34 protein-coding genes and 1 riboswitch (1 of these 35 only partly in view) are annotated in these 46,047 nt (G+C 72.4%); of the genes, 24 read left to right on the top strand and 10 right to left on the bottom strand.

Features of this window, described 5'->3' with window-relative positions; all coding sequences use genetic code 11:
• From rlmN to AB0F62_RS06745, 4 genes are all read left to right on the top strand, one after another.
• Positions 1-821, top strand: the 3' portion of a protein-coding gene (gene rlmN / locus AB0F62_RS06730; protein WP_361792893.1) for a 23S rRNA (adenine(2503)-C(2))-methyltransferase RlmN. It extends 286 nt beyond the left edge of the window; the window shows 821 of its 1,107 coding nt (coding positions 287-1,107); its start codon lies beyond the left edge, outside the window; its stop codon occupies positions 819-821.
• 58 nt (positions 822-879) lie between these two features.
• Positions 880-984, top strand: a riboswitch (TPP riboswitch).
• Positions 975-2,060: a thiamine ABC transporter substrate-binding protein gene (locus AB0F62_RS06735; protein ID WP_361792895.1), complete on the top strand. Its 1,086-nt coding sequence runs from the start codon at positions 975-977 to the stop codon at positions 2,058-2,060. It overlaps the preceding riboswitch by 10 nt.
• A 68-nt stretch (positions 2,061-2,128) precedes the next feature.
• Positions 2,129-3,742, top strand: a complete 1,614-nt coding sequence (locus tag AB0F62_RS06740) for an iron ABC transporter permease (protein WP_361792972.1) — start codon at positions 2,129-2,131, stop codon at positions 3,740-3,742.
• Positions 3,742-4,767, top strand: coding sequence for an ABC transporter ATP-binding protein (locus tag AB0F62_RS06745; RefSeq protein ID WP_361792897.1), 1,026 nt, complete (start codon positions 3,742-3,744; stop codon positions 4,765-4,767). Before AB0F62_RS06740 ends, AB0F62_RS06745 begins: the two co-directional genes overlap by 1 nt.
• A 709-nt stretch (positions 4,768-5,476) precedes the next feature.
• On the opposite strand, the gene AB0F62_RS06750 is transcribed toward AB0F62_RS06745, so the two are convergent.
• From AB0F62_RS06750 to AB0F62_RS06770, 5 genes are all read right to left on the bottom strand, one after another.
• Positions 5,477-6,586 (bottom strand): Rossmann fold nucleotide-binding protein, encoded by a 1,110-nt coding sequence (locus AB0F62_RS06750; protein WP_361792899.1) that lies wholly within the window; start codon positions 6,584-6,586, stop codon positions 5,477-5,479.
• 45 nt (positions 6,587-6,631) lie between these two features.
• Positions 6,632-7,786, bottom strand: coding sequence for a hypothetical protein (locus AB0F62_RS06755; RefSeq protein ID WP_361792901.1), 1,155 nt, complete (start codon positions 7,784-7,786; stop codon positions 6,632-6,634).
• Positions 7,768-8,493, bottom strand: coding sequence for an ATP-binding cassette domain-containing protein (locus tag AB0F62_RS06760; protein WP_361792903.1), 726 nt, complete (start codon positions 8,491-8,493; stop codon positions 7,768-7,770). Before AB0F62_RS06760 ends, AB0F62_RS06755 begins: the two co-directional genes overlap by 19 nt.
• Positions 8,494-8,842: 349 nt before the next feature.
• Positions 8,843-10,204 (bottom strand): aspartate aminotransferase family protein, encoded by a 1,362-nt coding sequence (locus AB0F62_RS06765; protein ID WP_361792905.1) that lies wholly within the window; start codon positions 10,202-10,204, stop codon positions 8,843-8,845.
• A 2-nt stretch (positions 10,205-10,206) separates the two neighbouring features.
• On the bottom strand, positions 10,207-10,695 hold the full coding sequence (locus AB0F62_RS06770; protein ID WP_361792907.1) for an Lrp/AsnC family transcriptional regulator: 489 nt from the start codon (positions 10,693-10,695) through the stop codon (positions 10,207-10,209).
• Positions 10,696-10,875: 180 nt separating this feature from the next.
• On the opposite strand from AB0F62_RS06770, the gene AB0F62_RS06775 reads away from it, so the two are divergent.
• Entirely contained in the window at positions 10,876-12,312 is a 1,437-nt protein-coding gene (locus AB0F62_RS06775) for a gamma-aminobutyraldehyde dehydrogenase (RefSeq protein WP_361792909.1), read from the top strand.
• 80 nt (positions 12,313-12,392) lie between these two features.
• Entirely contained in the window at positions 12,393-12,893 is a 501-nt protein-coding gene (locus AB0F62_RS06780) for a hypothetical protein (RefSeq protein ID WP_361792911.1), read from the top strand.
• Positions 12,894-12,955: 62 nt separating this feature from the next.
• Here the strand turns inward: AB0F62_RS06780 and AB0F62_RS06785 are convergent, their stop codons facing one another.
• Both AB0F62_RS06785 and AB0F62_RS06790 read right to left on the bottom strand, forming a co-directional pair.
• Positions 12,956-13,618, bottom strand: coding sequence for a glycerophosphodiester phosphodiesterase (locus AB0F62_RS06785; RefSeq protein WP_361792913.1), 663 nt, complete (start codon positions 13,616-13,618; stop codon positions 12,956-12,958).
• A complete protein-coding gene (locus tag AB0F62_RS06790; RefSeq protein ID WP_361792915.1) occupies positions 13,606-14,640 on the bottom strand; it encodes an adenosine deaminase in 1,035 nt (344 codons plus the stop codon). The genes AB0F62_RS06785 and AB0F62_RS06790 overlap by 13 nt, the downstream gene beginning before the upstream one ends.
• A gap of 114 nt (positions 14,641-14,754) precedes the next feature.
• On the opposite strand from AB0F62_RS06790, the gene AB0F62_RS06795 reads away from it, so the two are divergent.
• Positions 14,755-16,674 carry a DUF4190 domain-containing protein gene (locus tag AB0F62_RS06795; RefSeq protein ID WP_361792917.1) on the top strand — a complete coding sequence of 640 codons (1,920 nt, stop codon included), beginning with the start codon at positions 14,755-14,757 and terminating at the stop codon, positions 16,672-16,674.
• 30 nt (positions 16,675-16,704) lie between these two features.
• On the opposite strand, the gene AB0F62_RS06800 is transcribed toward AB0F62_RS06795, so the two are convergent.
• Positions 16,705-18,402 carry a PucR family transcriptional regulator ligand-binding domain-containing protein gene (locus AB0F62_RS06800; RefSeq protein WP_361792919.1) on the bottom strand — a complete coding sequence of 566 codons (1,698 nt, stop codon included), beginning with the start codon at positions 18,400-18,402 and terminating at the stop codon, positions 16,705-16,707.
• Between the two features lie 281 nt (positions 18,403-18,683).
• On the opposite strand from AB0F62_RS06800, the gene AB0F62_RS06805 reads away from it, so the two are divergent.
• The 9 genes from AB0F62_RS06805 to AB0F62_RS06845 all read left to right on the top strand — a co-directional run bounded on the left by AB0F62_RS06805 (position 18,684) and on the right by AB0F62_RS06845 (position 28,956).
• Positions 18,684-20,201 carry a gamma-aminobutyraldehyde dehydrogenase gene (locus AB0F62_RS06805; protein WP_361792920.1) on the top strand — a complete coding sequence of 506 codons (1,518 nt, stop codon included), beginning with the start codon at positions 18,684-18,686 and terminating at the stop codon, positions 20,199-20,201.
• An 88-nt stretch (positions 20,202-20,289) separates the two neighbouring features.
• Positions 20,290-21,522 carry a spermidine/putrescine ABC transporter substrate-binding protein gene (locus tag AB0F62_RS06810; RefSeq protein ID WP_361792922.1) on the top strand — a complete coding sequence of 411 codons (1,233 nt, stop codon included), beginning with the start codon at positions 20,290-20,292 and terminating at the stop codon, positions 21,520-21,522.
• A gap of 29 nt (positions 21,523-21,551) precedes the next feature.
• Positions 21,552-22,736, top strand: coding sequence for an ABC transporter ATP-binding protein (locus AB0F62_RS06815; protein ID WP_361792924.1), 1,185 nt, complete (start codon positions 21,552-21,554; stop codon positions 22,734-22,736).
• The gene (locus AB0F62_RS06820; protein ID WP_361792926.1) at positions 22,736-23,671 is read left to right on the top strand and encodes an ABC transporter permease; all 936 of its coding nucleotides are present in this window, start codon (positions 22,736-22,738) and stop codon (positions 23,669-23,671) included. The genes AB0F62_RS06815 and AB0F62_RS06820 overlap by 1 nt, the downstream gene beginning before the upstream one ends.
• Positions 23,671-24,471 (top strand): ABC transporter permease, encoded by an 801-nt coding sequence (locus tag AB0F62_RS06825; RefSeq protein WP_361792928.1) that lies wholly within the window; start codon positions 23,671-23,673, stop codon positions 24,469-24,471. The genes AB0F62_RS06820 and AB0F62_RS06825 overlap by 1 nt, the downstream gene beginning before the upstream one ends.
• 35 nt (positions 24,472-24,506) lie before the next feature.
• Positions 24,507-25,901 carry an FAD-dependent oxidoreductase gene (locus AB0F62_RS06830; RefSeq protein ID WP_361792930.1) on the top strand — a complete coding sequence of 465 codons (1,395 nt, stop codon included), beginning with the start codon at positions 24,507-24,509 and terminating at the stop codon, positions 25,899-25,901.
• Positions 25,902-26,043: 142 nt separating this feature from the next.
• Positions 26,044-26,514, top strand: coding sequence for a hypothetical protein (locus AB0F62_RS06835; protein ID WP_361792932.1), 471 nt, complete (start codon positions 26,044-26,046; stop codon positions 26,512-26,514).
• 153 nt (positions 26,515-26,667) lie between these two features.
• On the top strand, positions 26,668-27,360 hold the full coding sequence (locus AB0F62_RS06840; RefSeq protein ID WP_361792934.1) for a nucleotidyl transferase AbiEii/AbiGii toxin family protein: 693 nt from the start codon (positions 26,668-26,670) through the stop codon (positions 27,358-27,360).
• Positions 27,361-27,450: 90 nt separating this feature from the next.
• Complete coding sequence (locus tag AB0F62_RS06845) at positions 27,451-28,956, top strand: CoA-acylating methylmalonate-semialdehyde dehydrogenase (RefSeq protein ID WP_361792936.1); 1,506 nt, start codon at positions 27,451-27,453, stop codon at positions 28,954-28,956.
• Here the strand turns inward: AB0F62_RS06845 and AB0F62_RS06850 are convergent.
• Both AB0F62_RS06850 and gabT read right to left on the bottom strand, forming a co-directional pair.
• Positions 28,928-29,557, bottom strand: a complete 630-nt coding sequence (locus AB0F62_RS06850; RefSeq protein ID WP_361792938.1) for a phosphatase PAP2 family protein — start codon at positions 29,555-29,557, stop codon at positions 28,928-28,930. The two genes, AB0F62_RS06845 and AB0F62_RS06850, sit on opposite strands and share 29 nt — an antisense overlap.
• A gap of 346 nt (positions 29,558-29,903) precedes the next feature.
• A complete protein-coding gene (gene gabT, locus AB0F62_RS06855) occupies positions 29,904-31,235 on the bottom strand; it encodes a 4-aminobutyrate--2-oxoglutarate transaminase (RefSeq protein ID WP_361792940.1) in 1,332 nt (443 codons plus the stop codon).
• A 287-nt stretch (positions 31,236-31,522) separates the two neighbouring features.
• Here gabT and AB0F62_RS06860 point away from each other — a divergent pair, with 287 nt between their 5' ends.
• From AB0F62_RS06860 to ispG, 8 genes are all read left to right on the top strand, one after another.
• Positions 31,523-33,775 (top strand): ATP-binding protein, encoded by a 2,253-nt coding sequence (locus tag AB0F62_RS06860; RefSeq protein WP_361792942.1) that lies wholly within the window; start codon positions 31,523-31,525, stop codon positions 33,773-33,775.
• A gap of 1,200 nt (positions 33,776-34,975) precedes the next feature.
• Positions 34,976-36,511 carry a PucR family transcriptional regulator gene (locus AB0F62_RS06865; RefSeq protein WP_361792944.1) on the top strand — a complete coding sequence of 512 codons (1,536 nt, stop codon included), beginning with the start codon at positions 34,976-34,978 and terminating at the stop codon, positions 36,509-36,511.
• Positions 36,512-36,602: 91 nt separating this feature from the next.
• Positions 36,603-38,048 carry an aldehyde dehydrogenase family protein gene (locus AB0F62_RS06870; protein WP_361792946.1) on the top strand — a complete coding sequence of 482 codons (1,446 nt, stop codon included), beginning with the start codon at positions 36,603-36,605 and terminating at the stop codon, positions 38,046-38,048.
• Positions 38,049-38,194: 146 nt separating this feature from the next.
• Positions 38,195-40,387, top strand: coding sequence for a M48 family metalloprotease (locus AB0F62_RS06875; protein ID WP_361792948.1), 2,193 nt, complete (start codon positions 38,195-38,197; stop codon positions 40,385-40,387).
• Positions 40,388-40,509: 122 nt separating this feature from the next.
• Positions 40,510-42,447 carry an acyl-CoA dehydrogenase family protein gene (locus AB0F62_RS06880; protein ID WP_361792950.1) on the top strand — a complete coding sequence of 646 codons (1,938 nt, stop codon included), beginning with the start codon at positions 40,510-40,512 and terminating at the stop codon, positions 42,445-42,447.
• 89 nt (positions 42,448-42,536) lie between these two features.
• Positions 42,537-43,805 carry a 1-deoxy-D-xylulose-5-phosphate reductoisomerase gene (dxr, locus tag AB0F62_RS06885; RefSeq protein WP_361792952.1) on the top strand — a complete coding sequence of 423 codons (1,269 nt, stop codon included), beginning with the start codon at positions 42,537-42,539 and terminating at the stop codon, positions 43,803-43,805.
• Positions 43,802-45,127 (top strand): site-2 protease family protein, encoded by a 1,326-nt coding sequence (locus AB0F62_RS06890; RefSeq protein WP_361792954.1) that lies wholly within the window; start codon positions 43,802-43,804, stop codon positions 45,125-45,127. The genes dxr and AB0F62_RS06890 overlap by 4 nt, the downstream gene beginning before the upstream one ends.
• Positions 45,128-45,229: 102 nt before the next feature.
• Positions 45,230-46,047: flavodoxin-dependent (E)-4-hydroxy-3-methylbut-2-enyl-diphosphate synthase (ispG, locus tag AB0F62_RS06895; RefSeq protein ID WP_361792956.1), on the top strand; the 818-nt coding region annotated here is incomplete at its 3' end.

Genomic DNA, 46,047 nt, shown 5'->3' on the forward strand with positions numbered 1-46,047 from the left:
GCAAGACGCTGTGGCGGCTGTTCGACGGGACTCTGGTCGAGTCGGTGCTGATGCGCTACCCGGACCGGGTGACGATGTGCATCAGCTCGCAGGCGGGCTGCGGCATGAACTGCCCGTTCTGCGCCACCGGCCAGGCCGGCCTGGACCGGAACCTGTCGACCGGGGAGATCGTGCACCAGATCGTGGCGGGCATGCGCTCGCTGCGGGACGGCGAGATCCCGGGCGGGCCCGCGCGGCTGTCCAACATCGTGTTCATGGGCATGGGCGAGCCGCTGGCCAACTACAAGCGGGTCGTCGGCGCCATCCGCCGGCTGACCGACCCGGAGCCCGACGGCCTGGGGCTGTCTCAGCGGGGCATCACGGTGTCGACGGTGGGCCTGGTCCCGGCGATGCTGCGCTTCGCGGACGAGGGCTTCAAGTGCCGGCTCGCGGTGTCGCTGCACGCGCCCGACGACGAGCTGCGCGACACTCTGGTGCCGGTGAACACCCGCTGGAAGGTGCGCGAGGTGCTGGACGCCGCGTGGCACTACGCGGACGTGTCCGGCCGCCGGGTCTCGATCGAGTACGCGCTGATCCGGGACATCAACGACCAGGCGTGGCGGGCCGACCTGCTGGGCCGGCTGCTCAAGGGGCGCCGCGTCCACGTCAACCTGATCCCGCTCAACCCGACCCCCGGCTCGAAGTGGACGGCCTCGCGGCCCGAGGACGAGCGGGCGTTCGTGGCGGCGCTGGAAGCGCACGGCGTGCCCGTGACCGTCCGGGACACCCGCGGTCAGGAGATCGACGGCGCCTGCGGTCAGCTGGCGGCTTCCGAGCGCTGATCCGCGCTTGCTATCGTGACGGTCGTTTGCGGCCGTTTGCCGTGACATCACACAAAAGAACATCCGACAGGGGAGCGCAGACAGCGCTGAGAGTGCGGCAGAGCCGCAGACCCTCGGACCTGATCCGGGTCATACCGGCGTAGGGAGTCACACATGAGCACCACCCGTCGGCGTGCGGCCGGCACCGTCCTCGTCGTCGCGCTCGGCGCGACCGCGCTCGCCGCCTGCGGCAGCGACGGCGGCGACACCGCCGAGGGCGGCAGCACCTCCAAGACCGTGACGCTGGTCAGCCACGACTCCTTCGCCGCGTCGAAGGGCGTGCTGAAGGAGTTCACGAAGCAGACCGGCTACACCGTCAAGGTGCTGCGCGGCGGCGACGCCGGCGCCGCGGTCAACCAGGCCGTGCTGTCCAAGGGCAACCCGCAGGGCGACGTCTTCTTCGGCGTCGACAACACGCTGCTGTCCCGCGCCCTCGACAACGACCTCTTCGAGCCGTACGAGGCCAAGGGCCTCGACAAGGTGCCCGCGGGGCTACAGCTCGACGCCGCGAAGCACCGCGTCACGCCCATCGACTTCGGCGACGTCTGCGTCAACTACGACCGGAAGTACTTCGCCGAGCACAAGCTCGCCGTGCCGGAGAGCTTCGACGACCTCGTCAAGCCCGAGTACAAGGACCTCCTGGTCACGGAGAACGCCGCCACCTCCTCCCCGGGCCTCGCCTTCCTCCTCGCCACCACAGCGAAGTACGGCGACGAGGGCTGGCAGGACTACTGGAAGAAGCTCAAGGCCAACGGCGTCCAGGTCGTCGACGGCTGGGAGCAGGCGTACTACGACACCTTCTCCGGCGCCGGGGGCGGCAAGGGCGACAAGCCGCTCGTCGTGTCCTACGCCTCCAGCCCGCCCGCCGAGGTGCTCGGCCTGAAGACGCAGCCCGCGCAGGGGCCGACGGGCGTCGCGACCGGCACCTGCTTCCGGCAGATCGAGTTCGCGGGCCTGCTCAAGGGCGCGAAGAACACCGAGGGCGGCAAGGCGCTGGTCGACTTCCTGCTGGGCCGCGCCTTCCAGGAGGACATGCCGCTGAACATGTTCGTCAACCCGGTCCGCGACGACGCGGAGCTGCCCGAGGTCTTCACCAAGTACGCGCCCGCCATCAGCGATCCGGCCACCGTCGCGCCGGAGAAGATCGCCGAGAACCGGGAGCAGTGGGTCAAGTCGTGGTCCTCGCTCGTGCTGAAGTAACGAAGACCGCCGGGGGGACGCGCGCGAAGGCGGCGGCCGTCCGGCCGCCGGCGGTGCGGCTGGGCCTGATGGCCGTGCCGGTCGCCTTCTTCGCGCTGTTCTTCGGCTATCCGGTCGCCGCCATCGTCACCCGCGGGCTCCGCGAGGGCGGACGGTGGCGGTTCGGCCGGTTCGCCGACGTCCTGGGCGAGCCCGACATCCTGCACGTGCTGTGGTTCACCTGCTGGCAGGCGGCCGCGTCCACCGCGCTCACCCTGGCGATCGCGCTGCCCGGCGCCTATGTCTTCGCCCGCTTCGACTTCCCCGGCAAGCAGGTGCTGCGCGCGGTGGTGACCGTGCCCTTCGTGCTGCCGACCGTCGTCGTCGGTTCGGCCTTCCTCGCGCTGCTCGGGCGCGGCGGGCTGCTGGACGAACTGTGGGGCGTGCGCCTGGACACCACGGTGTGGGCGATCCTCCTCGCCCACGTCTTCTTCAACTACGCCGTGGTCGTACGGACCGTGGGCGGGCTGTGGGCACAGCTCGACCCCCGGCAGGAGGAGGCCGCGCGGGTCCTCGGCGCGGGGCGGCTCGCGGCCTGGCGGAAGGTGACGCTGCCCGCCCTCGCCCCCGCGGTCGCCGCGGCCGCGCTGATGGTCTTCCTGTTCACCTTCACCTCCTTCGGCGTCGTCCAGATCCTCGGCGGGCCCACCTTCTCCACCCTGGAGGTGGAGATCTACCGCGAGACCGCCCAGTTGCTGGACCTGCCGACGGCGGCCGTGCTCACGATCGTGCAGTTCGCCGCCGTCGCGGCGATCCTCGCCGTGCACGCCGGGACCGTACGGCGCAGGGAGAGCGCGCTGCGGCTGGTCGACCCGGCCCGCACCGCGCGGCGGCCACGCGGCGCCGGCGAGTGGGGGCTGCTCGCGGGGGCGCTCGGCGTGGCGGCGCTGCTGATCCTGCTGCCGCTCGGCGTGCTGGTCGAGCGCTCCCTGCACGGCCCCGACGGCTACGGCCTCGACTACTACCGGGCGCTGAACTCCGCGGCCGACAGCGGCGGGACCTTCCTTGTGGCGCCGGTCGCCGCGGTGTGGAACTCCCTCCAGTACGCGGCCGCCGCCACCGCGATCGCCCTGGTCGTCGGCGGGCTGGCCGCGGCCGCCCTCACCCGGAGGGCCGGGCGTCTCGTCCGCGGCTTCGACGCCCTGCTGATGCTGCCGCTGGGCACCTCGGCGGTGACCATCGGCTTCGGCTTCCTCATCACCCTCGACGAGCCGCCGCTGGACCTGCGCTCCTCGTGGATCCTCGTGCCACTGGCCCAGGCGCTGGTCGGCGTGCCCTTCGTGGTGCGCACCATGCTGCCCGTGCTGCGCGCGGTCGACGAGCGGCAGCGCGAGGCGGCGGCGGTGCTCGGCGCCTCCCCGCTGCGGGTGTGGCGGGAGGTCGACCTGCCGCTGGTACGGCGGGCGCTGCTGGTGGCGGCGGGCTTCGCGTTCGCCGTGTCGCTCGGCGAGTTCGGTGCCACCGTCTTCATCGCCCGCCCCGACAACCCCACCCTCCCGGTGGCGGTCGCCCGCTTCCTCGGGCGGGCCGGTGAGCTCAACTACGGCCAGGCGATGGCGCTCAGCACCGTGCTCATGCTGGTGTGCGCGGGCGCGCTGCTGGCCCTGGAACGCATCCGCATCGACAGGTCGGGGGAGTTCTGATGTCCCTGTTGCGACTGGACGGCGCCACGGTGCGCTTCGGCGGGCGCGCCGCCCTGGACGCCGTCGGGCTGGACGTCGCCGAGCACGAGACGGTCTGCGTGCTCGGGCCGAGCGGCAGCGGCAAGTCCACCCTGCTGCGGGTCGTGGCCGGGCTGCAGCCGCTCGACGCCGGGCGTGTGCTGCTCTCCGGCCGCGACCAGGCGGGCGTGCCCGTGCACCGGCGCGGCGTCGGGCTGATGTTCCAGGACCACCAGCTCTTCCCGCAGCGCGACGTCGCCGGAAACGTCGATTTCGGCCTGCGCATGCGCGGCGCCGGTCGCGCCGAACGGGAGCGCGCGGTCGCCGAGTTGCTGGATCTCGTCGGCCTCCCCGGCGCCCAGCGGCGGGCGGTCGGTTCGCTCTCCGGCGGCGAGCAGCAGCGTGTCGCCCTGGCTCGGGCGCTGGCGCCCGATCCGCGGCTGCTCATGCTCGACGAACCGCTCGGCCAGCTCGACCGCGGACTGCGCGAGCGCCTGGTGGTCGAGTTGCGCGGGCTCTTCCGCAGGCTCGGCACCACGGTGCTCGCCGTCACCCACGACCAGAGCGAGGCCTTCGCCCTCGCCGACCGTGTCGTCGTCATGCGCGACGGCCGCGTCGAGCAGGCCGGCACGCCGCTGGAGGTGTGGCAGCGGCCCGCCTCGGAGTTCGTCGCCCGCTTCCTCGGCTTCGACAACGTGGTGGCCGCCACCGTCACCGGCGATGCCGCCGACACCGCCTGGGGGAAGATCCCCGTCCCGCCGGGCTCGCCCCAGGGGCCGGCCCGGCTCCTCGTGCGACCGGCCGGCGTACGGCTCGTCCCGGCTGCGGACGGGCTGCGCTGCGAGGTGCTCGCGCGCACCTTCCGCGGCGACCAGGTCACCCTCCGCCTGCGCCCGGAGGACGGTCCCGGGCTGGAGGCCACCTGCGCCCTGCGCGACGCCCCCGCCGAGGGCGACACGGTGGGCGTTGCCTTCTCGGCGGACGAGGTCGTGGTGCTCGACGCGTAGACCCTCTGTCCCGTCAGCCGCCGCGTGGGCCTGCTCGGTGTGCGGGTGGATGGTGGCGGTGCTGCCGGTTTTCGGCTGTCCCACCGTCTCGCTCCCTTCGGTCGCAGGGCGGCGGGCTGCGGATGGGGAGGGTGGCGGTTCGGGGCTTCGTTGCGGTGTGCGGGCCGGTGCGTGGCGGGTGTTCAGGCGCCGGAGCGGGGTGCGTCTCCGGTGGCTTGGGTCTCGTTGCCGTCCGCGGGTATAGATGGCCGCTTCCACGCCTACTCCCGGTGGTGGGCGCGCCTGCCGTGACCTGCGTCTGCGGCTGATTCGGGGTGCTGGTGGGGGGTGGGCGGGACATCGGGCCCGCTTTCACCGACTATGTCGGCGAAACAGAGCCCGATCTCGGAAACCGACCTGCCGAACCCATGTCCTGTCGGGGAATCAGCCGCAGTCGCCGGTTACGGCGGGCGCGCCATCCACGGAGGGTGGGCGTGGTCACCGGCCATCTCTACGCGCGGACGGCGACGAGACCGGCACCCTATGAACAACAGGCCCCGCTCCGGCGCTTGGACCCCGGCCACCCACCCAGCCGCACACCGCCGACCCGCCCCAGGCCCCACCCTCCCCTCCGCAGCCAGCCGCTGTGCGACCGAAGGGAGCGAGACGAACCCGCACCCGACCACCGTGCGTGCCGGCGCTACCCCGCCGTGCGGGCCCTGAATCCGGGCTAACCCCGCGTCAGGCGCATCAGCGCCTGCGGGGCGTCCTCGACGGAGTCGACCAATGCGATGCGCGGCTCCATGGAGCGGCCGTCGGCGAGCGCCTGGAGCAGGGGCCACGCCGGCAGGCGACGGGTCCAGTGGTCGCGGTCGACCAGGACCATGGGGCGCGGGGCGCCGTTGGACTCGTAGTAGTTGGGCGTGGTGTTGTCGAAGATCTCCTGCACGGTGCCCGCGGCCCCCGGCAGGAAGACGACGCCTGCGTTGCAGCGGGCCAGCAGGCCGTCCTCGCGGGTGGCGTTGGCGAAGTACTTGGCGATGTGCTCGGCGAAGGCGTTCGGCGGCTCGTGGCCGTAGAACCAGGTCGGTACGCCGATGGAGGCCCCGCCGCCGGGCCGGCGGTCGCGGATCTCGAAGGCCACGCCCGCCCAGTCGCCGATGGACGGATGGAAGGACGGCACCTTGGCCAGGGACTCCAAGGCGTCGGCGAGCATCGCGTCCTCGAAGGGCGCGGCATACGCGCCGAGATTGGCGGCCTCCATGGCCCCGGGACCACCACCGGTGGCCACGGTCAGGCCCTCGCGGGCGAGTGCCCTGCCGAGGCGGGCGGCGCCGTCGTAGGCCTCGGTGCCGCGCTCCATGGCGTGGCCGCCCATGACCCCGACGACGCGGGCGCCGGAGACGAGTTCGTCGAAGGCGTCGGAGACGGCGTCGTCGTGGATGCTGCGGAGCATCGACGCATATATGTCGCCGCGTCCCCGGGTGCGCAGGAACCACTCGTACGCGCGGGCGTCCGGCGTCGCCGCGTAGCCGTCGGCGAGCCCCTCGTAGAGGGCGTCCGGGCTGTAGAGCGCACCCCGGTACGGGTCGAACGGCAGATCCGGCACCGGGGGGAAGACCATGGCGCCGCGGGCGCGGACGTGTGCGGCCGCCTCGGGCTCCATCGGGCAGCCCAGGAACACGGCCTCGGCGGTGTCGGCGGAGAGCAGGACGGGGGTACGGGTCGTCAGATCGACCGACTGGACGCGGTGTCCGCACAGCGATCCGGACGCGGCGATCCGGTCGAATTCCTCGAGGGACTCGATTTCGTGATCGTTCGGCGTCAGCACGCCCGCCACCCTAGCGCCCGCGGCGGAGGCCCCCGCCGCGGGGCTCCCGCGGCGCTACCGCAGCGGCAGCGTGCCCAGGTGGGCGATGAGCAAGGTCAGCGGGAGGGCGGCACCGAGGACGGCGAGGGCGCGTACGGCGGCGGCGTTGCGCAGCAGCGCGGCGGGCGCGCCGAGGCGGGCGAGGGCCGCGGTGGCCGGACGGCGGGCGCGCTTGGCGTCCACGGTCGCGGTGAGGACGGTCGCGAGGGCCGACACGGTGACGAGGCAGGCCCCGAGCACGGTGAGCGGGCCGACGGGATGCACACCGGCACCGAGCCGGTCGCCGCCGACGAGCGCGGTGGCGGCCACGGCGCACAGGGCGCCCAGCGGCCGGCCGACGAGCGAGGCCTCCTCCTGGAGCGCGCGGCCCGCGAGCAGCCGCAGGGCACTCGGGTGGCAGGCCGCCAGCAGCCGCCCGCACAGATGGACGAGCCCCGGCATGGCCAGCACCATGCCCGCGGCGGTCAGCAGCCAGCCGCCGACGACGGCCGGAGCGGCATGGCCCAGGCCACCGGGCAGCGGCAGCATGCCGCCGGAGACGGGGGTACGGCCGTCGCGGGCGGAGGTGATGCCGAGGGCCAGGCCGATCGCGACGAGGGCGGCGCCCCACGGCAGGCCGGACGGTGCGCTCTCGCGGGTGGCGGGCGCGTCCTCACGGGTCCGCCGGGGCCGCAGTGCGACCGCCGCCGCGACCGCCGCGGCCAGCGGCAGCGTGGCGAGCAGGGTCAGCGCGCCCACGAACGGCAGCCGCCGGTCCGCGCCGAGCAGTTCGGCGGCGCCGCCGACCGGCCCGGGGCCGGGCAGGTCACCGCGCAGGTAGAGGAAGCCCAGGAGGGCCGCCAGGACGCCCAGCCCGCAGTTGAGCGCGGAACTCGCCGCGGCCAGCAGGGGCAGCCCGTGCCGGCCGAGCCCGGCCGCGGCCAGGCCCGCGTGCAGCCGTCCGCTCGGTTCCGTACGGGCCACGAGCACCGACAGATGGACGGTGGCGGCGAAGGGCACCGCGCACCAGAGCAGCCGGACGGTGCTGTCCGGGGCGTCCTCGGGATGCGCGAGGGCGTGGCCGAGCACGGCGAGCAGCAGGAAACCCGTGCCCGCGGCCGCGGCGGCGACCAGCAGCCGGCGCAGCAGCACCTCGGGCCGGGAGCCGAGGGCTACACGGAGGCTGAGCACGAGTCGGCGCCCTCCCGTTCCTGGTACGGCATGCCCGCGACGAAGCGCCCGTCGACCAGGGTGACCACCCGGTCCGCGAGGGCGACGACCTCGGGTTCGTTGGAGGCGAGCACCACGGTGATGCCGTGCGAGCGGGCGGCGCTGGTCAGCATGCGCAGCACCTGGGCGCGGTCCGCGCGGTGCAGCGGGGCGGTCGGCTCGTCCGCGAAGACCACGGAGGGCCGGTTGACCAGGGCGCGGGCGATCGCCACCCGTTGCCGCTCCGCCTGCAGCAGCCGGCCGGGACGCTTGCGGGCGGCCCCGCCGATGTCCATCCGGTCCAGCCACTCCTGCGCGGCGGCGCGGGCCGTGCGGTACGGGACGCCGCAGAGCAGGAGCGGCAGCGCGGCGTTCTCCCGGACGGTCAGCTCGGGCAGCAGTTGCGGGCTGCTGTCGATCCAGCCGAAGCGCTCGCGCCGCAGGCGTTCGCGGGCGGACACTCCCAGGGTGTGCACGGGGGAGCTGTTGAACCACACCTCGCCCTGTTCGGGCAGCAGTTCGCCGGACAGGCAGCGCAGCAAGGTGGTCTTCCCGGCGCCGTGCGGGCCGAGGACGCCGAGGATCTCGCCTTCCCGTACGCCGAGGGACACGCCGAGCAGAGCGGGTGAGCGGTCGTGCGTGTGGCGCAGGCCGCGGGCCCACAGCACGTCGTTGTCGGGTGGGTTCACGTTGGCCTCTAACGAACGCGGGGAGTCCGGGTCACTGCGGCACCGTACGCGGCCCGTGGCACCCGGCCCCGGTTACGGACGGGCTTTCCCGGGCGCGGCCACCCGTGCGGACTAGCGCGGTTTCCGCCGTGGACGCCTACGGGCCGGGGCACGCGGCGTGCGTGCCCCGGCCCGTGGATGCTTCGGCGAGTGAGCCGAAGGGGCGCGGCCGGTGTCGAAGGGGAGAACGCGCGGAGGTCCCGAGGAACGAGGGACCGAGCACGATCGACCTCCCCCGGCCTGGCGGCCGGGGGCGCCCCCAACACCGGCCGGAGCGCCCCGGAGGCGAACCGAGCCTCGAAAAGGCCGATCAGAGCTTGGTCCAGGCCTCCGTGAGGACGGTGCGCAGGACGCCCTCGATCTCGTCGAACGTCGACTGGTCGGCGATCAGCGGCGGCGCGAGCTGGACGACCGGGTCGCCGCGGTCGTCGGCGCGGCAGTAGAGGCCGTTCTCGAAGAGCGCCTTGCTGAGGAACCCGTACAGGACGCGCTCGGTCTCCTCGTCGGTGAAGGTCTCCTTGGTGGCCTTGTCCTTCACCAGTTCGATGCCGTAGAAGAAGCCGTTCCCGCGGACGTCACCGACGATCGGCAGGTCGTGGAGCTTCTCCAGGGTGGCGCGGAAGGCGCCCTCGTTGTCGAGCACGTGCTGGTTGAGCTGCTCGCGCTCGAAGATGTCGAGGTTGGCGAGGGCGACCGCCGACGACACCGGGTGGCCGCCGAAGGTGTAGCCGTGCAGGAAGGTGTTGTCGCCCTTGTAGAAGGGCTCGGCGACGCGGTCGGAGATGATGCACGCGCCGATGGGCGAGTAGCCGGAGGTCATGCCCTTGGCGCAGGTGATCATGTCCGGGACGTAGCCGAACTTGTCGCAGCCGAACATGGTGCCCAGCCGGCCGAAGGCGCAGATGACCTCGTCGGAGACGAGCAGCACGTCGTACTGGTCGCAGATCTCGCGGACCCGCTGGAAGTACCCGGGCGGGGGCGGGAAGCAGCCGCCCGCGTTCTGCACCGGCTCCAGGAAGACGGCCGCGACGGTGTCGGGGCCCTCGAAGAGGATCTGCTGCTCGATCTGGTCGGCGGCCCATCGGCCGAACGCCTCGGGGTCGTCGCCGAAGAGCGGGGCGCGGTAGATGTTGGTGTTGGGCACCTTGTGCGCGCCGGGGACCAGCGGCTCGAACGGGGCCTTGAGGCCGGGCAGGCCCGTGATGGACAGGGCGCCCTGCGGGGTGCCGTGGTAGGCGACGGCCCGCGAGATGACCTTGTACTTGGTCGGCTTGCCCGTGAGCTTGAAGTACTGCTTGGCGAGCTTCCAGGCGGTCTCGACCGCCTCGCCGCCGCCGGTGGTGAAGAAGACCTTGTTCAGGTCGCCGGGGGCGTGGCCCGCGAGGCGCTCGGCCAGCTCGACGGCCTTGGGGTGGGCGTAGCTCCACACCGGGAAGAAGGCGAGCTCCTGGGCCTGCTTGTAGGCGGTCTCGGCGAGCTCCACGCGGCCGTGGCCGGCGTTGACCACGAAGAGCCCCGCCAGGCCGTCGATGTACCGCTTGCCCTTGTCGTCGTAGATGTACGTGCCCTCGCCGCGCACGATGGTCGGCACAGGGGCGTTCTCGTACGACGACATGCGGGTGAAGTGCATCCACAGGTGGTCGTACGCGGTCTTGGACAGGTCCGCGCTCATGGCTATCTGGTTCCCCAGGTGTAGGTCTGCTTCCGGAGCTTGAGGTAGACGAAGCTCTCGGTGGACCGCACGCCGGGCAGCGTGCGGATCCGCTTGTTGATCGTCTCCAGGAGATGGTCGTCGTCCTCGCAGACGATCTCGATCAGCAGATCGAAGGAGCCCGCGGTGACGACGACGTACTCGACCTCCGTCATCTCCGCGAGCGCGTCGGCGACGTGTTCGATGTCGCCTTCGACGTTGATGCCGACCATCGCCTGCCGCCGGAATCCCACGGTGAGCGGGTCGGTGACGGCGACGATCTGCATGACGCCCTGGTCGAGCAGCTTCTGGACGCGCTGGCGCACGGCCGCCTCGGACAGGCCCACGGCCTTGCCGATGGCGGCGTACGGGCGCCTGCCGTCCTCTTGAAGCTGTTCGATGATCGCCTTGGAGACGGAGTCGATCACAAAGGCGCCGTTGGAGCCCCTGGGATCCGGAGTACGAGTGGCCACGCACCCCACTCTGCACGAGAGGTCAGCCGTCACGCAAGCCCTGATCGATGAAATCCGTGGTTTGGGGACCTCAAACTCACGGAATCCATTGTTTCGGAGTTTCGGCTATGTCGAATACGGCAGTCCTGCAGGTAGGCTGGTGCCCGTCTCACACATCGGACAGGAACAGGGAGAGGTGCAGTGAGCGAGCTCCGTATCTTGCGCAACCACATCAACGGAGAATTCCGCGACGCCGCCGACGGGCGCACCACCGATGTGGTGAACCCCGCCACCGGTGAGGTCTACGCGACCGCCCCGCTCTCCGCCGCCGCCGATGTCGACGCGGCGATGGCCGCCGCCGCGGCCGCCTTCCCGGCCTGGCGCGACACGACGCCGTCCGAGCGTCAGAAGGCGCTGCTGAAGATCGCCGACGCCTTCGAGGCGCGCGCGGACGAGCTGGTGGCCGTCGAGAGCGAGAACACCGGCAAGCCGATCGGGCTGACCGCCAGCGAGGAGATCCCTCCGATGGTCGACCAGATCCGCTTCTTCGCGGGCGCCGCCCGGCTCCTCGAGGGCCGCTCTGCCGGCGAGTACATGGAGGGCATGACCTCGATCGTCCGCCGTGAGCCGGTGGGCGTCTGCGCGCAGGTGGCCCCGTGGAACTACCCGATGATGATGGCCGTCTGGAAGTTCGCCCCGGCGATCGCCGCGGGCAACACGGTCGTCCTGAAGCCCTCGGACACCACCCCCGCCTCCACCGTGCTGATCGCCGAGATCATCGGCGAGATCCTGCCCAAGGGCGTCTTCAACGTCGTCTGCGGCGACCGGGAGACCGGCCGGCTGATGGTCGAGCACCCGACCCCCGCGATGGCCTCCATCACCGGCTCCGTACGCGCCGGCATCCAGGTGGCCGGCAGCGCCGCCAAGGACGTCAAGCGGGTCCACCTCGAGCTCGGCGGCAAGGCCCCGGTCGTCGTCTTCCAGGACACCGACATCGCCAAGGCCGTCGAGGACATCGCCGTCGCCGGTTACTTCAACGCCGGCCAGGACTGCACCGCCGCCACCCGCGTCCTGGTGCACGAGTCCATCCACGACGAGTTCGTCTCCCAGCTCGCCAAGGCCGCCGCCGACACCAAGACCGGCGCCGCGGACGACGAGGACGTGCTCTACGGCCCGCTCAACAACGCCAACCAGCTCGCCCAGGTGACCGGCTTCATCGAGCGCCTCCCGGCGCACGCCAAGGTCGAGGCCGGCGGCCACCGCGTCGGGGACAAGGGCTACTTCTACGCCCCGACCGTCGTCTCCGGCCTCAAGCAGGACGACGAGATCATCCAGAACGAGGTCTTCGGCCCCGTCATCACCGTGCAGTCCTTCACCGACGAGGACCAGGCCGTGGAGTGGGCGAACGGCGTCGAGTACGCCCTGGCCTCCTCGGTGTGGACCAAGGACCACGCGCGCGCGATGCGCATGTCCAAGCGCCTCGACTTCGGCTGCGTGTGGATCAACACCCACATCCCGCTGGTCGCCGAGATGCCGCACGGCGGCTTCAAGAAGTCCGGCTACGGCAAGGACCTCTCCGCCTACGGCTTCGAGGACTACACCCGCATCAAGCACGTCATGACGTCCCTGGACGGCTGACACCCGCCGCGCACACCCGCCACGGCCCCGGACACACCCCCGTGTCCGGGGCCGTGGCACGCGCGCGTACGCTCCGCGGCATGGAGGATCGAAGAACCCTCGAACAGCGCATACGCGCATGGCTTGTCGTCTTCGTCGTGTGCCTGGTGCTGAGCGGCGTCACCGCGTTCCCGCTCGTGCACGAGGTCCGGTGGCTGGACGGCTGGGGCCTGCCCGGAGCCGTCGGCGACTGGATCTCCCGCGTGCGGGAGGGACTTGACGCCACCGACGCGAAGTACCCGTTCATGATGTACGGCACGGACTGGCTCGCCTTCGCGCATCTGGTGATCTCCGTCGCCTTCTACGGGGTCTGGCGCGACCCGGTGCGCAACATCTGGATCGTGGAGTGGGCCATGATCGCGTGCGTCGGGATCATCCCGCTCGCGGCGATCTGCATCCCGCTCCGCGACCTGCCGCTGTGGTGGATGCCCGTCGACATGGCGTTCGGCGTCGTCGGCATCGTCCCGCTGCTGATCCTGCGGCGGATGATCAAGCGGCTGGAGCGCTTGGGCACGGAGTCGCCCGTACCCGCAGGGGTCTGACGGACCGGGGCCGCCTGGTGTCCGACGGGCCGTCTCCGCGGGGCGGCGGGCCGTCGCCGCCCTCACCGGCCGCCGAGCACCTCGCGCAGCACGGCGATGCGGTTGCTCGTGACGGCGTCCGCACCGAGCCGTTCCAGCCGGCGCATCGTGCGCCGCAGGTCCACCGTCCAGGCGCCGACCAGCAGGCCCTCGCCGCGCGCCCACTCCACCAGGGGCGGGCGCACCAGCCCGAAGCGCAGATTGATCCAGCGCGGCCGCAGCTCCGACAGCAGAAGCGGCGGTACAGGCGCGGAGGTCTTCCAGGTCAGCGCGATCTCCGCGGCCGGGTCCCGGTCCCGGACCGCCAGCATGGCGAACGCCTCGCCGCAGTAGTACGTACGGTCCCCGGCGCCCGCGTCGCGGACCGCGGCCAGCACCGGTGCCGCGGACCGCGGCAGGGTGAGGTCGACCAGGGCCCGGCAGCCGTCGACGGCGGCGAGCGCCTCGTAGAGGGTGGGGACGCCGTGCGGCAGCCGGTCCGAGGGTGTGTCGGCGACGGCGGACCCCACGCCCCACAGCCGCTCCAGCGTGGGGTCGTGGAGCAGTACCGGCACGCCGTCGCGGGTCAGCCGCACGTCCATCTCCACCGCGTCCGCCCCCGCGCGCAGCGCGCTGCGCAGCGAGGGCAGGGTGTTCTCGCGGTGGTGGTACGGGTCGCCGCGATGGGCGATCGCTAGCGCTGCCATCCGGCCAGGTAGGCGTCGATCTCGGCGGTGAGCCGCGCCTTGCCGGGGGTGTCCAGGAAGGAGGCCTCGACGGCGTTCCTGGCGAGCTGGGCCAGACCGCCCTCGTCGAGCTGGAGCAGCCGCGCGGCCACCGCGTACTCGGTGTTGAGGTCGGTGCCGAACATCGGCGGGTCGTCGCTGTTGACGGTGACGAGCAGGCCGGCCGCCACCATCTCCTTGATGGGGTGCTCGTCGAGCGTGGCGACCGCCCGGGTCGCGATGTTCGACGTCGGGCAGACCTCCAACGGGATGCGGTGCTCGGCCAGATGGTCCAGCAGGCGCGGGTCCCGGGTGGCGCTGGTGCCGTGGCCGATGCGCTCGGCGCCCAGTTCGGTGAGGGCGTCCCAGATCGTCTCCGGGCCGGTGGTCTCGCCCGCGTGCGGCACGCTGTGCAGGCCGGCGGCGCGGGCGCGCTCGAAGTACGGCTTGAACTGCGGGCGCGGCACCCCGATCTCGGGCCCGCCCAGGCCGAAGCTGACCAGTCCGTCAGGCTGCAGTTGGGTGGCGATGCGCGCGGTCTCCTCGGCGGAGGCCAGTCCGGCCTCGCCCGGGATGTCGAAGCACCAGCGCAGCACGATGCCGAACTCCGCCTCGGCCGCCTTGCGGGCGTCCTCGATCGCCTCGACGAACGCCTTGTCCGGGATGCCGCGGCGGACCGAGCTGTAGGGGGTGACGGTCAACTCGGCGTAGCGGATGTTCTGCCGCACCATGTCCCGGGCGACCTCGTAGGTCAGCAGGCGCACGTCCTCCGCGTCGCGGATCAGGTCGACGACGGAGAGGTAGACCTCGATGAAGTGCGCGAAGTCCCGGAAGCTGAAGTACTCGGCGAGGGCGGCGGGGTCGGTGGGCACCTTGGAATCCGGGTGCCGCGCGGCCAGCTCCGCCACGATGCGGGGCGAGGCCGAGCCGACGTGGTGTACGTGGAGCTCGGCCTTCGGGAGCCCCGCGATGAAGGCGTCGAGGGCTGACGCGGTGTCGGACATGTCGTGATCCTCCTGCGGGGTCGGCGGCGACCGCCATCGTAAACGCGAAATTGCCTCCGTCCGGCGTCTTCGCAGGCCATAGCATTGCCCGACGTAGCCACCAGGAAGGCAGCGATGTCCCACGACCCCGAGAACCCGACGCCGCGCGACGCCGCGAGCGACATCCCCGCGGCGGTACCGGCCGCCCAGGCGGAACCGGCGGCTGCTGCGGAACCGGCGGACATACGGCCCGCCGAGGACGACGGGGCCCGGGACGAGACGGCCGACTTCGAGCTGCCCGCGCCTTCCGCGCCTTCCGCGCCGGTGGCCGGGGAGACCTCGGCGGTGCCGGACGCGCCCGTGACGTCCGGGACGGTCGGGGATGCGGCGGTTGGGGGTGCCGCGCCTGCCGGGGTTCCGGTGGCCGATGCCGTACCCGTCGACGCCGTGCCTGTCGATGTTCCGGTCGCGGACGCCGCGCCGTCCGTGCCGGTGGCGCCCGCGCTTTCCGTGCCGGAGGCGGGGGAGACCTCGGCGCTGCCGGGCCCGCGCGTGACGTCCGGGACGGCCGGGGATGCCGCGCCTGTCGACGTTCCGGTGGTCGATGCCGTACCGGTCGACGCCGTGCCTGTCGATGTTTCGGTCGCGGACGCCGCGCCCTCCGTGCCGGTGGCGCCCGCGCTTTCCGTGCCGGAGGCGGGGGAGACCTCGGCGCTGCCGGGCCCGCCCGTGACGTCCGGGACGGCCGGGGATGCGGCGGTTGGGGGTGCCGCGCCTGTCGGGGTTCCGGTGGCCGATGCCGTACCGGCCGACGCCGCGCCGTCCGTGCCGGTGGCGCCCGCGGGGCCCTCCGCGCCGGAGCCGGTTCGGCCGGTGGACGTCACCGCCACGGTGGACGGGCCCCAGGACGTCGCGCCGCAGCCCGCGCCGCCCGCCGAGGTGCCCGCACCGCGTGCCCCCTGGGCGCCGCCGGTGCCGCCCGCTCCCGGATACGGCCACCCCGCCGTGCCGGCCGGGTACAACCCCTGGGCGCCGCCCCCGGCCCCGCCCCCGCCGGTGCCGCCGCAGGAGCCCGTGGCGTTCACCAAGAGTCCGGTGCCGGAGGACGCACCGGCGCCCGTGCCGCCGCAGCAGCCCCACGATCCCTGGGCCCCGCCGTCTCCGGACACGACGGCGGCCATGCCCCCGCAACCGCCCCACGCCACCTTCCCCGGCCATCCCGGCGCCCCCGCGTATCCGGGTTACCCCGGCTACCCGGGCCAGGCCGGCTATCCCGGATACCCCGGTTATCCCGGATACCCCGGCTACCCGTCGTACGGGATGGGCCCGTACGGCGGATGGGCACCGCCCGCCCCACGCAACGGCGTCGGCCTGACGGCGATGATCCTCGGCATCGTGGGGGTCGTCCTGGGCATCGCGTGCTTCGGGGCGTTCCTCGGCCTCCCGCTCGGCATCGCCGCCGTCATCTGCGGCATCATCGGCCTGCGGATCGCCAGGCGCGGCCAGGCGACGAACCGGTCGCAGGCGATGACCGGTCTCATCCTCGGGATCGTGTCCGTGGCCCTGGCCGGCGTGATGATCGTGGTGCTGGTCGGCGGGATCCAGGGCGGCTGGTTCGACGGGATGGACGACGAATTCGTCGCCTCGCAGAACGCGGAGTGGGACGACCCGCTGGAAGCCGACGGCACGGCCATCTACGACAACGGGGTCCATGTCACGGTCTCGGATCCGCGGCGGACCGGGGACGTTTCCAAGAGCCTGCTCGGGAAGGGCACCGCGGTCACTTTCAGCGTCGAGGTGGTCAACACCGGCGAGGACCTCGCCGACCTGCACGACGGCGAGATCTCGGTCTACAGCGACGACACCGATGATGAGAGCCTGCTGGACCTGTCCTCCGGGAGGGGTCTGCCCGACGAACTCGAGGCGGGGGAGCGCACGACCACGGAGGTCATCGTGGTCGTCCCGGAGGAGGAAGAGGACGGCAGCATCGAGGTCGAGGTCGCACCCGGCTACGTCTACGACTACACCTACTGGCACTTGGACGTCCTGCCGTAACGGGCGCCGCGCCCGGCGGCGCCGCGCGGCTCAGCGCCGGACCGCCTCCAGCGCGAGCAGCGCGACGTGCAGCGACAGGCAGGACTCCACCTGGTCGAGGTCGATGCCGAGGATGCGTTCCACCCGGTGCAGCCGGTCGTAGAAGGACGGCCGCGACAGGTGCGCGGCGTCGGCCGCGGCCGACTTGTTGCGGCCGCTGTCCAGGTAGACGGTGAGGATGCGGACGAGGTCCGTGCCGTGCTCGGCGTCGTATGCCAGCAGCGGCCCGAGTTCGCGCTCCACGTAGGTCTGCAGCCGGGCGTCGTCGCGCAGCAGGTGCAGCAGCCCGCGCAGCCGGACGTCCGGCAGCCGGTAGTAGGCCCGCCCGCCGCCCGCCACCACCTTCTTGTCGGAGGGCTGTGTCCGGCCGCCCTCACCGCGTCCCCCGTGCATCGCGGCCTCCGCGACCTGCGCCGCCTCCAGCAGGGTGCGGCGGGCGTCGCGCAGGGAGCCGACCGAGGACCCCGCCGCCATGACGAAGGCGGGTCCGCCGTCGGGAGCGGGTTCGGTCAGCCGGGTGAGCGCGGCGGCGAAGTCCTCCAGCGCGGTGTGCTCGTCGTCGGAGGGGCCGAGGGAGACCAGCACGCCGACACCGCCGTCGTCGAGCGTGCCGGTGAGCGCGGTCAGTCCGCGTTCGCGCACGGCCTGGGCGGCGGTCTCGGTGAAGTCCCGCAGCCGGGCCTGCGCTTCCAGCGCCGCCGACGCCGGACCGCCGCGCAGCCGCAGCATGACTCCGACCAGCCGGCGGCCCTCCAGCGGCAGACCCAGCGCCCGGGCGCGCAGCGCCACATCGGAGACGGTGAGGGCATGGGTGAGGATGCCGGAGAGCAGGGTCCGGTGGGTCTGCCGCTCCAGCGACTCGCGGTCGCGCTCCAGCAGACGGTTCAGCGCGAGGGTCGCGGCTCCGCGCTCCAGCAGCACGGTGTGCCGGTGCGGGCGCTCGTCGGACTCGGGGGCCGCGTCCGGAGCGGGTTCGCCGACGACGATCAGGCGGCCCCAGTCGCGGCCGCGCGCCCCGACCGCGGTGACCAGCCAGCCCGACCGCGGGTCGTGGCCGGTGCGTCCGGCGGGACGGACCCCGCGGCTGCGCCGTTCCCAGCCGTCGAGCAGGGCCTGCGGGTCCCGGCCCGCCGGGTCGAAGGCGAGCACCTGGTGGGAGAGGTTCTCCAGCACGACCGGCGCGCCCGCCATCCGGGCCACCTCCCGGACGACCTCGTCGGGCTCCGCGCCCTCGACGGACAGCTCGTTGAAGGTCTGGTGCACCGCCTCGGAGGCCCTCAGTTCCGTCAGCTGGGCGTCGACGACATGGGCGTGCACCGCCTCGGTGACCGCCACGAAGCGGACCTCGGTACGGAGCACCGCCAGCGGCAGTCCGCGTCGTTCCGCCGCCCGGACCAGCGGGCGCGGCAGGGTGTCGGCGTAGCGCCGGCCCAGCTCGACGACCAGGCCGGCGGCGCCGACGTCGGCGAGGTCGTCGATGTAGCGCGCCAGGGACTCCTTGTCGTCGGGCAGCATCACGCCCGTGGTGAGCACCAGCTCGCCGCCGTGCAGCATGCCCGCGATGTCGGCGAGTTCGCTGATGTGCACCCAGCGCACCGGGTGCTGCAGTCCGTCGGAGCCCGCGACCACCTGCGGCGAACCCCGCCTGAGCACGTCCAGTCCCAGGACCTCGGCGACGGTGGGAAACACGGGTGACCTCCGGGGCGGAACGGGGCGGGCTGCCCTGTCACGGTAGCTCCAGGGTGTAAAGGCCCCGGGGAGACGGCATGCGATGTGTCCGTTGCCCGGCACGCGCGGCGCCCGGCATCGTCCAGCGTGACGATCTGTTGTCGGCCCTCAAGTGAACACAGAATTCGTCGCGTAACCAAAAGGCAACAACGGAATCACTTGTTGGGGCGAGCCTACTCTGTCAGGATCGTCCACCAATCCAAGCTTTGGCCACGCCACCAGCGGAGTGCGAGGAGAAGACGATGGACACCGGCACCAGCGGCGAGTTCGACGTACGGGAGCGTTTCGCCGAGGGGGCCCAGTACATCGGCGGAACCCTGCGCGGCGGCACTTCGGGACAGCGGCACCCCGTGGTCGACCCGGCCACCGGCGAGACCGTCCACTCCTGCGAACTGGCCGGCACCGCCGACGTGGACGCCGCCGTCGCCGCCGCGAAGGAGGCCCTGCCCGGCTGGTCGGGCGCCACCCCCGGCGAGCGATCCGAGGCCATGCACCGCTTCGCCGCCGTCCTGGCCGGGCAGGCCGCGGAGTTCGCGTACGCCGAGTCGCTGCAGTGCGGCAAGCCGCTCCGGCTGACCACGGAGTTCGACGTCCCGGGCACCGTCGACAACACCGCGTTCTTCGCGGGCGCGGCCCGCCACCTGGAGGGCAAGGCCGCCGGGGAGTACTCGGGCGACCACACCTCCTATGTGCGGCGCGAGCCCGTCGGCGTCGTGGGCTCCATCGCGCCGTGGAACTACCCGCTGCAGATGGCCGCCTGGAAGATCCTCCCGGCGATCGCCGCGGGCAACACCATCGTGCTCAAGCCGGCCGAGCTGACCCCGCTGACCTCGCTGATGTTCGCGCAGGCGGCGACCGAGGCGGGCATCCCGGCCGGCGTGGTCAACATCGTCACCGGCGCCGGCAGGGACGCGGGCGAGCACCTCGTGGGGCACCCGGACGTCGCGATGACCTCCTTCACCGGATCCACCGCGGTCGGCAAGCGCGTCGCGGAGATCGCCACCGCCACCGTCAAGCGGCTCCACCTGGAACTCGGCGGCAAGGCGCCCTTCGTCGTCTTCGACGACGCCGACCTGGAGGCGGCGGTCCACGGCGCGGTCGCGGGCGCCCTGATCAACACCGGCCAGGACTGCACCGCGGCCACCCGCGCCTATGTGCAGCGCCCGCTCTACGACGCCTTCGTCGCCGGGGTCGCCGATCTCTTCTCCGGCATCCGCGTGGGCGATCCCTTCGACGCCAAGACCGACCTCGGTCCGCTCATCTCCCACGTCCAGCGCGACCGCGTCGCCGCTTTCGTGGAGCGTGCCCGCTCCTACGCCATGGTCGTCACGGGCGGCGAGGCCCCCGCCTCGCCGGGCGCCTTCTACCGGCCCACGCTGGTCACCGGCGCCGCGCAGGACAGCGAGATCGTCCAGTCCGAGATCTTCGGACCGGTACTGGTCGTGCTGCCGTTCGACAGCGATGATGAAGGTCTGGCCCTGGCCAACGACACGCCGTACGGCCTGGCCGCGTCCGCATGGACCCGTGACGTGTTCCGCGCGGGCCGTGCCACCCGTGAGATCAAGGCGGGATGCGTCTGGGTCAACGACCACATCCCGATCATCAGCGAGATGCCGCACGGGGGGTACCGGGCCTCCGGGTACGGCAAGGACATGTCGGCGTATTCCCTGGAGGAGTACACGCAGGTCAAGCACGTGATGTATGACAACACCGCGGTCGCCAGGAAGGACTGGCACCGCACGATCTTCGGCGACCGCTGACCCTCGGCCGCCGGCCCTCCGGGACCGCCCCCACCGGCCCGCCAGCCCGTCCGTCCCACGCACCACCGCCCCTGGAGGCCGCACCGCAATGGAGATGTTCGAGGGCCTGTCCGAGCCCGTACGCAAAGCGTGGGAACGCAGCCTGGCCAACGGGAGGGCGGCCTCGCTCAGCCGGCGCCGCGTGCTCGGCGCCGGACTGGGAGTCGCGGGCGCCGGGGCGCTGTCCGCCTGCGGCATCCCGGCCGCTACCAACAACCAGGGCGGCGTGAAGAGCGACGACCTGTCCGACAAGGACAAGTCGCTGGTCTTCTCGAACTGGCAGCTCTACATCGACATGAGCGACGACGAGAAGCACATGCCGACCCTGGAGGCCTTCGAGAAGAAGACCGGGATCAAGGTCAAGTACAGCGACGACATCACCGACAACGTCGAGTTCTTCGCCAAGATCAAACCGCAGCTCGCCGCGGGCCAGTCCACCGGCCGCGACCTGGTCGTCCTCACCGACTGGATGGCCGCCCGGATGATCCGGCTGGGCTGGGCCCAGCCGCTGGACCCGACCTACCTGCCGAACGCGTTCACCAACCTGGAGCAACGTTTCCGCAACCCCGACTGGGACCCCGGACGCGCTCACTCCTACCCCTGGCAGGGCATCGCCACCGTCATCGCGTACAACGAGAAGGCCACCAAGGGGAAGAAGGTCGGCAGCGTCTCCCAGCTGCTGGACGACCCCGACCTCAAGGGGCGCGTCGCGATGCTCAGCGAGATGCGCGACACCATAGGCATGACCCTGCTGGACATGGGCAAGCGGCCCGAGTCCTTCACCGCGGACGACTTCGACGCGGCCGTGGCCCGGGTCCAGAAGGCCGTGGACAACAAGCAGATCCGCCAGTTCACCGGCAACGAGTACACCGACGGCCTCGCCTCGGGGAACATCGCCGCGTGCGTGGCCTGGGCCGGCGACCTGGTCCAGCTGCAGGCCGACAACCCCGAGATCAAGTTCGTGATCCCGCCCGCCGGCTACATCTACTCCACCGACAACATGCTGGTTCCGGCGGGCTCGAAGCACCGCAAGAACGCCGAGCTGCTGATCGACTGGTACTACCAGCCCGCGATCGCCGCCGAGCTCGCGGCATGGGTCAACTACATCACGCCCTGCGCGGGCGTGTACGAGGAGCTCCTCAAGATCGACAAGGACGTGGCCAACAACCCGCTGATCATTCCCAACGCGGAGATGAAGGCGAAGGCCCATCCCTTCCGGTCGCTCTCCTCCAAGGAGGAGACCGCCTTCGAGGACAAGTTCGCCAAGCTCATCGGCGCCTGACCGGCCACCGCAGTTAGGGATCTGACGACATGACCCAGCAGACCGCACCGCGCACCGACGAGCCGGCCGGCGGCAAGAGCCCCGCCTCCGCGGGCGGCGCCGTGACCCTCTCCGGCATCGGCAAGGAGTACGGCGACTTCACCGCCGTCCACCCACTCGACCTGACCATCCCCGAAGGCTCCTTCTTCGCGCTCCTGGGCGCCTCCGGCTGCGGCAAGACCACCACGCTGCGCATGATCGCCGGCCTGGAGGACCCCACCAGCGGCACCGTCCGCATCGGCGACCAGGACGTCACCGGCCTGCCGCCGTACAAGCGGCCGGTCAACACGGTCTTCCAGAACTACGCGCTCTTCCCGCACCTCGACATCTACGAGAACGTCGCCTTCGGCCTGCGCCGCCGCGGCGTCAAGTCCGTCAAGACCCAGGTCGGGGACATGCTCGACCTCGTCGAACTGGGCCACCTCGCCCGCCGCAAGCCGCACCAGCTCTCCGGCGGCCAGCAACAGCGTGTCGCCGTCGCCCGCGCCCTGATCAACCACCCCAGGGTGCTGCTCCTCGACGAGCCGCTGGGCGCCCTGGACCTGAAGCTGCGCCGCCAGATGCAGCTGGAGCTCAAGCGCATCCAGACCGAGGTCGGCATCACCTTCGTGCACGTCACGCACGACCAGGAAGAGGCCATGACCATGGCCGACACCATCGCCGTGATGAACGCGGGCCGCATCGAGCAGCTCGGCGCCCCCACCGACCTGTACGAGAACCCGAGCACCACCTTCGTGGCCAACTTCCTCGGCCAGTCCAACCTCATCGAGGCCGAGGTCGCCGGGACCGGCGGTGACGACCTGCTGCTCAGCGTCGGCGACGGGCGCCTGGCGATGCCCACCGCGCGCTGCGTCCCCTCCGTACGGGCGGGCGACAAGATCCTCGCCGGGGTCCGCCCGGAGAAGATCACCATCCTCCACGCCGACGACGCCGCCGAGGTCCCCGAAGGCCGCAACAGGATCACCGGCCGGATCGTCGACGCGAGCTTCATCGGGGTCTCCACCCAGTACGTGGTCAACAGCCCCTGGTGCCCGGAATTGGCCGTCTTCGCGCCGAACGTGGAACGCGACGGCCGCCTGGTCCCCGGTGCCGAGGTGGTGCTGCACTGGAACCCCGCGCACACCTTCGGTCTCGACGCCGCGCAGGACATCGAGGCCGGGGAGGTCAGCGCGTAATGGCCGCCCTTTCCACCGCCCCCTCGGGGGCGCCGGAGGAGACCCCGCCGGTCCCGTCCGGCGCCGCCGCCCGGCGGCGCAGACTCGTCCCGTACTGGCTGCTGCTGCCCGGCATCCTGTGGCTGCTGGTCTTCTTCGCGGCGCCGATGGTCTACCAGGCGTCGACCTCAGTGCAGACCGGCTCCCTGGAGACGGGCTATCGGGTCACCTGGCACTTCGCGACCTACTGGGACGCGTTCAGGGAATACGACGTCTTCTACCTGCGCTCGCTGATCTACGCCGGCATCGCCACCGTGCTGTGCCTGGCGATCGGCTACCCGCTGGCGTACACCATCGCCTTCAAGGCGGGGCGCTGGCGCAATGTGCTGCTGGTCATGGTCATCGCGCCGTTCTTCACCAGCTTCCTGATCCGCACCCTGGCCTGGAAGACGATCCTCGCGGACGACGGCTACGTCGTCACCGCGCTGGACAAGCTGCACATCCTGAACGTCACCGCGTCCCTCGGCATCACCGCCGACGACCGCGTGCTCGCCACCCCGCTGGCGGTGGTGTGCGGTCTGACGTACAACTTCCTGCCCTTCATGATCCTTCCGCTCTACACCTCGCTGGAGCGGATCGACCCGCGGCTGCACGAGGCGGCGGGCGACCTGTACGCCCGCCCCTTCACCACCTTCCGCAAGGTGACCTTCCCGATGTCGCTGCCCGGCGTGGTCGCCGGCACGCTGCTCACCTTCATCCCCGCCTCCGGCGACTACATCAACGCCGAGCTGCTGGGCAGCCCCAGCGAGCAGATGATCGGCAACGTCATCCAGTCCAAGTTCCTCACGGTGCTCGACTACCCGACCGCCGCCGCGCTGTCCTTCATGCTCATGGCCGCGATCCTGGTGATCGTGTCCGTCTACATCCGCAAGGCCGGGACGGAGGAGCTGGTCTGATGCCGGTGCTCACCTGGGTGCGACGGCACCTCGTCGTCTTCGCGGGCGTGGCCGCCCTCGCCTACATGACGATCCCCAACGTGATCGTCCTGGTCTTCTCCTTCAACCAGCCCAAGGGACGCTTCAACTACTCCTGGAACCACTTCTCGCTCGACGCCTGGGCCAACCCCTGCGGTGTCGGCGACATGTGCGACTCGGTGGCGCTGTCCCTGCAGATCGCCGTCCTCGCCACCCTCGGCGCCACGATCCTCGGCACCATGGTCGCCTTCGCGCTCGGCCGCTACCGCTTCCGCGGCCGAGGCCCGGTGACCGGCCTGATCTGGCTGCCGATGGCGATGCCGGAGATCGTCATGGGTGCCTCGCTCGGCACCCTGTTCCTCAACATGCGCATCCAGTTCGGCTTCTTGACGATCCTCATCGCGCACATCATGTTCTGCCTCAGCTTCGTGGTGACGGCGGTCAAGGCGCGGGTGATGAGCATGGACCCGCGACTGGAGCAGGCCGCCCAGGACCTGTACGCCACGCCGTGGCAGACGTTCTGGCGGATCACCTTCCCGATCGCCGCCCCCGGCATCGCGGCGGGAGCGCTGCTGAGCTTCGCGATCTCCATCGACGACTTCATCATCACGCAGTTCAACGCCGGCCCGGCCACCGTGACCTTCCCGATGTTCGTCTGGGGCGCCGCCCAGAAGGGCCTGCCCGTCCAGGTGAACGTCATCGGCACGCTGATGTTCGTCACGGCGGTGCTCTGCGTCGTCGTCGGGCAGCTGCTCAGCCGCCGCAGGAAAGCCCATAGTTAATCCGCCGACCGCATCCGCAAAGGTGTGAGACCCCCATGGATCCAGCCCGTTCGCTCGCCGACGCGCAGCCGACACCGTTCTGGCTGGAGGACCCCGGCAGGCCGCAGGCGGGATCCGCCCTCGTCGGCGACGAGCACTGCGATCTGCTGGTGGTCGGCGGCGGCTACACAGGGCTGTGGACCGCGTTGCTGGCCAAGGAGCGCGACCCGCGCCGCGACATCGTCCTGATCGAGGGCAAGGAGGTGGGCTGGGCGGCGTCCGGCCGCAACGGCGGCTTCTGCGCCGCCAGCCTCACCCACGGCCTGGCCAACGGACTCGCCCGCTGGCCCGAGGAGTTCGGGCGGCTGGAGGAGCTGGGCAACCGCAACCTCGACGGCATCGAGGAGGCGGTGGCCCGCTACTCCATCGACTGCGACTTCGAACGCTCCGGCGAGATCGACGTCGCCACCGAGCCCTACCAGTTCGACGCCCTGCGGGCGGCCGCCGAGGAGGCCGCCCGGCACGGCGTCGAACTGGAACTGCTCGACCGCGACCAGGTCCGCGCCGAGGTCGACTCGCCGACCTTCGTCGGCGGGCTCTGGGACCGTACGGGCGTCGCCATGCTGCACCCGGCGAAGCTCGCCTGGGGCCTGCGGCGGGCCTGCGAGGAGCTGGGAGTCCGCGTCTACGAGCACACCCGGGCCACCGAACTCGCCCGCAACGGCTCCGGCATGGCCGTCCGCACCCCCTACGGGCGGGTCTTCGCCCGGCACGTCGCCCTCGGCACCAACGTCTTCCCCTCGCTGGTGCGCCGGGTGCGCCATTACGTCGTCCCCGTGTACGACTACGCCCTGGTGACCGAGCCGCTGACGCCCGAGCAGCTCGGCGCGATCGGCTGGAAGAAGCGCCAGGGGCTCGGCGACAGCGCCAACCAGTTCCACTACTTCCGGCTCACCGCCGACAACCGCGTCCTGTGGGGCGGCTACGACGCCATCTACCCCTACGGGGGCCGCCTCGACGCCGCCCGCGACGAACGCCCGGAGACCTATCTGAAGCTCGCCGGGCACTTCTTCCGCTGTTTCCCGCAGCTGGAGGGAGTGCGCTTCACCCACGCGTGGGGCGGCGCGATCGACACCTGCTCGCGTTTCTCCGCCTTCTACGGAACCGCCCACGACGGAAAGGTCGCCTACGCCGCCGGCTACACCGGCCTCGGCGTCGGCGCCACCCGCTTCGGCGCCGACGTCATGCTCGACCTGCTCTCCGGCGAGCGCACCGAGCGCACCGGGCTGCGGATGGTCCGCACGAAGCCGCTGCCCTTCCCGCCCGAGCCGCTGGCGTGGGCGGGCATCGGCCTCACCAAGTGGTCCCTGGACCGCGCCGACCGCAACGCCGGCCGGCGCAACCTGTGGCTCAAGGCCATGGACCGGCTCGGGCTCGGCTTCGACAGCTGATCCGGCCGCCTCGCCCCGGCCGCCGCGCCCTGTGATCCGGATCACCCCATCGGGCCGGGTGAAACCCGCGTAATGATCCGCCCGCGGCTCCCTCTCTCCGCGTGACAGCACGACAGCGCACACACGGAACGGAGGAACCGGCATGGTGGGCACAGACGCGCGGGGCGCGGTCGAATGGCTGGTTTCCGTGGCACCCGACCCCGACGCCACCCGGTGGGAATGGGAGCGCCACCCCCTCGGGGTGACGCTCCTGCCCGCCGGGCGGCTGTGGGACGTCCTCATCCTCACCGGCGAACTGGGCTACCCGACGCTCGACGTCCTCACCCGTCTCGTCGACCGCCCGGGCCCGGTCCTCGCCGACTTCGGCGACTCCCGCATGGGCTACTTCGTGCCCCCGGGCACCGCCGCCCGATGGATCGGCACCGGGGTCCGCACCGCGGGCCCCGGCACCTGGATCGTGGTCCCCTATCCCGGTCGCGCGACGGGCGGCGTCCGCTGGCTCGTGCCGCCGGACGGCACCGGCACCCTCACCGACCCCGGCGTCCTGGAACTGGCCATGCACGAGGCGGCGGCCCACCTGGCGGGACGGCGCGGCCGTGAACCGCGCGAGTGACCCCGCGCCCGGGGGCCCGCCGGCCGTAGGCCCCCGTGCGCGACACTGGTGCCATGATCCGCACGGAACGCGGCCGGCCCCGGAGCGGCCCCGGATACCCGGGCGCGCCCCGGCGCGCCGCCCTCGCCGTGCCGACCGCCGTGGTGGGCTGACATGCCCCTCACGCCCGGCCAGGCGCACCTCGTCGAGACCGCCCTGCCCGTCTGCGAGCACCACGGCCTCGCCGTGGCGGGCGGTCTCGCGCTGATCGCGCACGGCTTCGACCGACGTCCCTCCCGCCACCTCGACCTGGTGACCTTCAGTTCCACGCCGGCCGCCGACATCGGCGCGGCGCTCGCGGCCGCGTACACCGGTGCGGGGTACGACGTGGCCCCACTCCCGGGAACACCCCTGGCGGCCCATCTCGGGACGACCGCGCCGGGCGGCGCCGCCCACGCGGTCCATGTGGCCAAGGAGCCGCTGTCCCGTCCCCCGGTCCGCCTTGACCTCGGCCTGTCCCGGCCCGTTCCGGTGGTGGCGCTGGAGGACTGCGCCGCCCTCAAGGTGGCCGCCGTCGCCGACCGTGCCAAGGTGGGCGACCTGGTCGACGTCCACGCCCTCAGCGCGTACTTCCCGCCGGGGGAACTGCTGGCGATGGCCGTCCACCTCGACGAGGACCTCCAGCCCCGCGTCCTCGCCGACCGGCTCGACAAGCTCGTCGAGGCCGACGACGCCGCGTATGCCGCGCGGGGACTGGACGGGGAAGGCGCCGCCGCCGTCAAGCGCTGGGCCTTCGACTGGGCGCAGGACATCCGGCTGGACCTCATGGAGGGCATGGAGCACCCCGACGACCTATACGACCTGTAAAGCTCCCGGCGGGGACGCCGACACCTTGGTGCTTGAGGGTGTCCTCGGCTCTGACGAGACTGGCAGGAGACGAGGAGAGGAAGGTCCGCCGTGACCGACAAGCACATCACGCACTGGATCGCAGGACGGGCGTGGACCGGCACCGCGGAGCGGCACGGGGACGTGTACGACCCGGCGACCGGTGCGGTGACCGGTCAGGTGGACTTCGCGTCGATCGCCGAGGTCGACCAGGCCGTGGGTGCGGCCGCGGCCGCGTTCAAGGAGTGGCGGAACGCCTCGGTCGCCAAGCGCACCTCGGTGCTCTTCGCCTTCCGCGAGCTGCTCAACGCCCAGCGCGACGAGCTCGCCGCGATCATCGTCTCCGAGCACGGCAAGGTGCACTCCGACGCGCTCGGCGAGATCGCCCGCGGCCTGGAGGTCGTCGAGTACGCGTGCGGCATCCCGCAGCTCATCAAGGGCGGCTTCACCGAGCAGGCCTCGACCGGCATCGACGTCTACTCGATCCGGCAGCCGCTCGGCCCGGTCGCGATCATCTCGCCCTTCAACTTCCCGGCCATGGTGCCGATGTGGTTCTTCCCGATCGCCATCGCCGCGGGCAACACCGTGGTGGTCAAGCCCTCCGAGAAGGACCCGTCCGCCGCCAATTTCCTCGCGGAGCTGTGGAAGCGGGCCGGCCTGCCGGACGGCGTCTTCAACGTCGTGCACGGTGACAAGGTCGCCGTCGACCGCCTCCTGGAGCACCCGGACGTCAAGTCCGTCTCCTTCGTCGGCTCCACCCCGATCGCCCGCTACGTCTACGAGACCGGCACCCGCTACGGCAAGCGGGTCCAGGCCCTGGGCGGCGCCAAGAACCACATGCTGGTGCTGCCGGACGCCGACCTGGAACTCGCCGCCGACGCCGCCGTCAACGCCGGCTTCGGCGCGGCCGGCGAGCGCTGCATGGCCGTGTCCGTCCTCGTCGCGGTCGACCCGATCGGCGACGAGCTGGTCGAGAAGATCAAGGAGCGGATGGCCGGCCTCACGGTCGGCCCCGGCTGCAACGCCGCGTCCGAGATGGGCCCGCTGGTCACCGGCGCCCACCGCGACAAGGTGACGTCCTACCTCGACGCCGGCCTCGCCGACGGCGCGACCCTCGCCGTCGACGGACGCGCGCACGCCGTCACCGGCGACGACACCGAGGACGGCTTCTGGCTCGGCCCGACCCTCTTCGACGACGTCAAGCCCGGCATGTCCGTCTACAACGACGAGATCTTCGGCCCGGTCCTGTCCGTGGTCCGCGTGGGCTCGTACGACGAGGGCCTGGAGCTGATCAACTCCAACCCCTATGGCAACGGCACGGCCATCTTCACCAACGACGGCGGCGCGGCCCGGCGCTTCCAGCACGACGTCGAGGTCGGCATGGTCGGCATCAACGTGCCGATCCCGGTGCCCGTGGCCTACTACTCCTTCGGCGGCTGGAAGGCCTCGCTCTTCGGCGACACCCACGCCTACGGCCCGGACGGCGTCCACTTCTTCACTCGCGGCAAGGCCGTCACCCAGCGGTGGCTCGACCCGAGCCACGGCGGCATCAACCTCGGTTTCCCGACCAACAACTGACCGCCAGGGCGGCGCCCGCCAGCAGGGCGCCGCACAGCAGCCAGCTCCCCACGACGTCGAGCGGCCAGTGGTAGCCGCAGTAGACCAGGGAGACCCCGACCGCGCCATTGAGCAGCACGGCGGCCGCGACCAGCAGCCGCCGTGCCGCTGTGCGTACCAGCCAGGGCAGCAGGAGCAGCACGGCCCCGCCGTAGGCGACGGCCGCTGTGGCGGTGTGGCCGGAGGGGTACAGCCCGGGATAGCCGGGGGAGAGGGTCAGCGAGCCGGGGCCGGCCCGGCCGATCTGCTGTTTGACCAGGCTGACCAGCAGCGGTACCAGGGCCATCACCACCGCGTACGCCACGGGCGGCAGCCACGCGCGGCGCAGTCCGGCGCGCCGGGCCCGCCGCATGGTGTAGGCCATCGCAAGGAGCAGCACGGGTACCGCGACCTGGGCGTTGCCGAGATCGGCCAGGAACTGGCCCACGGGGGAGCGGTCGGCGGGACGGAGAGAAGGTCCCGCGAGGGCGGAGCGCACCGGCCCGTCCAGTGCCAGCAGGCGCCCTCGTATCGCCTCCTGCCAGGTCAGCAGTCCGAAGAGCGCCGTGCACACGACGGCCACCAGAGAAGTTGGCCGCCCCGGAACAGGGGGGAGAGTTCCGGGGCGGCCAGAACGATCGCCGTACCGCCCGCCCCGGGGGGTTTGGGGCAAGCGGCCGACCGATCGGCGAGGATTGCCGGAGCCTTCGGCTTCGGCGCTGTGCGCGAGGGCACTGCTGTGCCGGTGATGGGGAGTCACCGGCAAAGTGTCGCCCGCGGACTTCCGCAGACGGGGTGTTTCTTCCATCTGCGGAAACCGTACGTCACCGGCGAGCCGCCCGGCAGGGGTTGCACCCTCCCGCCATCAGGCCCGCACACGTTCTTCACGCTGTGTGTCGTACACGCTCGGTCACGGGCGAACCACCTGATCACAGGCGGGCGAACGCGCTCTCGATGATGTCCAGGCCCTCGTTGAGGAGGTCCTCCCCAATGACCAGGGGCGGCAGGAAGCGCAGCACGTTGCCGTAGGTGCCACAGGTCAGGACCACCAGGCCCTCGGCGTGGCAGGCCTTGGCGACGGCGGCGGTCACCGCGGGGTTCGGGTTCTTGCCGCCGGGCTCCACCAGTTCGATCGCGATCATGCCGCCGCGGCCGCGGACCTCGCCGATGACGTCGAACTTCTCCTGCATGCCGCGCAGCCGGCCCAGCATGATCTCGCCGATGCGGCGGGCCTTGCCGTTGAGGTCCTGCTCCTTCATCGTCTCGATGGCGCCGAGCGCGGCGGCGCAGGCCACCGGGTTGCCGCCGTAGGTGCCGCCCAGGCCGCCGGAGTGCGCGGCGTCCATGATCTCGGCACGGCCGGTCACCGCGGCCAGCGGCAGACCGCCGGCGATGCCCTTGGCGGTGGTGATCAGGTCCGGGACGATGCCCTCGTCCTCACAGGCGAACCACTGGCCGGTGCGGCAGAAGCCGGTCTGGATCTCGTCCGCGACGAAGACGATGCCGTTCGCCCGGGCGAACTCCGCCAGCTTCGGCAGGAAGCCCTTGGCCGGCTCGATGAAGCCGCCCTCGCCCAGGATGGGCTCGATCACGATCGCCGCCACGTTCTCGGCGCCGACCTGCTTGGTGATCATGTCGATCGCCTGGGCCGCCGCCTCCTCCGCGCAGTTCTCCGCGCCGGTCAGCCACCGGTACGGGTAGGCCAGCGGCATGCGGTAGACCTCGGGCGCGAACGGGCCGAACGAGTGCTTGTACGGCATGTTCTTCGCCGTCAGCGCCATCGTGAGGTTGGTGCGGCCGTGGTAGCCGTGGTCGAAGACGACCACGGCCTGGCGCTTGGTGTAGGCCCGGGCGATCTTCACCGCGTTCTCGACGGCCTCGGCGCCCGAGTTGAACAGCGCGGTGCGCTTCTCGTGGTCGCCCGGGGTCAGCTCGTTGAGGGCCTCGGCGACCTCCACGTAGCCCTCGTACGGCGTCACCATGAAACAGGTGTGGGTGAAGTCGGCCAGCTGCGCGGAGGCCCGGCGCACCACGGCCTCGGCGCTGTTGCCGACCGAGGTCACCGCGATGCCGGAGCCGAAGTCGATCAGGGAGTTGCCGTCCACGTCCTCCAGGACACCGCCGCCGGCGCGGGTGACGAAGACGGGCAGGGTCACGCCGACACCGTTGGCGACCGCCGCCGTCTTGCGCGCCAGCAGCGCCTGCGACTTGGGGCCGGGGATCGGGGTGACGAGTCGGCGCTCCTGGGCCAGATCGGTCATGGCGGGCGTACTCCTTCGAACCGTGGTCTTTTCTCGCAGGCTAAGCCCGTACGGCGGGGCCCCGCACACTCCGATAGGGCGCACTGCGGAATGGCTCTTCGACGTGGCGGACATGAGGGTGCCAAGATCCTTCAGACTGCGGTGGCCACTCGACTACATTGAGTGCGGACCTGCGAGGGGTGGCACACGCGATGGACATCGACGGTACGCACGAGAAGCCCGCGGCGCCTTCACCCGGAGGCCCGGGCCCGCAGCCGGGCACACCGCCCGTACCGGGTGCCCGGCCGATGCCGGGCACCCCGCCCGCGCACGCCGGGCCCCCGCCCGTACCCGGCGCCCGCCCGGGCCCCGCCGACCCGGGCGACCAGGACGCCCGCACATGGCGCGACGGCGGCCAGGGCCCCGCCCCGGTCCCGCCCCCGCTGCCCCCCGGACCGCCCCCGCACCCGCTGCCCGGAGCCCGCCCGGGAGCCGCCGCGTGGCACGCCCCGGCACCCCCCGCACCGGCCGCCGCGCCCGACGGGTCCGGCTTCCTCGCCTGGCTCCGGGCCCCGCGCCCGCCCGCCGCCCCCGGCGTCTGGCGCCTCGGCCACCGGCCGCGGCCCGCCGACGACCCCGACGCCGTGCCGGGCCGCCAGCTCGTCGCCGGCGCGTTGATCTCCTTCCTCGGCGGCTGGCTCCTGTGGTCCCTGCTCTGGAACGGCTACCTCGGCAGCTACTGGCTCTGGCCGCTACTCGCCCTCACCCCCGAGTCCTGGCGCGCGTCGGGCGGCAACCAGACCGCCTACCTCTGGGCCTCGTACCTCTACTACGCGATCATCGGCGGCGCTCTGCTGGTCTTCTTCGCCCGGGTCGGCCGCTGGGCGGAGCTGTGGCGGCGCCACATCTCCGTGCCGCTCCGGCGGGCCCGGGAGGAGGAGCGGACGGCCGCGGGCCACGAGCCCGCCGACCCCGCCCAGGACCCGGCAGCCTTCCCGGCGCTCCGCCAGGGCGGTGCCGCCGACGCCGCGGACCGGCTCGCCGAGGACGCGCGCTCCGGGCTGATGAACGACGTCGACTTCGCGCGCATCGCCCGCGCCTGGCAGTCCGTACGCTCCGAACCCGGCCGGCTCACCGCCTTCACCGACACCGTCCTGCGGTACGGGGCGGCCGCCTGCGCCCACCCGTCCGGCGCCCGCGACCTGCCCGCCCGCGCCGCCCGCCACGATCTGCTCGCCGGCCAGGTCCGCATCGGCGCCGCCCCCGACGACGAGCGCAACCCCCGCTCCCACCGAGGCGCCGGCTACGCCCTCGACCCGACCGTCCTCGGCACGTCCCTGCTGGCCGTCGGACCGCCCGGCTCCGGCAAGACCGTACGCATCGTGCGGCCCGCCCTGGAGTCCCTGTGCCTGCAGGCCCTCGCCGGACGCGCGGCCGTCGTCGTGGTCGGCACCGAGGGGGCGCGGCTGGCCCCGGACGACGCCTTCGACGTCGTCGTCAAGATCGGCCACCCCGACTCGGCGTACGACCTCGATCTCTACGGGGGCACCACCGATCCCGACGAGGCCGCGGGCTTCCTCGCCGAGGCGCTCGTCGGCGACCTCGCCGCGGCCCTGCCCGGCGGCGACAGCCGGCGGGCCGCCACCGCGCTCGCGCAGCTCCTCGGGCCCTTCCACGCCGCCCACGGCCGCTTCCCCTCCGTTCCCGAACTGCGCGAACTCCTCGACGGCACGCCCTCGGCACTGGCCGCGCTGCGCTCGGCCCTGACGGACCGCGGCGCCGCCGCCCAGGCCCAGTTGCGGGAACTCGACGCGCGGGAACGGCAGTCCGCGCGCCCGGGCGACGCGGGCCCCCTGCTCGCCGACCGCATCGCGCTGCTCGACCGGCCCGCCTTCGCGGGGTTCTTCGACACCACGGGCGGCAGCCACCCCTTCTCGCTGCGCGGCCTGGAGCACCCGCTGCGGGTCCGTATCGACCTGCCCGAGCGGGGCCACGCCGAGGTCTCCCGGATGCTGGCGCGGCTCGTCCTGGCCCAGTTCGCCGAGTGCGCGGCAGCGCGGCAGGACCGTTCCCTGTTCGCCTGCCTCGTCCTCGATGACGCCTCCCACACGGTGACCGCCGAGTCCGTACGCGGCCTGCAGCGCATGCGCTCCGCCAACGCCGGCGCGGTGCTCACGCTGCGGACCCTGGACGACGTCCCCGAGGCACTGCGCGGCACCCTGCTGGGCGCCGTCGGCTGCCGGGCCGCCCTGGCGGGCGTCACGGCCTGGGACGGCGCGCGGTTCGCGGAGGTCTGGGGCAAGGAATGGGTCGACGTCCAGGACGTGACCAACCGGCAGATCATCGCGGACGAACCCCTGACCCGGGCTCTGCACACGGTGCGGCGGCTGGTGACCGGGAAGGCGGTCACGGCGGAGTCCGTGACGGTGCGGCGGGTCGAGCGCGAGCGGTGGTCCGCGTCGGACCTGGCCCACGGGGTCCCTGCGGGGCATGCCGTTGTGTCGTTGACCGCGGTGCAGGGGGAGCATGCGCCCCCCGTGCTCGTCGATTTGCGGGCCTGAGGGGTCGTCGTGCCTGCGGCCCGTGCCTCGTGTGCGGGTGCGTTGTGGTTGCGGTTGGGGTTTCTCCCCCGCCCGCCCTCCCGATTGCCCGGCGCGGTCAGTGACCGCGCCGCTGCGTGTGTGGGTGGGCCGGGTGCGGGGCCTCCGGGGCTGGGCATTCTGGACGCATATTTACGTGCGTGGCGGGCACCTGCTCTTCTTGCCCCGGGTGCCGCACACAAATACGCCCAGTGTCCAGAACGCCCACCCTCCCCCAGCCTTCGGCCGGGGGTGCCCCCAACTCCCCCGCCCCCTCCGTCTCGTAGCGCGCCTGATCCCCGGTGGGGGTGAAACGGAAAGAACCCCTCCGCCGACCAGAATGCGCCGCCGCAACGGGGGCGGTGCAGCGCAAGGGATTGCACAGGACCTACTCCGGTGGAACAAGGGAGTAGTTGGGCACGGGCTTTTCGCGCTCTGCGTCATCCCGGCTCCAGATCTTCCGGGTCTCGGGTCTGGGGCATCTCCCGAGATGGATCCCGTGGAGACAGGCACCGCACCAGAGTGCGGCCATGGCGACGCGAGAAGGCACCCTTGCCGGCATGACGGCCTGAATTCCTGCCGCAGGATGCCCTGTTGGGACTCTCCTAGGCGGGGCCAGTGGCGATCGCCGGGCGGCCCGCAGCAGCACGCACCGGGCGGCTCCGAAGCGGAGGCGCCGGAGCCGGTCGGGCCACGCCGCTCCAACTACCCCCTTGTCCCACCGGAGTGGGCCCTCTGTGATTCCTTCCCGGAGGCGCTGCGCTGCCCCCGTTGTGGCGGCGCGCTTTGGTTGGCGGAGGGGCCCCTTCCATGTCACTCCCTCCGGGGATCAGGCGCGCTACGAGACGGAGGGGGCGGGGTCGGAGGGGTGGGCGTTCTGGACACTTACGTGTATTTGTTGTGCGGCACGGACGGCACCTACCTGGACCGCCCGCCATGCACATAAATATGCGGTCCAGAATGCCCAGCCCCGGAGGCCCCGACCCCGGCCCACCACACACGCAGCGGCGCGGTGCCTGACTGCGCCGGGCAATCGGGAGGGCGGGCGGGGAAACCCCCAACATCAACCACACCGCACCCGCACACGACCACGCACCCGCAGCCGTACCCCGCACAAACCACCGGAGGTATACGGTGAGGCAGAATCGGATGTGAACGCACTCCGCGATGGAGAAAAAGCCCGTGCCCCCCACGCTCGCCTCGCTGCTGCGGAACCCCGCACTGAAGCTGGCCGTCCTCGCCGGAGGCGACCACCTGGACGAGGCCGCCGTCCGGTGGGTGCACACCAGCGAACTGGACGACCCGGCGCCGTACCTGGAGGGCGGCGAGTTCCTGCTCACCACGGGGCTCAAGCTCGACGTGGGGTCGCCCGAGGCACTCGCCCGGTACGTGGAACGGCTGGCCGGCGCCGGTGTCGTGGGCCTCGGGTTCGGCGTGGGGCTGAGCCACGACACCGTGCCGCAGGCCCTCGTGGACGCGGCCGCGGCGCACCGACTGCCTCTGCTGGAGGTGCCGCGCAAGACCCCGTTCATCGCGATCAGCAAGGCCGTCTCCGCGGAGATCGCCGCCGACCGGTACAAGGCCGTGACCGCCGGGTTCGAGGCGCAGCGGGAGCTGACGCGGGCGGCGCTCGCGCCGGACGGGACGGCGGCGCTGCTGGCCCGGCTGGCGGCGCATCTGGACGGCTGGGCGGCGCTGTACGACGCCTCCGGCGCCGTGGTGGCGGCCGCGCCGGAGTGGGCGGGGCGGCGGGCGGCGCGGCTCGCCGGCGAGGTGGAGCGGCTGCGCGGCAGGCCGGCCCCGGCCAGCGCGGCGGTCGCCGGCCCGGCCGGCACGGAGGACCGCGTCGAGTTGCAGTCGCTGGGCACCGGGCGGCGCCCCCGCGGGTTCCTCGCCGTCTGTACGGAGGAGCGGCTCGACACCTCCGCGCGGTACCTCGTGCACGCCGCCGTCGCGCTGCTGACGCTCTCCCTGGAGCAGTCCCGCGCGCTGCAGGACACCGAGCAGCGGCTGGGCGCCGCGCTGCTGCGGATGATGCTGGTGGGCGAGCCCGAGCACGCCCGCACCGTGGCCGGCCGGCTGTACGGCGGGCTGTTCGACGCTCCGGTGCGGGTCCTGGTCGCGGAGCCCGCGCAGGTCGCGGGGGACGCGGTGGGGCTGCTGGCGGAGCGGGTGGAGGCGGCCGGGATGCGGGCCGCGGAACCCGTGCTGGCGGTCCGGGACGGGGACCGGCTGACCGTGCTCGCGGCCGCCGGCGGCGAGGTGATGCCGGCCTGCGTGGCGGCGATCGACGGGAGCGACGACCTGGTGGCGGGGCTGTCCGCGGCGGTGGGTTGCGCGGGGGTGCCCGGCGCGCACGAGCAGGCCGAGCGCGCGCTGGCGGTCGCCCGGCGGCGCGGTCGCAGCCTCGTCGAGCACGACGAGGTCGGTTCGGGCTCGATGCTGCCGCTCCTGGGTGACGACGCCGTACGGGCCTTCTCCGACGGGCTGCTGCGCCCACTGCGCGAGCACGACGCCACGGCCCGCGGCGACCTGGTCGCGTCCCTGCGGGCGTGGCTGTCCCGGCACGGGCAGTGGGACGCCGCCGCGGCGGACCTCGGGGTCCACCGGCACACGCTGCGGTACCGGATGCGACGTGTGGAGGAGATCCTCGGACGCTCCCTGGACGACCCGGACGTCCGGATGGAGCTGTGGCTGGCCCTCAAGTCGTCCGGCTGAGGAGAGTCCTGCCAAAACGTCGTATGCGGCCCGGCCCGTAGGACGCACTGGACAAGCCCAACCGGGTGACGCCCGCCCTACCGTGGTCCGCATGAGCACCCCCACCTCCTTCTGGCTCGCCGGCCGCCCCGCCACCGGCGAGGACACCTTCGATGTCGTGAACCCGTACGACGGCAGCGTCGTGGCCTCCGTCGGCGTGCCCACCGCCGCCCAGGTGGAGGAGGCCGTCGCCGCCGCCAAGGCCGTCGAGGCGGAGTTCGCCGCGACTCCCGCCCATGTGCGGGCCGCGGCCCTCGACCATGTGTCGAAGCGGCTGGCCGAGCGCACCGAGGAGATCGCCCGGCTGATCACCGCGGAGAACGGCAAGCCGGTCAAGTGGGCCCGCGGCGAGGTCGGCCGCGCCGTCTCCGTGTTCCGCTGGGCCGCCGAGGAGGCCCGGCGTTTCAACAGCGGTGACGCCCAGCGTCTGGACACCGACGCCGGCGGCACCGGCCGCCTGGCGCTGACCCGGCGCTTCCCGCGCGGCAGCGTGCTCGGCATCGCGCCCTTCAACTTCCCGCTGAACCTGGTGGCCCACAAGGTGGCCCCGGCGATCGCGGTCGGCACGCCGATCATCCTGAAGCCGGCCCCGGCGACCCCGCTCTCCGCGCTCCTCCTGGGCGAGATCCTGGCCGAGACCGACCTGCCGGCCGGTGCGTGGAGCGTGCTCACCGTCCCGAACGACCGCATGCCCGCCCTGGTGCAGGACGAGCGGCTGCCGGTCATCTCCTTCACCGGCTCCGACCGGGTCGGATACCAGATCATGGACTCGGTGCCGCGCAAGCACACCACCCTGGAGCTGGGCGGCAACGCCGCCGCCGTCGTCCTCGCGGACTGGTCCTCGGAGGAGGACCTGGAGTGGGCGGCGAACCGCATCGCCACCTTCTCCAACTACCAGGGCGGCCAGTCCTGCATCTCCGTCCAGCGGGTCATCGCGGACGCGTCCGTGTACGACCGGCTGGTCGAGAAGGTCGTCGCCAAGGTCCGCGCGCAGGTCACCGGCGACCCTTCGGACGACGCGACCGACGTCGGCCCGCTCGTCGACGTGAAGGCCGCCGAGCGCGTGGAGTCGTGGGTCGAGGACGCGCTGGGCAAGGGCGCCAAGCTGCTGACCGGCGGCAGGCGCGACGGCGCCGCCTACGAGCCGACCGTGCTCGCCGACCTTCCCGCGGACGCGATCATCGCCACCGAGGAGGTCTTCGGCCCCGTCCTGTCCCTGCACAAGGTGGACGGCGCCGACGAGGCCTTCGCGGCGGTCAACGACTCCAAGTTCGGCCTGCAGAGCGGGGTGTTCACCCACGACCTGCAGACCGCCTTCCGCGCCCACCGCGAGCTGGAGGTGGGCGGCGTCATCATCGGCGACGCCCCCTCCTACCGGGCCGACCAGATGCCCTACGGCGGCGTCAAGGACTCCGGCGTGGGCCGCGAGGGCGTCAAGTACGCCATGGACGACTACACCTACGAGCGGGTCCTGGTCCTGACCGGTCTCGCCCTGTAGTCCCCACGACAAAGGAGCCACCCCTTCCAGCGGCCGGGGCGCATGTGCGGTGCGTCCCGGCCGCGTTGTGCGCGCTGTCGGCATGAGCACGTAAGGTGACGCTCTCGAAAGGGCGCCAGGCAGGCGCCGGGGAGGGGAAACGCAAGGTGGCAACGTATGCGGTGGTCTGCGCGGCGGAGGCCGGGGCGACCGCGGAGGCAGTGGCCCAGGGGCCGGTGGGCGGCTGGATAGCCGGGGGCGAGGGCGGCACCGAGGTGCTGTTCGACGCGCCGGAGACCGAAGGCGAGGGCCTCGGCATCAACGACGTGGTGCCGGCCGGGCGGGAGCTGGCCCGGCGGCTGGACACACCGGCCGTGGTGCTGGTCGGGACACCCCAGGTCGCGTACGCGGTGTTCCTGCGCCCGGACGCCACGGGCACGCAGAGCATGGTGTGGGCCGCGGACTGGGAGCCGCCCACCGACCCGGAGGAGTACGCGGAACACCGCGCCCAGTGGGACGCCCAGGCCGCCCGCTGCGCCGAGTGGTTCGGCCGGCCCGACGCGGCCGCCGCTCTCGCCGAGGTCCGCAACGACCCGCGGCCCGGCGAGGCCAAGCCCGGCACGGACGACCTGCTGCGCCAGGTCTGCGCGGCGCTCGGCGTGCCGTCCGCGACGGTCGGCGTCTCCTCGCTGACCTCGCCGGACGGCGTCGCCGACGCCGGTGTACCGGAGGACGCCGTGCGCGCCGAGGCCGCGCTGCCCGCCGGCACGGAGACGGCCCCGGCCAAGAGCTCCACGTTCCGTGCCGTGCGCGCCCTGGTCCTGCTCGCGGGCTTCTACCTGCTGAGCGTGGTCCTGCTCGCGGTGCTGGCCGGTGTCGACGTCCTGGTCGCCTCCTGGGGCGTGGGCGGGCTCACCGGCAAGGTGGTCATCGTCAGCTTCGTGCTCGCCATCCCGATCGTCCGCGGCATGTTCATGCTGCGGCGCCCCCAGGACGACGGCCCCGCGGGGGTCCCCGTCGGCGAGCAGCAGCAGCCCGAGCTGTGGGCGGCCGTGCGCGACCTCGCCGCGCGCTACGGCACCCGTGCCCCGGACGAGATCGTGCTCATCGGCGAGGTCAACGCCGCCGTGTCCGAGAAGTCCCGCCTCCTCGGCCTGATCGGCGGACGCCGCCGGATGTACATCGGCGTCCCGCTGCTCGCCGGGCTGACCGAGCGCCAGCTGCACGCCGTCCTCACCCACGAGCTGGGCCACTACGGCAACAGCGACACCCGGCTGTCCGCCATCACCCTGCGCGGCCAGGAGCGCGTCCTGCGGACCATCGCCCACTTCGAGGAGCGCGCCGCCCGCGCCCAGGGCAAGGAGCAGGCCAAGCAGGAGGAGCGCGCCGCCAAGGCGCTATCCAAGGGCCGCAAGGCCAAGGAGATCGACACCTCCGGCGCCGGCATCACCTACCGGGCGATGGCGGCGATCTACACGGCGTACGCCAAGTTCTACCTCCGCGCCTCGCACAGCGTCGGCCGGACCCAGGAGCTCGCCGCCGACCAGGCCGCCGTCCGGCTCGCCGGGCGGGACGCCACCGCCTCCGCGCTCCGGGAGATCCCGGTGCTGGGCGCCGCCTTCGACCACTACATGCGGCAGTACGCCGGCTTCGGGGCCCCCGCCGGGCTGCTGCCGCCCGCGGGAGAGGTCTACGGCGGGCTGCCCCGCTTCCTGGCCGACCCCGCCCGCGGCCGGGAACTCGCCCGGATGCGTGTCCGGCTGCCCCGCGAGCAGCGCTCCCCGTACGACTCGCACCCCCCGATCGCCGAGCGCGTCCGTCTCGTCGAGGCGGCGCCCGCCGACGTGCCGGGCACCGAGGCCGCCGGACCGGACCGCCCGGCCCTGGAGCTGCTGCACGACCGGGAGCAGGTGCTGATCGCCCTGGAGACGGCCACCCTCAGCGGCGAGGCCCAGGCGTTCACCCGAGTGGAGTGGAGCGCGCTCGCGGATCCGGCGGTGCGTCTGGCGCTCGCCGACAACGCCGCGCCGCTGCGCGCCGCGCTGTCGGCCGCCGGCATCGAGCCGAGCCTGGGCGCGCTGCTCGACGCCGCCGACGAAGGCCGCCTCCCGGCCCTCGCGCAGGGGCTGCCCGAGGGGGCGCTGCACCAGGGCGTCGCCGCGCTCGCGGGCCTCGCGCTCGCCGAATCCGGCGCCGCCCGCTGGGAACTGACATGGGATCAGGGCGTCCTCCTGATCCTGGCCGACGGTACCGACGAGGCGGAGTTCGGCGCCGCCGTCGACGCCCTCGCCGACCCCGTCGCCGAGGGCGGGGCGGCACCGGACACGGCGCCGCTGCGCAAGCTGCTCGCGTCGGCCTGAATCGCCGTCGGACGGGTCACCGGCCCCTCGCGCTCCGTGCGCGAGGGCTGGTGACCATGCCGGAACCGGGGTACTAACGAACAAGTAGCACCGGTCGGTAACCGACGCGAGGTGACGCCCCCATGTCCGCAGCATCCGCCCGCCCCACCGTTTCCGAACGCGAAGCGCGCCAGGTCGCAGAGGCCGCCCGCGAACAGGAATGGCGAAAGCCCAGCTTCGCCAAGGAACTGTTCCTGGGCCGCTTCCGGCTCGACCTGATCCATCCCCACCCCACACCGTCGACCGAGCAGGTCCAGCGCGGCGAGGAGTTCCTCGCCAAACTGCGCGACTTCGTCGAGACGAAGGTGGACGGGGCCTTGATCGAGCGTGAGGCGAGGATCCCCGACGAGGTCATCACCGGGCTGAAGGAGCTCGGCGCCCTCGGCATGAAGATCGATCCCAAGTACGGCGGCCTCGGCCTCACCCAGGTGTACTACAACAAGGCGCTGGCCCTCGTCGGGTCCGCCAGCCCCGCCATCGGAGTGCTGCTGTCGGCGCACCAGTCGATCGGCGTACCCCAGCCGCTGAAGATGTTCGGCACCCCGGAGCAGAAGGAGCGGTTCCTGCCGCGCTGCGCCCGCACCGACATCTCGGCCTTCCTGCTCACCGAGCCCGACGTGGGGTCCGACCCCGCGCGCCTGGCGACCACGGCCGTGCCCGACGGGGACTCCTACGTCCTCGACGGCGTCAAGCTGTGGACCACCAACGGCGTCGTCGCCGACCTGCTGGTCGTCATGGCCCGGGTGCCGAAGAGCGAGGGCCACAAGGGCGGCATCACCGCCTTCGTCGTGGAGGCCGGCTCCGAGGGCATCACCGTCGAGAACCGCAACTCCTTCATGGGCCTGCGCGGCATCGAGAACGGCGTCACCCGCTTCCACCAGGTGCGCGTCCCCGCCGAGAACCGCATCGGCCCCGAGGGCGCCGGACTGAAGATCGCCCTCACCACCCTCAACACCGGCCGCCTCTCGCTGCCCGCGTCCTGCGTCGCGGCCGGCAAGTGGTGCCTGAAGATCGCCCGCGAGTGGTCGGTCGCTCGTGAGCAGTGGGGCAAGCCGGTCGCCCGCCACGAGGCCGTCGGCGCGAAGATCTCCTTCATCGCGGCGACCACCTTCGCCCTCGAGGCCGTCATGGAGCTGTCCAGCCAGATGGCCGACGAGGACCGCAACGACATCCGGATCGAGGGCGCGCTGGCCAAGCTCTTCGCCTCCGAGATGAGCTGGACCATGGCCGACGAACTGATCCAGATCCGCGGCGGCCGCGGCTTCGAGACCGCCGAGTCCCTCGCCGCCCGCGGCGAACGGGGCGTCCCGGCCGAGCAGCTGCTGCGCGACCTGCGGATCAACCGGATCTTCGAGGGCTCCACGGAGATCATGCACCTGCTGATCGCCCGCGAGGCCGTCGACGCCCACCTGTCGGTCGCCGGGGACCTCATCGACCCCGACAAGGCGCTCGGCGACAAGGCCAAGGCCGGAATGAAGGCAGGCGGCTTCTACGCCCGCTGGCTGCCCAAGCTCGTGGCCGGCCCCGGCCAGATCCCCGGCGCGTACGCCGCCTTCCACCCGGCGGGCCACCCCGACCTCGCCGCCCACCTGCGCTACGTCGAGCGCAACGCCCGCAAGCTCGCCCGATCCACCTTCTACGCCATGTCGCGCTGGCAGGGCCGCATGGAGACCAAACAGGGCTTCCTGGGCCGCGTCGTCGACATCGGCGCCGAACTGTTCGCCATGAGTGCCGCCTGCGTCCGCGCCGAGATGCTCCGCACCCGGGGCGAGAACGGACGCGAGGCCTACCAGCTCGCCGACGCCTTCTGCCGTCAGTCGCGGATCCGCGTCGAGGAGCTCTTCGGCCGCCTGTGGACCAACACCGACGCCATCGACCGCAAGGTCGTCGACGGGGTCCTCGGCGGCTCCTACACCTGGCTGGAGTCCGGCATCGTCGACCCCTCCAGCGACGGCCCGTGGATCGCCGACACCACCCCGGGCGCCTCCCGCAAGGAGAACGTCCACCGACCGATCCGCTGAGCGGACCGGGGCCGCGTTCCCCGCGCACAGGGCACCGCCTTCCCGGAGGCGGTGCCCTCGCCGTCTCGGCGACCGGACACAATGGGGGGATGACGGACTCTCTCGCCGACCCGCACCTGCGGCTGCCCGGACCGGACGCGGCCACCGCCGCGCACGACGGCCCCCGCGACATCGTGATCCTGGGTTCGACCGGATCGATCGGCACCCAGGCCATCGACGTCGTCCTGCGCAACCCCGACCGCTTCCGGGTGGTGGCCCTGTCCGCCGCCGGGGGCCGCGTGGAGCTGCTCGCCGACCAGGCGCGGCAGCTCGCCGTCTCCGCGGTCGCCGTCGCGGACGACAGCGCCGCGGGCCCGCTGCGGGAGGCGCTGGCCGAGCGCTACGGGACCGAGCCCCTGCCGGAGATCCTGGCGGGCCCGGACGCCGCGACCGAGCTGGCGGGCCGCCCGTGCCACTCCGTCCTCAACGGCATCACCGGTTCGATCGGACTGCGCCCCACCCTGGCCGCCCTGGAGGCGGGCCGGACGCTGATCCTCGCCAACAAGGAGTCGCTGATCGTCGGCGGCCCCCTGGTCAAGGCCGTGGCCAAGCCGGGCCAGATCGTCCCCGTCGACTCCGAGCACTCCGCGCTCTTCCAGGCGCTCATGGGCGGCTCCCGCGCCGAGGTCCGCAAGCTCGTGGTGACCGCCTCCGGCGGCCCCTTCCGCGGCCGGGACAAGGAGGAGCTGGCCGGGGTCACCCCCGAGCAGGCGCTGGCCCACCCCACCTGGGACATGGGCCCGGTGGTGACCATCAACTCGGCCACCCTGGTGAACAAGGGCCTGGAGGTCATCGAGGCCCACCTGCTCTTCGACATTCCCTTCGACCGCATTGAGGTCGTCGTCCACCCGCAGTCGTATATCCACTCGATGGTGGAATTCACTGACGGCTCCACGCTGGCCCAGGTCAGCCCGCCCGACATGCGGATGCCGATCTCGCTGGGCCTCGGCTGGCCCGAGCGGGTGCCCGACGCCGCGCCCGGGTGCGACTGGACCAAGGCGGCCACGTGGACGTTCTTCCCGCTGGACGACGAGGCGTTCCCGGCGGTGGCGCTCGCGCGCCACGTCGGTAGCCTCGGGGGTACCGCCCCCGCGGTGTTCAACGCGGCCAACGAGGAGTGCGTGGCCGCGTTCCTCGCGGGCACGCTGCCCTTCACGGGCATCGTGGACACCGTCGCACGGGTGGTCGAGGAGCACGGCACTCCCGCGGAGGGAACCTCCCTGACCGTGGAGGACGTCCTCGAAGCGGAGAACTGGGCGCGGGCCCGCGCCCGGGAACTGGCTGCGGAACAGGCGACAACGGAGGCGGCACGCGTATGACGGGACTCATGTGGGCACTGGGGATCGCCGTCTTCGCGGTCGGCCTCCTGGTCTCCATCGCCTGGCACGAGCTCGGCCACCTCTCCACGGCCAAGCTGTTCAAGATCCGCGTACCGCAGTACATGGTCGGCTTCGGGCCGACGATCTGGTCCCGCCACAAGGGTGAGACCGAGTACGGCATCAAGGCGATCCCGCTGGGCGGCTACATCCGCATGATCGGGATGTTCCCGCCCGGCGACGACGGCCGGGTGGCCGCCCGGTCCACCTCGCCCTTCCGCGGGATGATCGAGGACGCCCGCTCCGCGGCGTACGAGGAGCTGCAGCCGGGCGACGAGACCCGGATGTTCTACACGCGCAAGCCCTGGAAGCGCGTGATCGTCATGTTCGCCGGCCCGTTCATGAACCTGATCCTGGCCTTCGGCCTCTTCCTGGCGCTCTTCATGGGCTTCGGCCTGCAGACGCAGACCACCACGGTCGGCTCGGTCTCGGACTGCGTCGTCCCCGCCTCCGACACCAAGGCCCTCAAGGCCAAGAACCCCTGCGCCCTCGGGGACTACCCGGCCGCTCCCGCCAAGGCGGCCGGTCTGCAGCAGCGCGACCGGATCGTGGCCTTCAACGGGGTGAAGGTCGACGACAGCCAGTGGACGGTGCTGCAGAAGGAGATCCGCAAGACCATCGGCCCCGCCACGATCACCGTCGTGCGCGACGGCAGGACCGTCGACCTCCACGCGAACCTGATCGCCAACAAGGTCGTCAAGACCGACGGGCACGGCGGCATCGTCAAGGACCAGTACGTCCAGGCCGGATTCCTCGGCTTCACGCCCGCGGAGGGCGTGGTGAGGCTGGACTTCGGCCAGTCGCTCGACCACATGGCCACCACGGCCGAGGACGGCGTCCGGTCCCTCGCGGCGCTCCCCGGCAAGATCCCGGGACTGTGGAACGCGGTCTTCAGCGGCGCGGAGCGCCAGCCCGACTCCCCGGTCGGCATGATCGGCGCGGCCCGTCTCGGCGGCGACATCTTCTCGCTGCCGCTGCCGGCCACGCAGAAGATCGCCACGATGGTGGGCCTGCTCGCCGGGGTCAATCTGGCCCTCTTCCTGTTCAACATGCTCCCGCTGCTTCCGCTCGACGGCGGGCACATCGCGGGCGCCCTGTGGGAGTCCGTCCGCCGGAACATCGCCAGGGTCTTCCGCCGGGCCGACCCCGGCCCGTTCGACGTGGCGAAGCTGATGCCCGTCGCCTACGTGGTCGCCGGCATCTTCATCTGCTTCACGGCGCTGGTCATGGCCGCGGATCTCATCAATCCGGTGCGTTTGACCTAGCCGCGATGTGAGGCGCGTGGGCGGCGTGACGTAATCTCGGGGATCGGAGCCCGCCCACGCCGCCGGGACCACGATCCGCGTACCTTTGGGGATGCCACGCACATGACCGCGATTTCGCTCGGGATGCCGTCCGTTCCGATCAAGCTCGCCGACCGCCGCAAGAGCCGCCAGATCCAGGTCGGATCGGTCGCGGTCGGAGGTGACGCCCCGGTCTCCGTCCAGTCCATGACCACGACCGTCACGGCCGACATCGGCGCCACGCTGCAGCAGATCGCGGAGCTCACCGCCTCCGGCTGCCAGATCGTCCGGGTCGCCTGCCCCTCGCAGGACGACGCCGACGCCCTCGCCACCATCGCCAGGAAGTCGCAGATCCCGGTGATCGCGGACATCCACTTCCAGCCGAAGTACGTGTTCGCGGCGATCGACGCGGGCTGTGCGGCGGTGCGGGTGAACCCGGGCAACATCCGGCAGTTCGACGACAAGGTGAAGGAGATCGCCAAGGCGGCCTCCGACGCCGGCACGCCGATCCGGATCGGGGTCAACGCCGGGTCGCTGGACAAGCGACTGCTGGAGAAGTACGGCAAGGCGACGCCCGAGGCGCTGGTGGAGTCGGCGCTGTGGGAGTGCTCGCTGTTCGAGGAGCACGGCTTCCGGGACATCAAGATCTCGGTGAAGCACAACGACCCGGTGGTGATGGTCAACGCCTACCGTCTGCTGGCGGCGCAGTGCGACTACCCGCTGCACCTGGGGGTGACCGAGGCGGGTCCGGCGTTCCAGGGGACGATCAAGTCGGCGGTGGCGTTCGGCGCGCTGCTGAGCGAGGGCATCGGGGACACGATCCGGGTGTCGTTGTCGGCTCCTCCGGCGGAGGAGGTCAAGGTCGGCATCCAGATCCTGGAGTCGCTGAACCTGCGGCAGCG

Origin of the sequence: Streptomyces sp. NPDC026673 (assembly GCF_040638135.1) — a bacterium.
Taxonomy (GTDB): domain Bacteria; phylum Actinomycetota; class Actinomycetes; order Streptomycetales; family Streptomycetaceae; genus Actinacidiphila.

Bases quoted from the DNA above. Each gene is read 5' to 3' on its own strand.
- AB0F62_RS06735 (WP_361792895.1), top strand. From the start codon at position 975: ATGAGCACCACCCGTCGGCGTGCGGCCGGCACCGTCCTCGTCGTCGCG.
- AB0F62_RS06740 (WP_361792972.1), top strand. From the start codon at position 2,129: ATGGCCGTGCCGGTCGCCTTCTTCGCGCTGTTCTTCGGCTATCCGGTC.
- AB0F62_RS06745 (WP_361792897.1), top strand. From the start codon at position 3,742: ATGTCCCTGTTGCGACTGGACGGCGCCACGGTGCGCTTCGGCGGGCGC.
- AB0F62_RS06765 (WP_361792905.1), bottom strand. From the start codon at position 10,204: ATGAGCGCGGACCTGTCCAAGACCGCGTACGACCACCTGTGGATGCAC.
- AB0F62_RS06780 (WP_361792911.1), top strand. From the start codon at position 12,393: ATGGAGGATCGAAGAACCCTCGAACAGCGCATACGCGCATGGCTTGTC.
- AB0F62_RS06785 (WP_361792913.1), bottom strand. From the start codon at position 13,618: ATGGCAGCGCTAGCGATCGCCCATCGCGGCGACCCGTACCACCACCGC.
- AB0F62_RS06790 (WP_361792915.1), bottom strand. From the start codon at position 14,640: ATGTCCGACACCGCGTCAGCCCTCGACGCCTTCATCGCGGGGCTCCCG.
- AB0F62_RS06795 (WP_361792917.1), top strand. From the start codon at position 14,755: ATGTCCCACGACCCCGAGAACCCGACGCCGCGCGACGCCGCGAGCGAC.
- AB0F62_RS06805 (WP_361792920.1), top strand. From the start codon at position 18,684: ATGGACACCGGCACCAGCGGCGAGTTCGACGTACGGGAGCGTTTCGCC.
- AB0F62_RS06810 (WP_361792922.1), top strand. From the start codon at position 20,290: ATGGAGATGTTCGAGGGCCTGTCCGAGCCCGTACGCAAAGCGTGGGAA.
- AB0F62_RS06815 (WP_361792924.1), top strand. From the start codon at position 21,552: ATGACCCAGCAGACCGCACCGCGCACCGACGAGCCGGCCGGCGGCAAG.
- AB0F62_RS06820 (WP_361792926.1), top strand. From the start codon at position 22,736: ATGGCCGCCCTTTCCACCGCCCCCTCGGGGGCGCCGGAGGAGACCCCG.
- AB0F62_RS06825 (WP_361792928.1), top strand. From the start codon at position 23,671: ATGCCGGTGCTCACCTGGGTGCGACGGCACCTCGTCGTCTTCGCGGGC.
- AB0F62_RS06830 (WP_361792930.1), top strand. From the start codon at position 24,507: ATGGATCCAGCCCGTTCGCTCGCCGACGCGCAGCCGACACCGTTCTGG.
- AB0F62_RS06835 (WP_361792932.1), top strand. From the start codon at position 26,044: ATGGTGGGCACAGACGCGCGGGGCGCGGTCGAATGGCTGGTTTCCGTG.
- AB0F62_RS06840 (WP_361792934.1), top strand. From the start codon at position 26,668: ATGCCCCTCACGCCCGGCCAGGCGCACCTCGTCGAGACCGCCCTGCCC.
- gabT (WP_361792940.1), bottom strand. From the start codon at position 31,235: ATGACCGATCTGGCCCAGGAGCGCCGACTCGTCACCCCGATCCCCGGC.
- AB0F62_RS06860 (WP_361792942.1), top strand. From the start codon at position 31,523: ATGCCGGGCACCCCGCCCGCGCACGCCGGGCCCCCGCCCGTACCCGGC.
- AB0F62_RS06870 (WP_361792946.1), top strand. From the start codon at position 36,603: ATGAGCACCCCCACCTCCTTCTGGCTCGCCGGCCGCCCCGCCACCGGC.
- AB0F62_RS06880 (WP_361792950.1), top strand. From the start codon at position 40,510: ATGTCCGCAGCATCCGCCCGCCCCACCGTTTCCGAACGCGAAGCGCGC.
- dxr (WP_361792952.1), top strand. From the start codon at position 42,537: ATGACGGACTCTCTCGCCGACCCGCACCTGCGGCTGCCCGGACCGGAC.
- AB0F62_RS06890 (WP_361792954.1), top strand. From the start codon at position 43,802: ATGACGGGACTCATGTGGGCACTGGGGATCGCCGTCTTCGCGGTCGGC.